Source organism: Alkalihalobacterium chitinilyticum (assembly GCF_029028005.1).
Lineage (GTDB): Bacteria > Bacillota > Bacilli > Bacillales > Bacillaceae_F > Alkalihalobacterium > Alkalihalobacterium chitinilyticum.
Genome location: NZ_JAOTPO010000004.1, coordinates 115,344 through 173,014, shown reverse-complemented (window position 1 = coordinate 173,014; position 57,671 = coordinate 115,344). Strand labels below are relative to the sequence as shown.

General features: G+C 37.7%; 52 protein-coding genes (2 of these 52 cut by a window edge). 36 read left to right on the top strand and 16 right to left on the bottom strand.

The window, feature by feature from the left end:
- Window positions 1-339, top strand: partial view of a hypothetical protein gene (locus tag N7Z68_RS08095; RefSeq protein WP_275117963.1) — the 3' portion only. The gene continues 216 nt to the left of window position 1, outside the view; only the last 339 of its 555 coding nucleotides appear in the window; its start codon lies off the left edge, out of view; it ends in the stop codon at window positions 337-339.
- Between the two features lie 608 nt (window positions 340-947).
- Here the strand turns inward: N7Z68_RS08095 and gltC (N7Z68_RS08090) are convergent.
- The gene (gltC, locus tag N7Z68_RS08090; RefSeq protein WP_275117962.1) at window positions 948-1,850 is read right to left on the bottom strand and encodes a glutamate biosynthesis transcriptional regulator GltC; all 903 of its coding nucleotides are present in this window, start codon (window positions 1,848-1,850) and stop codon (window positions 948-950) included.
- A gap of 135 nt (window positions 1,851-1,985) precedes the next feature.
- Between gltC (N7Z68_RS08090) and gltB the strand changes: the two genes are divergently transcribed.
- Complete coding sequence (gltB, locus tag N7Z68_RS08085) at window positions 1,986-6,548, top strand: glutamate synthase large subunit (protein WP_275117961.1); 4,563 nt, start codon at window positions 1,986-1,988, stop codon at window positions 6,546-6,548.
- Between the two features lie 15 nt (window positions 6,549-6,563).
- Window positions 6,564-8,042, top strand: coding sequence for a glutamate synthase small subunit (gene gltD, locus N7Z68_RS08080; RefSeq protein WP_275117960.1), 1,479 nt, complete (start codon window positions 6,564-6,566; stop codon window positions 8,040-8,042).
- A gap of 62 nt (window positions 8,043-8,104) precedes the next feature.
- Here gltD and N7Z68_RS08075 read toward each other — a convergent pair whose 3' ends face one another.
- Both N7Z68_RS08075 and N7Z68_RS08070 read right to left on the bottom strand, forming a co-directional pair.
- Complete coding sequence (locus N7Z68_RS08075) at window positions 8,105-9,313, bottom strand: two-component system sensor histidine kinase NtrB (RefSeq protein WP_275117959.1); 1,209 nt, start codon at window positions 9,311-9,313, stop codon at window positions 8,105-8,107.
- 288 nt (window positions 9,314-9,601) lie between these two features.
- The gene (locus N7Z68_RS08070; protein ID WP_275117958.1) at window positions 9,602-9,754 is read right to left on the bottom strand and encodes a YjcZ family sporulation protein; all 153 of its coding nucleotides are present in this window, start codon (window positions 9,752-9,754) and stop codon (window positions 9,602-9,604) included.
- A 275-nt stretch (window positions 9,755-10,029) separates the two neighbouring features.
- Between N7Z68_RS08070 and N7Z68_RS08065 the strand changes: the two genes are divergently transcribed.
- Window positions 10,030-10,248, top strand: coding sequence for a hypothetical protein (locus N7Z68_RS08065; RefSeq protein WP_275117957.1), 219 nt, complete (start codon window positions 10,030-10,032; stop codon window positions 10,246-10,248).
- Window positions 10,249-10,342: 94 nt separating this feature from the next.
- Here the strand turns inward: N7Z68_RS08065 and gdhA are convergent, their stop codons facing one another.
- Complete coding sequence (gdhA, locus tag N7Z68_RS08060; protein WP_275117956.1) at window positions 10,343-11,725, bottom strand: NADP-specific glutamate dehydrogenase; 1,383 nt, start codon at window positions 11,723-11,725, stop codon at window positions 10,343-10,345.
- Window positions 11,726-11,914: 189 nt separating this feature from the next.
- Here gdhA and gltC (N7Z68_RS08055) point away from each other — a divergent pair, with 189 nt between their 5' ends.
- From gltC (N7Z68_RS08055) to N7Z68_RS08025, 7 genes are all read left to right on the top strand, one after another.
- Window positions 11,915-12,820, top strand: a complete 906-nt coding sequence (gene gltC / locus N7Z68_RS08055; protein WP_275117955.1) for a glutamate biosynthesis transcriptional regulator GltC — start codon at window positions 11,915-11,917, stop codon at window positions 12,818-12,820.
- 84 nt (window positions 12,821-12,904) lie between these two features.
- Entirely contained in the window at window positions 12,905-13,393 is a 489-nt protein-coding gene (locus tag N7Z68_RS08050) for a PaaI family thioesterase (protein ID WP_275118076.1), read from the top strand.
- Between the two features lie 117 nt (window positions 13,394-13,510).
- Window positions 13,511-13,666 (top strand): YycC family protein, encoded by a 156-nt coding sequence (locus N7Z68_RS08045; protein ID WP_275117954.1) that lies wholly within the window; start codon window positions 13,511-13,513, stop codon window positions 13,664-13,666.
- 193 nt (window positions 13,667-13,859) lie between these two features.
- Window positions 13,860-14,774: an SDR family oxidoreductase gene (locus N7Z68_RS08040; RefSeq protein WP_275117953.1), complete on the top strand. Its 915-nt coding sequence runs from the start codon at window positions 13,860-13,862 to the stop codon at window positions 14,772-14,774.
- A 481-nt stretch (window positions 14,775-15,255) separates the two neighbouring features.
- On the top strand, window positions 15,256-15,708 hold the full coding sequence (locus N7Z68_RS08035) for a BsuPI-related putative proteinase inhibitor (protein ID WP_275117952.1): 453 nt from the start codon (window positions 15,256-15,258) through the stop codon (window positions 15,706-15,708).
- Between the two features lie 371 nt (window positions 15,709-16,079).
- Window positions 16,080-16,421, top strand: a complete 342-nt coding sequence (locus N7Z68_RS08030) for a VOC family protein (protein ID WP_275117951.1) — start codon at window positions 16,080-16,082, stop codon at window positions 16,419-16,421.
- 192 nt (window positions 16,422-16,613) lie between these two features.
- Complete coding sequence (locus N7Z68_RS08025) at window positions 16,614-17,159, top strand: YkzI domain-containing protein (protein ID WP_275117950.1); 546 nt, start codon at window positions 16,614-16,616, stop codon at window positions 17,157-17,159.
- A gap of 76 nt (window positions 17,160-17,235) precedes the next feature.
- On the opposite strand, the gene N7Z68_RS08020 is transcribed toward N7Z68_RS08025, so the two are convergent.
- The 3 genes from N7Z68_RS08020 to N7Z68_RS08010 form a co-directional block, all read right to left on the bottom strand.
- On the bottom strand, window positions 17,236-17,634 hold the full coding sequence (locus N7Z68_RS08020) for a hypothetical protein (protein ID WP_275117949.1): 399 nt from the start codon (window positions 17,632-17,634) through the stop codon (window positions 17,236-17,238).
- 504 nt (window positions 17,635-18,138) lie between these two features.
- Entirely contained in the window at window positions 18,139-18,318 is a 180-nt protein-coding gene (locus N7Z68_RS08015) for an H-type small acid-soluble spore protein (protein WP_275117948.1), read from the bottom strand.
- Between the two features lie 118 nt (window positions 18,319-18,436).
- Complete coding sequence (locus tag N7Z68_RS08010) at window positions 18,437-20,875, bottom strand: SpoIID/LytB domain-containing protein (RefSeq protein WP_275117947.1); 2,439 nt, start codon at window positions 20,873-20,875, stop codon at window positions 18,437-18,439.
- A 276-nt stretch (window positions 20,876-21,151) separates the two neighbouring features.
- Between N7Z68_RS08010 and N7Z68_RS08005 the strand changes: the two genes are divergently transcribed.
- From N7Z68_RS08005 to N7Z68_RS07975, 7 genes are all read left to right on the top strand, one after another.
- Window positions 21,152-22,249, top strand: a complete 1,098-nt coding sequence (locus N7Z68_RS08005; RefSeq protein ID WP_275117946.1) for a CapA family protein — start codon at window positions 21,152-21,154, stop codon at window positions 22,247-22,249.
- Between the two features lie 9 nt (window positions 22,250-22,258).
- The gene (locus tag N7Z68_RS08000; protein WP_275117945.1) at window positions 22,259-23,125 is read left to right on the top strand and encodes a nitroreductase family protein; all 867 of its coding nucleotides are present in this window, start codon (window positions 22,259-22,261) and stop codon (window positions 23,123-23,125) included.
- Between the two features lie 2 nt (window positions 23,126-23,127).
- Window positions 23,128-24,120, top strand: a complete 993-nt coding sequence (locus N7Z68_RS07995; RefSeq protein WP_275118075.1) for an LLM class flavin-dependent oxidoreductase — start codon at window positions 23,128-23,130, stop codon at window positions 24,118-24,120.
- A gap of 433 nt (window positions 24,121-24,553) precedes the next feature.
- Complete coding sequence (locus N7Z68_RS07990; protein WP_275117944.1) at window positions 24,554-27,469, top strand: bifunctional diguanylate cyclase/phosphodiesterase; 2,916 nt, start codon at window positions 24,554-24,556, stop codon at window positions 27,467-27,469.
- A 266-nt stretch (window positions 27,470-27,735) separates the two neighbouring features.
- The gene (locus N7Z68_RS07985; protein ID WP_275117943.1) at window positions 27,736-28,230 is read left to right on the top strand and encodes a fasciclin domain-containing protein; all 495 of its coding nucleotides are present in this window, start codon (window positions 27,736-27,738) and stop codon (window positions 28,228-28,230) included.
- Window positions 28,231-28,777: 547 nt separating this feature from the next.
- Entirely contained in the window at window positions 28,778-29,332 is a 555-nt protein-coding gene (locus N7Z68_RS07980) for an RNA polymerase sigma factor (RefSeq protein ID WP_275117942.1), read from the top strand.
- Entirely contained in the window at window positions 29,329-30,750 is a 1,422-nt protein-coding gene (locus tag N7Z68_RS07975; RefSeq protein WP_275117941.1) for a hypothetical protein, read from the top strand. Before N7Z68_RS07980 ends, N7Z68_RS07975 begins: the two co-directional genes overlap by 4 nt.
- A gap of 121 nt (window positions 30,751-30,871) precedes the next feature.
- On the opposite strand, the gene N7Z68_RS07970 is transcribed toward N7Z68_RS07975, so the two are convergent.
- Entirely contained in the window at window positions 30,872-31,327 is a 456-nt protein-coding gene (locus N7Z68_RS07970; protein WP_275117940.1) for a hypothetical protein, read from the bottom strand.
- 305 nt (window positions 31,328-31,632) lie between these two features.
- On the opposite strand from N7Z68_RS07970, the gene N7Z68_RS07965 reads away from it, so the two are divergent.
- The 5 genes from N7Z68_RS07965 to N7Z68_RS07945 all read left to right on the top strand — a co-directional run bounded on the left by N7Z68_RS07965 (window position 31,633) and on the right by N7Z68_RS07945 (window position 35,963).
- On the top strand, window positions 31,633-32,931 hold the full coding sequence (locus tag N7Z68_RS07965) for a voltage-gated chloride channel family protein (protein ID WP_275117939.1): 1,299 nt from the start codon (window positions 31,633-31,635) through the stop codon (window positions 32,929-32,931).
- 297 nt (window positions 32,932-33,228) lie between these two features.
- Entirely contained in the window at window positions 33,229-33,849 is a 621-nt protein-coding gene (locus N7Z68_RS07960; protein WP_275117938.1) for an NUDIX hydrolase, read from the top strand.
- Window positions 33,850-33,936: 87 nt separating this feature from the next.
- On the top strand, window positions 33,937-34,224 hold the full coding sequence (locus N7Z68_RS07955) for a TIGR04104 family putative zinc finger protein (protein ID WP_275117937.1): 288 nt from the start codon (window positions 33,937-33,939) through the stop codon (window positions 34,222-34,224).
- A gap of 86 nt (window positions 34,225-34,310) precedes the next feature.
- A complete protein-coding gene (locus N7Z68_RS07950) occupies window positions 34,311-34,907 on the top strand; it encodes an MSMEG_1061 family FMN-dependent PPOX-type flavoprotein (RefSeq protein ID WP_275117936.1) in 597 nt (198 codons plus the stop codon).
- An 84-nt stretch (window positions 34,908-34,991) separates the two neighbouring features.
- Window positions 34,992-35,963, top strand: coding sequence for a bile acid:sodium symporter family protein (locus N7Z68_RS07945; RefSeq protein WP_275117935.1), 972 nt, complete (start codon window positions 34,992-34,994; stop codon window positions 35,961-35,963).
- A gap of 180 nt (window positions 35,964-36,143) precedes the next feature.
- Here the strand turns inward: N7Z68_RS07945 and N7Z68_RS07940 are convergent, their stop codons facing one another.
- Window positions 36,144-36,803: a YpjP family protein gene (locus N7Z68_RS07940; RefSeq protein ID WP_275117934.1), complete on the bottom strand. Its 660-nt coding sequence runs from the start codon at window positions 36,801-36,803 to the stop codon at window positions 36,144-36,146.
- Window positions 36,804-37,233: 430 nt separating this feature from the next.
- Entirely contained in the window at window positions 37,234-38,256 is a 1,023-nt protein-coding gene (locus tag N7Z68_RS07935) for a hypothetical protein (protein WP_275117933.1), read from the bottom strand.
- Window positions 38,257-38,707: 451 nt separating this feature from the next.
- Between N7Z68_RS07935 and N7Z68_RS07930 the strand changes: the two genes are divergently transcribed.
- From N7Z68_RS07930 to N7Z68_RS07910, 5 genes are all read left to right on the top strand, one after another.
- Complete coding sequence (locus N7Z68_RS07930; protein ID WP_275117932.1) at window positions 38,708-39,562, top strand: hypothetical protein; 855 nt, start codon at window positions 38,708-38,710, stop codon at window positions 39,560-39,562.
- A 38-nt stretch (window positions 39,563-39,600) separates the two neighbouring features.
- A complete protein-coding gene (locus N7Z68_RS07925; RefSeq protein WP_275117931.1) occupies window positions 39,601-39,993 on the top strand; it encodes a YhfM domain-containing protein in 393 nt (130 codons plus the stop codon).
- A 73-nt stretch (window positions 39,994-40,066) separates the two neighbouring features.
- On the top strand, window positions 40,067-40,489 hold the full coding sequence (fosM, locus tag N7Z68_RS07920; RefSeq protein ID WP_275117930.1) for a FosM family fosfomycin resistance protein: 423 nt from the start codon (window positions 40,067-40,069) through the stop codon (window positions 40,487-40,489).
- Window positions 40,490-40,609: 120 nt separating this feature from the next.
- Window positions 40,610-40,798: a DUF4083 family protein gene (locus N7Z68_RS07915; RefSeq protein ID WP_275117929.1), complete on the top strand. Its 189-nt coding sequence runs from the start codon at window positions 40,610-40,612 to the stop codon at window positions 40,796-40,798.
- Between the two features lie 405 nt (window positions 40,799-41,203).
- Window positions 41,204-42,790, top strand: a complete 1,587-nt coding sequence (locus N7Z68_RS07910; protein ID WP_275117928.1) for a M3 family metallopeptidase — start codon at window positions 41,204-41,206, stop codon at window positions 42,788-42,790.
- A gap of 206 nt (window positions 42,791-42,996) precedes the next feature.
- On the opposite strand, the gene N7Z68_RS07905 is transcribed toward N7Z68_RS07910, so the two are convergent.
- Window positions 42,997-43,350: a DnaJ family domain-containing protein gene (locus N7Z68_RS07905; RefSeq protein WP_275117927.1), complete on the bottom strand. Its 354-nt coding sequence runs from the start codon at window positions 43,348-43,350 to the stop codon at window positions 42,997-42,999.
- 255 nt (window positions 43,351-43,605) lie between these two features.
- Here N7Z68_RS07905 and N7Z68_RS07900 point away from each other — a divergent pair, with 255 nt between their 5' ends.
- The 4 genes from N7Z68_RS07900 to N7Z68_RS07885 all read left to right on the top strand — a co-directional run bounded on the left by N7Z68_RS07900 (window position 43,606) and on the right by N7Z68_RS07885 (window position 48,244).
- Complete coding sequence (locus N7Z68_RS07900; protein WP_275117926.1) at window positions 43,606-44,904, top strand: phosphotransferase; 1,299 nt, start codon at window positions 43,606-43,608, stop codon at window positions 44,902-44,904.
- Window positions 44,905-45,251: 347 nt separating this feature from the next.
- Window positions 45,252-45,758: an RNA polymerase sigma factor gene (locus N7Z68_RS07895; RefSeq protein ID WP_275117925.1), complete on the top strand. Its 507-nt coding sequence runs from the start codon at window positions 45,252-45,254 to the stop codon at window positions 45,756-45,758.
- A gap of 2 nt (window positions 45,759-45,760) precedes the next feature.
- On the top strand, window positions 45,761-47,365 hold the full coding sequence (locus N7Z68_RS07890) for a DUF4179 domain-containing protein (RefSeq protein ID WP_275117924.1): 1,605 nt from the start codon (window positions 45,761-45,763) through the stop codon (window positions 47,363-47,365).
- Window positions 47,366-47,404: 39 nt separating this feature from the next.
- Window positions 47,405-48,244 (top strand): alpha/beta fold hydrolase, encoded by an 840-nt coding sequence (locus tag N7Z68_RS07885; protein ID WP_275117923.1) that lies wholly within the window; start codon window positions 47,405-47,407, stop codon window positions 48,242-48,244.
- 109 nt (window positions 48,245-48,353) lie between these two features.
- Here N7Z68_RS07885 and N7Z68_RS24345 read toward each other — a convergent pair whose 3' ends face one another.
- On the bottom strand, window positions 48,354-48,605 hold the full coding sequence (locus N7Z68_RS24345) for a YjcZ family sporulation protein (protein WP_373323122.1): 252 nt from the start codon (window positions 48,603-48,605) through the stop codon (window positions 48,354-48,356).
- 123 nt (window positions 48,606-48,728) lie between these two features.
- Window positions 48,729-49,577, bottom strand: a complete 849-nt coding sequence (locus N7Z68_RS07875) for a protein-glutamine gamma-glutamyltransferase (protein ID WP_275117922.1) — start codon at window positions 49,575-49,577, stop codon at window positions 48,729-48,731.
- A 401-nt stretch (window positions 49,578-49,978) separates the two neighbouring features.
- On the opposite strand from N7Z68_RS07875, the gene N7Z68_RS07870 reads away from it, so the two are divergent.
- The 4 genes from N7Z68_RS07870 (at window position 49,979) to N7Z68_RS07855 (ending at window position 54,549) form a co-directional block, all read left to right on the top strand.
- A complete protein-coding gene (locus tag N7Z68_RS07870) occupies window positions 49,979-50,389 on the top strand; it encodes a hypothetical protein (RefSeq protein WP_275117921.1) in 411 nt (136 codons plus the stop codon).
- 39 nt (window positions 50,390-50,428) lie between these two features.
- On the top strand, window positions 50,429-52,021 hold the full coding sequence (locus N7Z68_RS07865) for a serine hydrolase domain-containing protein (RefSeq protein ID WP_275117920.1): 1,593 nt from the start codon (window positions 50,429-50,431) through the stop codon (window positions 52,019-52,021).
- Between the two features lie 643 nt (window positions 52,022-52,664).
- Window positions 52,665-54,011 (top strand): sensor domain-containing diguanylate cyclase, encoded by a 1,347-nt coding sequence (locus N7Z68_RS07860; RefSeq protein WP_275117919.1) that lies wholly within the window; start codon window positions 52,665-52,667, stop codon window positions 54,009-54,011.
- Between the two features lie 22 nt (window positions 54,012-54,033).
- Window positions 54,034-54,549, top strand: a complete 516-nt coding sequence (locus tag N7Z68_RS07855) for a hypothetical protein (protein WP_275117918.1) — start codon at window positions 54,034-54,036, stop codon at window positions 54,547-54,549.
- 234 nt (window positions 54,550-54,783) lie between these two features.
- Here the strand turns inward: N7Z68_RS07855 and N7Z68_RS07850 are convergent, their stop codons facing one another.
- The 3 genes from N7Z68_RS07850 to N7Z68_RS07840 form a co-directional block, all read right to left on the bottom strand.
- A complete protein-coding gene (locus N7Z68_RS07850) occupies window positions 54,784-55,932 on the bottom strand; it encodes a hypothetical protein (protein ID WP_275117917.1) in 1,149 nt (382 codons plus the stop codon).
- 78 nt (window positions 55,933-56,010) lie between these two features.
- Window positions 56,011-57,486, bottom strand: coding sequence for a HAMP domain-containing sensor histidine kinase (locus N7Z68_RS07845; protein ID WP_275117916.1), 1,476 nt, complete (start codon window positions 57,484-57,486; stop codon window positions 56,011-56,013).
- Window positions 57,486-57,671, bottom strand: the end of a protein-coding gene (locus N7Z68_RS07840) for a response regulator transcription factor (protein ID WP_275117915.1). 510 nt of this gene lie beyond the right edge of the window; only the last 186 of its 696 coding nucleotides appear in the window; its start codon lies beyond the right edge, outside the window — the gene reads right to left on this strand; the stop codon is at window positions 57,486-57,488. The genes N7Z68_RS07845 and N7Z68_RS07840 overlap by 1 nt, the downstream gene beginning before the upstream one ends.

The window sequence follows — 57,671 nt, the reverse complement described above, 5'->3', positions numbered from 1 at the left end:
AAAATCAAAACCGACCTAAAGCAACAGTTTGATGTAAAATATGGAAAAAACATTATTTTAGTAAACAATGAATATAACAAAGAAGAGTTATACATTAATGGATCCCTCATGGATCAAAATGAAAGGAACCGCTGGTATCACTGGTTGTGGTCGTTCTACCAGTTGAATGGAACTATTGATGATTACGGCACAACGAAAAAAGTTAAGGTGAAAATTGGCGGTTGGAAAAATCTTAACTGCCGTATCTATGTAGATGAAGAACTTATTTTGAAAGAAAAGATAAAGTACAAGATACTACTCGGTAAAGTAGAACGAGTGGATAATGACGCGAATAAATAGAAGAAAAGCTATCTCAATAGAGTCAGGTGCTCTCCATACTAATTGGAGGCTGCCTGGCTCTTCTTGTTTTTACGAGAAAGTCGTTTTTTAATAGTAGGCGCCTAACCTCTTTGTTCACAGACTGCACTTGCTTCCGTGCGATACGTCAAACATTAGTTGTGCAGAGAGAAAGGTCTTCAGGACGTATCTATGAAAGAATTTGTGGACTCCACAGGCCCTTATTTCTTTAAAAAGTCGCTAATTTGAATTCATAGGGACTTCAGAAGCCCTTATTTACTATATTTTATGATGTTATTGCTTAATATTAAGGAGATAAGAGCCTCTCAGTGCCCCAAACGCTTAAAAGAGGCCAATTCTGCTAAAATAGCGTCCTCTCAGTGCCGTAAAAGTAAAACATAGCACCTGAACGATCATAGCGTGTAAAAGTGTTGTCGATTGGTGAATACCGAAAAATCACTTTTAAGCAGGCACCTTGCGCTTTTCTGTGTCTAGCTCCAGGTGCCATCGGCTCGAGGTCGCTTCGGTCCGTCAAACGTGTCTAAAGAGCAAGACACGTATTGCTGGCCCTCCAGCGCTTGTCGCCGATAAGCAGGCACCTTCCGCTTTTCTTATTGAAATTTGTCTAAGCGGGAAAAGAACTGCTTTACAAACTCATAAAATACTTTTTCGGTAGGTGCCAGCTCACGATTTTTAGGGGTAATGATACCGACCGTTCGCTTAACTTCGGGTGAAGCAATCGATATTTTCGTCGTTAATCTGGATTCGCGATCATAAAAGGTTCCATCAGGTAAAAGACTAACACCGATCCCCGCAGAGACGAGCCCCTTGATCGCATCCATGTCCTCTCCTTCAGCTGTAATATTCGGTTTAAACCCGGCTTTCTTACACGCTTCAACCGCAATGTCATGTAATACATACCCTTTAGGAAATAAGACGAAGTCATCTGTTCGCAAATCACTGAGAGAAGCACTTTTCTTATCTGATAATGGATGATTGGTTGGAACTAATAACGAGATTCCTTCTGAAAATAATATATCAGTATAAAGGTCAGGATCATTACTTGGGACGGGGCCAAGAAACGCTAAATCAATGTCGCCGCTTTTTACAGATTCAAGTAATAAGGCATACGAACCTTGCCTTAAATGATACGAGACATTCGGATGGTTCGCTTTAAACGCCGAGATCACAGTAGGCAGTAAGTGGTTAGCTAAGCTCGTTGGATAACCAATTTTAATCGTTCCTTTTTCGGGATCTAGATATTCGTCTACTTTTTCTTTCGCATAATCAATCGCTTTGATCGCTTTTTTTGTATGAACTAAAAACGTCTTCCCAATCGGTGTTAACTTAATGTTTCGTCCGGTTCGTTCAAATAATGTGATGCCTAATTCGGCTTCGAGTTTTGAGATTTGTAGACTTATAGCTGACTGTGCAACATGAAGATGTTCTGCTGCTTCGGTGAAGTGTTCTCGTTCTGCCACTTCGATAAAATAACGCAATTGTCGTAACTCCATCGATAACTGTCACTCCTATCTATATTGATTCGAGATGGTTTCTATCTAAATCATATATTGTTTATATCGATTTGAAAACCTAAAATAATACTATACAAAAATTCAAACGTGAAATAAACAAAAGGGGGAGAATATATGACATACAATTATCTGCCAAAAGCGCAAGGTCTATATCGACCGGAGTTTGAACACGACGCGTGCGGAATTGGTTTATACGCTCATATAAAAGGATTTGCAACACATGATATTGTAAAAAAAGGTCTAGGTATGCTTTGTCAATTAGACCATCGCGGCGGGCAAGGGAGTGACCCGCTTACTGGTGACGGGGCTGGTTTAATGGTGCAAATTCCAGATCAATATTTTCGAAAAGTTTGCCCTGAGATGAAGTTGCCGGAAAAAGGTCGTTACGGGGTCGGTATGATTTTTTTCTCAAACAACGATGTTGAACGGAACGAAATCGAAGCACGTATCAACGAAATTATTAAAGAAGAAGGACAGACGTTATTAGGTTGGAGAACGGTTCCTGTCGATCCAACACAGCTTGGAGAAGGCGGGAAAGCAACTTGTCCGATGATCCGTCAAGTGTTTGTTGGTGCCAATGATAACGTTAAAGAAGATATTGAATTTGAACGTAAACTATACATTATTCGTAAACAGGCAGAACGTTTTGCTAAAGAACAAGATACACGATTTTACTTTGCCAGCCTTTCAAGTCAAACGATCGTATACAAAGGCTTGTTAACTCCTGAACAAGTAGATGCTTTCTATTTGGATTTACAAGATGAGGAGTTTACGTCGGCATTTGCTTTAGTGCATTCCCGCTTTAGTACAAACACGTTCCCGAGCTGGGAGAGAGCGCATCCGAACAGATACCTTATTCATAATGGAGAGATTAATACGCTACAAGGTAATGTAAATTGGATGAAAGCTCGTGAACAGCAATTTATTTCTGAAGCATTCGGTGCAGATTTACCGAAAGTCTTACCGATCTTAGATACAGATGGAAGTGACTCTTCTATTCTTGATAATGCATTAGAGTTTTTCGTACTAGCTGGACGCAAGCCGGCACATGCTGCGATGATGTTAATTCCAGAGCCGTGGTCAGAAAACCCGCATATGTCAAAAGAAAAACGTGCTTTTTATGAGTATCATAGCTGTCTAATGGAACCGTGGGATGGACCGACAGCCATTTCATTTACAAATGGTAAGCAAATCGGAGCGATTTTAGATCGAAATGGTCTGCGCCCGGCACGTTATTATGTAACAAAAGATGACTACATTATTTTTTCGTCAGAAGTTGGTGTCATTGATGTCGAGCCTGAAAACGTCGTTTATAAAGATCGTTTAAGCCCAGGAAAAATGCTTCTCATTGATCTAGAAGAAGGCCGCATCATTTCAGATGAAGAAATAAAGTCGGAAATGGCAAGTGCTGAACCTTATCAGCAATGGTTAGAAGAGCAGCTTGTTACGTTAGATGAGAAAGTAGAAGAAACTAAGCAGCCTGTTTCTGACTTGGTCGTACGTCAAAAAGCCTTCGGTTATACGTATGAGGATGTTCAAAAATATTTAATTGCAATTATTAACGAAGGAAAAGATCCCATTGGTTCGATGGGGAATGATAGTCCATTAGCGGTCTTATCAGATCATCCGCAGTCCTTGTTCAATTATTTTAAACAAACGTTTGCACAGGTAACGAACCCACCAATAGATTCGATTCGTGAGCAACTAGTCACAGCGACGGTATCCTATTTAGGCGCAGAAGGTAATATCCTTCATCCAAATCAAGAAAATTGCTACCGTATTCAACTGGATACGCCGGTTTTAACTAACGGTGAGATCGAGCAATTAAAAGCGAATAAAAATCGGAAGTTCCAAAGTGTAACGATTGATACTCTTTTCAAAACCGATCTAGAAAGTGCCTTAGAGCAAATGTTTGCTGAAGCTGAACAAGCGATCCAAGATGGAGTAAGTCTATTAATATTATCAGATCGAAACATGAACGAAGAAGAAGCAGCAATCCCTGCATTACTTGCTGGAAGTGCACTTCATCATTATCTTGTTCGTCAAGGGTTACGCACGAAAGTAAGTTTAATCGCAGAAACAGGTGAAGCGAGAGAGGTTCATCACTTTGCGGCATTAATCGGTTACGGTGTGGATGCAATCAATCCTTACTTAACATTTGAAACTTACAAACAAGTCGTCGCGGATGGTAGCTTAGCAGTTAGCTATGACGAAGCGGTTAGTAAATATGTAAAAGGTGTAACAGAAGGCGTCGTTAAAGTGATGTCAAAAATGGGAATTTCGACGGTACAAAGTTACCGCGGTGCCCAAATTTTTGAAGCTGTTGGTATTGGTGCGCAAGTAGTCGATCGTTATTTTACAGGTACTGCATCTCAAATTGGCGGAGTCGATTTAGACACGATTGCAAAAGAAGCTGTCGTTTGTCATGAGAAGGCATACAAAGAGGTGAGTAATTCTTCATTAGAGTCAGGCAGTGATTTCCAGTGGAGAAAAGACGGAGAATTCCATGCGTTTAATCCGCATACAATCCATACTCTTCAGTGGGCATGTCGTAAGGGGGATTATAGCCTCTATAAAAAGTATTCGAAGATGGCAAATGGAGAAAAAATCGGCTTCCTGCGCAACTTGTTTGCTTTTAACCCAAGTCGTCAGTCGTTGCCGATTGAAGAAGTGGAATCCGTTGACTCGATTGTGCGCCGTTTTAAAACAGGCGCGATGTCTTTTGGTTCATTAAGTAAAGAAGCCCATGAGACGTTAGCGATTGCGATGAACCGACTCGGTGGAAAAAGTAATAGCGGTGAAGGCGGAGAAGATCCAAGCCGTTACTCCACGGATGAAAAAGGTGACAACCGCCGCAGTGCGATTAAACAAATTGCATCGGGTCGTTTCGGTGTAAAAAGTCATTATTTAGTGAATGCCGATGAATTGCAAATTAAAATGGCCCAAGGAGCAAAGCCAGGTGAAGGCGGTCAGCTTCCAGGAAATAAAGTGTACCCTTGGGTAGCTGAAGTTCGAGGTTCCACACCAGGTGTTGGCTTAATTTCACCACCGCCTCATCATGACATTTATTCGATTGAAGATTTAGCACAGTTAATTCATGATCTGAAAAATGCAAACCGTGATGCAAGAATTAGTGTCAAGCTTGTATCAAAAGCGGGTGTTGGTACGATTGCAGCAGGTGTTGCAAAAGGGGCAGCAGACGTTATCGTGATTAGTGGATATGACGGTGGTACTGGAGCTTCGCCAAAAACAAGTATTAAGCATACCGGGTTACCGTGGGAGCTTGGACTTGCAGAAGCTCATCAAACGTTAATGTTGAACGGCTTGCGTGACCGTGTGGTGCTTGAAACGGACGGGAAGCTGATGACAGGGAAAGATGTTGTGATGGCAGCGATCCTCGGTGCTGAGGAATTTGCTTTTGCAACGGCACCACTTGTTGTTTTAGGGTGCATTATGATGCGTGCTTGTCATTTAGATACGTGTCCAGTTGGTGTCGCAACACAAAATCCAGAGCTTCGAGACAAATTCACTGGTGACCCTGACCATATCGTGAACTATATGCGTTTTGTTGCTGAAGAAGTTCGTGAACTAATGGCTGAGCTTGGGTTTAGAACCATGGATGAAATGGTCGGGCGTACAGATGTGCTAGAAGTAAGCGAGCGAGCTAAATCGCATTGGAAAGCAAAACACCTTGATTTATCAACGCTTTTATATCAACCAGAAGGTACGCGTATTCGTCAAACATCACAAAACCATAAAATTGACGAGTCGTTAGACATTCAAGAAATTTTACCTGCTGTGCAGTCAGCCATAGAAAATAACAAGCCAGTAGATGTTTCATTCCCAATTACGAATGTACAACGTGTTGTCGGTACGATTGTCGGAAGTGAAATTTCAAAACGTTACGGTGAAGAAGGTCTTGCCGAAGATACGATTACACTTCGCTTTACAGGTTCAGCGGGTCAAAGCTTTGGTGCGTTCGTTCCACGCGGGATGACACTTCAGTTAACAGGGGATGTAAATGACTATATCGGCAAAGGTTTATCCGGTGGGAAGATCATCGTAAAGGCACCAGCGGAGTCCACGTTCAATGCTTCAGAAAATGTCATAGCAGGTAATGTTGCTTTTATTGGAGCAACGAGTGGAGAAGCTTATATCAACGGTAAAGCTGGAGAGCGGTTTGCGGTTCGTAACAGTGGTGCCCATGTCGTTGTCGAAGGAATCGGTGACCATGGCTGTGAATACATGACCGGTGGACGTATCGTCGTTTTAGGTGAAGTCGGTAAAAACTTCGCTGCTGGGATGTCTGGTGGAATTGCTTATGTATTACCGGAAAATGCGGCCGAGTTCAAATCACTTTGCAACGATGAAATGATTGAGTTCGAAACATTAGTTATAGATGAAGATGTAAATGAAGTTCGTGAAATGATTTCTAAACACCTAGGGTATACCGGAAGTCAGAGAGCAAATGAAATCCTTAACAATTGGGATCAATATGTAAAACAGTTTGTAAAAGTGATTCCAAAAGACTATAAGCGCATGATGGAAAGTATCCGCGAGCAGAAACAAGCTGGACTAACAGATGACCAAGCGGTAATGACAGCTTTCCAAGCCAATGCGGCACAAGAGAAAAAAGCAAAAACACCTGCTAAAAAACTAGAAGTTGTAGGTCAATAGAAAGGAGAGGGAGACATGGGAAAAGCAACAGGATTTATGGAGTATTCGCGCCAGAAGCCAAATGAAAAGAATCCGCTTGCACGAGTAAGTGATTGGAAAGAGTATTCCTCGATTTTTTCGGATGAATTATTAAGCCAGCAAGGAGCCCGCTGTATGGATTGCGGCACTCCTTTCTGCCACATGGGAACGGAATTACAAGGAGTTACGACAGGTTGTCCGATTCATAACTTAATTCCTGAATGGAATGATTTAGTGTATCGCGGCAGATGGAAAGAAGCATTAGACCGCCTAATGATGACAAACAACTTTCCGGAATTTACAGGAAGAGTTTGTCCGGCTCCTTGCGAGGGGTCCTGTACGGTTGCGATTTCAGATCCGGCTGTTTCTATAAAAAATATAGAGCGTACGATCATCGATAAAGGGTTTGAAAACGGATGGATTAACCCGCGGATACCAGAAAAGCGTACGGGGAAAAAAGTGGCGATCGTCGGATCAGGTCCAGCTGGGTTAGCAAGTGCTGACATGCTTAATCAAAAAGGTCATTCGGTAATGGTTTATGAACGTGCCGATCGTCCAGGTGGATTGCTGATGTACGGTATCCCCAATATGAAGCTTGAAAAAGAAGTCGTTGAGCGCCGTATTCAATTACTCAAACAAGAAGGCATTGAATTTGTGACAAATACAGAAGTAGGAAAAGACATTACAGCAGAAGAACTTCGTGCTCAATATGATGCTGTCATCCTTTGTACCGGTGCACAAAAGCAACGTGATCTTGTGATTGAAGGTCGTGAAGCAAACGGCATTCACTTTGCGATGGACTATTTAACAGACACAACAAAGAGCTTGCTCGATTCAAACTTCACGGATGGAAAGTTCATTGATACTAAAGATCAAGATGTCATCGTCATCGGTGGCGGGGATACAGGAGCAGACTGTGTCGCTACAGCTCTTCGTCAAAATTGTCGCAGTGTCGTTCAATTCGGTAAGCACCCGAGATTACCAGAACAGCGCAGCTCGGATAACATGTGGCCAGCTTATCCAAACGTGTTCACTTTAGAGTATGCGTATGAGGAAGCGACAGCAAAATTCGGGAACGATCCACGTCAGTACTCCATTCAAACGAAGAAAATCGTTGCGGATGCGGATGGAAATGTAAAAGAATTGCACACGATCCAAATGGAAAAATTAAAGGATGATAACGGAAATTTTTACTTCGAAGAAATTCCGGGTAGTGAAAAAGTATGGCCGGCTCAACATGTTTTTATTGCGATCGGATTTGAAGGTACAGAACAACCGTTACTTGCACAATTCGGTGTCGAAACGAAGAATAATAAAATTGATGCAGCATATGGTGACTACAAAACGAATGTCGATGGTGTGTTCGCAGCTGGGGACGCAAGAAGAGGCCAAAGCCTGATCGTTTGGGCGATTAATGAAGGGCGAGAAGTCGCGACAGCTGTTGATGAGTACTTATTTACAGCCGTGGCGAAATAAAAAAATCATAGTAAAACCCTAGGAAATTTGATTGTTTTCCTAGGGTTTTAATTGCTAACGAGCTAGCAGTGAAGGTCGGTTGAAGTATTTAAAAATGTAACCGTAACGGTTGTCCCAGTAGCCCCTGTATCTAACGTAATCGTCGCCTGGTTTCTCTCGGCAATACTATAACACTTTGATAAGCCTAGACCGATGTGATGATCTTTGGTAGTGAAAAAAGGAGTAGCAATTTTATCTAAAATGGATGGATGTATCCCTGGACCTTCATCCTTAATCAATAATAAAATCTCATTTTCATTAGAAAGAGTCTTAATGGTTAAAACTTGATCATCCTCCATAGCCTCTAGTCCATTTCTTATTAAGTTCATGATGAGTTGTGTGATTTCATTTTCATCTACACAAATATCAGGGATTGAGTCTTCATTAATGAAAATGAAACGGCTAGTGTTAATTTCAAGATCGGTTTGTATTTTCAATATACTTTCTCTTACAATTTTATTAAGGTTATTAGGGCGGAGCTCGACTTTTTTATTGTGAGAAAGCATAACAAATTCGGAAATAATTGCATTGGCTTGTTCAACATCTAATAGCACAGTTGAAATCATTTGTTTTTTTTCTTGGTCTGATAAATCAGTAGTACTTAAAAATTGTAGAAACATATTAACAGTTGTCATCCGATTTCGAATTTCATGTGCAAAACCGACAGCCATTTCACCAACTAAATGCAATTGATCCATCTTTCTTTTTTCTTTGTGGAGCCGCTCATTTTCAAGCATTTCTTGTTTCAATTTCTCATTTTTTTCTTTAAGTTCTCTTGTTTTCTCTTCTACGAGATCAGATAAGTACCTTTTATGGATATTTAATTCTATTTCAAGTTGTTTTACCTCGGTAATATCCGAGATGGTAAGTACAGCACCATCAATGCGTCCACCAGCTGTAAAAAGGGGAATAGCTGAATTTAAAATCGTTGCTTTTCTTCCATCAAATGTTTGAATATCAATTACTTCACCAAATGATGTTTCTCCTTTTTCGATTGCCCGGATGACCGCCCAATCTCCTTTTGATATCCTTTGATCTGTACCTTTATAATATCCTTCGTACTCTCCATACACCGTGTGTTTATCCCATTTTGCGGGATCGACACCCCAAATATCATAAACTTTTGAATTGATATGTAAAAATTCCCCTTTTGCATCAACGATCAGTACACCAAATGGTAGTGCATTTAAAATTCTCTGTATGTCAGAGTTAGCCAATCCTTTTTTAAGCATTTTTTAAAGCTCCTATGAAATATTTGACTCTTTTTTATCAAACAATTTCAGTAATGTAATGTTATCAATATTCATAACTACAAGTCGTGTAGCAATGATTTGATATATGTGTTCAAGTGTTCAATAGAATAGATATGAGCCATTAAATAATAATTAAATTATACTATGTAGTACGTGAATAATCACCATCCACCACAAAACACAATGTGGAAATAGATACCTTAGATTACCAAATAAAGAGCGTCATTCATTGACGCTCTTTAAAAGGATGGAACCTTTTTCATCAAATTAATACTTCTTGTGCGTAAACGCAGTTCCTACAATGATGAGTAGGATAAATAATACAACGATTAACGCGAAACCTGTTCCTGGCGCGTGATGAGCAACACCAGCTACAGGAGCATAACCGTAGTGACAGCCGTAACCTCCGTAGTAACTCATAATTTCACCACCTTCCTTAAGCGGATAGTACATACTATGTAAAAAGCTCAATACGTGAATAGGCCGGAATGGAAGAAAAGTGAAATAGGTTCATATAAAAATATTGAGAAGATGTAATCTAGGCTTCAAAATTTTAAAAAGGTTTAATAACTTTGAACCGAACTCTGAAATTTCTTTGAAGTATGTTCATTAATAGGGGAGGTATGTTAAGATAAAAAAAGTGAATTTTATCATCCTATGATCTAAAAACGATATGGATAGAAAGCGGGATTATTATGAATGAAGGTAGATTTTTACGAGTTATTAACATTGTTCCTATCGTAATGACCTGGCTCATGTTTATTGGAATTTTAATTTTTATTATTTTAAATGCTGGGGATTTACAAGAGTTAAATATGTTGACGATTTGGGTAATCGGTCTTATCGGAGTGTTCATCGTTGCTTTATTCGGTACGTATAAAATATGGCAGTGGATCCGAGAAGGGAAGTTGTAGGGGATTACAACATAAGAAGAAGAGACAAAAATGATAAAAAGCTGATGAGAGTTGAGATCTCATCAGCTTTTTGATTTAGTATTATTTTACTCGATTAAATAATCCCTTGAACGATCATTGCATCTGCTACTTTTACAAATCCAGCAATGTTGGCACCGACAACAAGGTTACCAGGAGCATCATATTCTTCAGCAGCCTTTACACTCTCACGATAAATGTTTTTCATGATTTCATGAAGTTTTGCATCCACTTCTTCAAATGTCCAAGAAAGTCTCATGCTGTTTTGAGCCATTTCTAGTGCAGAAACAGATACTCCGCCAGCATTAGCGGCTTTGGCTGGTCCAAATAATACATCTTGATCTAAGAAGACTTCAATTGCTTCTAGAGTTGATGGCATGTTAGCACCTTCACCAACAGCTTTTACACCGTTAGAAACTAAAAGTTTTGCTGATTGTTCATCAATTTCATTTTGTGTTGCACAAGGAAGTGCGATATCACAAGGGATGGACCAGATATCTGTACAGCCTTCAAAATAAAGGGCTTCCGGATGTTCTTTTACATATTCACTAATACGCTTGTTCTCAATTTCTTTAAGACGTTTTACGGTATCTAGGTTAATTCCGTTTTTATCATAGATGTAACCGCCAGAGTCACTACATGCAACTACTTTTGCACCTAATTGCATTGCTTTTTCCATTGCATAAATGGAAACATTTCCTGATCCAGAAACAGTTACTACACTATCTTTAAAACGTAAACCTTTATCTTTTAACATTTCTTCAACAAAGTAAACCGTTCCGTATCCAGTTGCTTCTTTACGCGCTAAACTTCCGCCGTAGCCGATACCTTTTCCAGTTAGTACGCCTGCTTCGTAACCGCCGCGCATCTTTTTATATTGTCCAAACATATAACCGATTTCTCTAGCACCAACACCGATATCTCCAGCTGGAACATCAATATCTGGGCCAATATAGCGGCTAAGCTCTGACATGAAGCTTTGCGTAAAGCGCATGATCTCAGCGTCAGACTTACCTTTCGGGTCGAAGTCAGATCCACCTTTACCACCGCCGATTGGTTGGCCTGTTAAAGAGTTTTTGAAAATTTGCTCGAAACCTAAGAATTTAATGATACTAGCATTAACCGATGGGTGAAAACGTAACCCGCCTTTATATGGACCGATGGCACTGTTGAATTGAACACGGAAACCACGGTTGACTTGAACATTCCCTTGATCGTCTACCCACGGTACTCTAAACGAAATCAGTCTTTCAGGTTCAACGATTCGCTCAAGAATCGCTTGTTTAATGTATTGTGGATTTTTAGCTAGCACAGGAATTAAAGAGTCAAAGACTTCTTTAACTGCTTGTAAAAATTCCTCTTCATTGGGATTGCGTTTTTTTACTGCTTCGTATACTGCATCTACATACTCTTGAACTTCTTTTGTATACGATTGCTTCATTTTCTCCATTGTTTTCATATTCCCCTACCCCCAAAAATGTAAATATGTATATCTAAAGATTATAAAAATTATTTATATTACCAATTTTTTTGTTTGTTAGCTTTTTTACTGTAATTTATTTTATAATTAAAATAATCATCTAAACAATATCAAAAATCGATAAAGTTCATGCTTTTTTGAGATGAATAGAAAAGTGAGGTCCTTTCAGTGGAAATTAGACAGATTAAATATTTTATGGAAGTGGCTAAACGAGAACATGTAACAGAAGCAGCGGATGCCTTGCATGTTGCACAGTCGGCTGTGAGTCGGCAAATTTTTAATTTGGAAAACGAGTTAGGTGTAGACTTGTTTATTCGAGAAGGGCGCAGTGTAAAGTTAACACCGATTGGAAAAATGTTCCTAGAGCGAATGAAGCACGCAATGAATGTCATTGATGATGCAACACGAGAAGTGGCCGAATATTTAGACCCGGAAAAAGGAACGATACGTGTAGCTTTTCCCATTAGTTTAGCAGCGTATACGTTACCGACTGCGATCTTTGCTTTTCGAAAACATTACCCTGAGGCGAAATTCCAACTGAAACAGGCCCTTTATCGCGATTTAATTGACGGGGTCGTAAAAGGCGAATTTAACATGGCGTTGATTGGTCCGGTACCCATGCAGGAAAAGAAAGTAAAGAGCAAAATATTATTCACGGAAAATGTTGTAGCTCTTTTGCCGATCCATCATCCGCTGTCGGATCGCTCTTCAATTAAATTACTCGACTTAAAGGATGATCCTTTTGTCTTGCTGCCTGAAGGGTTTGTATTTCGAAATATTGTCGTCAACGCTTGTACGGAGCGCGGTTTTCATCCTCATGTTGCCTTTGAAGGAGACGATATCGATGCATTGAAAGGACTGGTGTCAGCTGGACTTGGCGTCACTCTTATGCCAGAAGTGACCCTAGTAGACAGCCTGCCGCGTTCAACTGTAAAAATACCGTTAATCGAACCGAGTGTCACACGAACGGTAGGTGTGATCACGCCTACCGAACGAGTGTTGCTTCCAACAGAGCAATTATTTTATGAGTTTTTACAAGACTTCTTTGCGAGATTAAACGAGTTTAGAGAATAATAATTTTGTTTAGCTTAAAAACAGGAAAATCCTGTTTTATCGTGAAATACTTTCATTACCGATTATTTTAGAAGAAAATAGGTGATGATGTTGCTGGAAGAAATCATGGATGACTTACAAGATTTGTCCTCTAGTGAATTAGAAGAAGTTCACCGAGTTATTAAAAGTTACAAAGGCTCGTTGATGAAAACGGAAGAAGGTTGGAACCTTCATTATTATGGGAGATTCATAGGTATTGATCAAGACGAAAATGGTAGAGAGTTTATGCGGTTAGGGGCTTTTAACGAAAATACGTACGGTGTAACACAAGGAGGAGCTCTATATACATTCGCAGATGTTTCGATCGGTAAAGCCATTTTGACTAATTATTTAAAAGATGGAGAAAAAGTATTTACCCTTGAAATGAAAATGAATTTTATCAAAGGTGGAACTGGTGAAAAGTTGTACGCAAAAACTAACTTTTTGCATAAGGGGAGTACAACGATCGTCGCCCAATGTAATATTGAGGATGAAAATGAAATTCTTATCGCTCATGCCCTAGCTACCTTTTATATCGTGAAGCCTAAAAAGTAAAGTATTATGAGATCGGAAATTTAATGCTCCAGTTTCAAATTTTGGTTGAGAAAGTATAGGTGATATACTAGTACCATATTTTTATTTTTAAAATGAAGTTTTTTTGGAGGGTTATAAATGAGACCATTACAAATCTCAGCAGAAACAGCACAAAAGTTAGCGAAAACATTAAATGTGCCGTTAGAACAAATTATGCATATGCCGCAACATATCCTCGTTGCCAAACTGGCTGAAGCGGAAGCTGCTGAAAAAAAGAAAGAAACAAAAGAATAATTTTCGAAAACCTGAGCTGAATTGACATGGAGGCTTAGGTTTTTTTATTTATATGCATCCAATACAGTCCTCAAACGAAAATGTCCTTATATTATAGACCATACACAGGACAAACCTTTATTGAATAAAGTATAGAATTCTAGGTTAATACTTATTTTCTTCCATATTATATGATGATCTGAGGGGGGATAAGATGCAAGAAAAATATCCTAAGTATCCATATTTTGGTGTCAAAGAAACGTGTGAGGAACAGCTCATTTCATTCCCGCCACAAGAACAAGACATTCATCCTGGTATTGAAGGGCCAATGGAACCGAAACCGATAATAGAAAATCCATATTATAAAGGAAGTAAAAAATTAAAGGATAAAGTCGCTATTATTACAGGAGGAGATAGTGGCATTGGTGCAGCGGTGGCGATTGCCTTTGCCAAAGAAGGGGCAAATGTGGTTATTCCTTACTTTAAAAAATATGAGACAGAAGACGCCTTTCGCACGAAAAAACGGGTAGAGGAATTGGGACAACACTGTCTTCTTTATATTGCCGATTTAAAAGAGCCAACTCATTGTGAATATATTGTCAATGAAACTGTCAAACAGTTTGGAACGATTGATATACTAGTGAATAATCATGCGGTTCAATATGTGCAAGAGAGTTTACTAGATATTTCAATTGAACAGTGGGAGGAAACGTTTAAAACAAATATCCACTCGTTTTTTTATATGACGAAGTTTGCCCTTCCTTATTTAAAAGAAGGAGACAGCATCATTAATACGACATCAGTTGTTCCGTATGAGGGACACGAAACGTTGATTGACTATACTTCTTCCAAAGGGGCAGTAGTAGCCTTTACAAGATCACTATCTCAAAATCTAGCCGAACAAAAAATTCGTGTGAACGCAGTGGCTCCAGGTCCGATTTGGACACCGCTCATTCCATCTTCTTTCTCGGCAGAAGAAGTCAAGACGTTTGGAACCGATGTCCCGTTAAAACGACCAGGGCAGCCGTTTGAATTAGCACCATCCTATGTATACTTAGCTTCAGATGACTCAAAGTATGTAACTGGCCAAGTGCTGCACGTAAATGGTGGAACGATGGTGAGTTCATGAGGTTTGATCAGTTCTTTATTGATCCAACATTCACGAACAGTATGATGAGAGAATGCCGCTGGTCTTGACATGAGGGGGAGGCCTGAAAAAGCGGGTGCCGCGGGGGAGTGCGTGTCGACTTTTGGCTGAATAGGTCGAGAAATCGATAAACGAGGTGAAGTTGAAAATAAAACGATAAAAGTTAAAAATAAAACGATAGAAGTTGAAAATAATTCATACAAAGTTAAAAATAAAATCGCAAAAGTTGAAAAAAAACTGCAGTTTCATTTAGATAGAACCTATATATATTAGGGGAAATGACCTTTTTTCATACTCTTAAATAGAAATGGCTCATTTCTCCCACTTTTCTGATAAGTTGAGTCTATTGAATAATGGAATATTCTCCTATTCTTTTAAAAAAGTGGACAAGCTTAAAAATTTCATGAAACTTTTTTTCTTTTAAAACGTCAAATAAGATAGATACAAACAAGGGGGAAGTTTGATGAGAAAGTTAGTTGCAGGTTTACTAGTAATGGGAATGATGCTAACGGGTTGTGGATTAGGCAGTGAAAAAGTGAATCAGGATGCAAGTCATGGGGGAAGTGAAGTAATCGAAGGTGGGATGGCTACACGTCTTGTTGAAGAAAGTCCTTTGATTTTTAACTATGAAGTGATGAACCAATCAGATATAGCAGTTACGATGGAGTTCTCAAGTTCACAACGAATCGATTATACGGTTACGACGGAAGCAGGCGAAGAATTGTTTTTATTTTCTAGTGTCTCGATGTTTCTTCAGGCTCTAGGAGAAGAAGAACTAACAGAAGGCGAAAAGCTAGAATACATGATCGATTTAAATGAGTTAGAGCTAGATCCTGGAAAGTACTTTCTTTCCGTATGGATGACACCAATGGACGGCGAATCTTACAAGGTTATGAAAGAGTTTAAGATTGATTAAGTTAAAAAGAACACTTAATAGAGTTAAGTGAATGAAGTGGAGGTGCATATCAAAATGATGATAGGTACCTCCACTAAGTTTTTAAATACGAAAACCCCAAACAATGAAAAGGTAGGAATGAAATGAAAAAAGGTGAGGAAGTTTCGATTGGAGCAGTATCAAGAACCTAATGAATAGCAGGGGATACTATACAGCGCCCTTTTACTAAAAAGCTAGTAAAAATCCATTGGTTCGTGCACCATTAGAGGAAAAACCTAGGAGAAGATCGAAACTAATAGCATAGCTTTGTGCATGTTAGAGGAAATATCTAGGGAAAACCGTTACCAATAGTAAGCAAGGTGCATCCTAGAAAAAATAAAGGAGGAATAAAAGTGAAACTAATATTTTTGTATCACCCCGTTAAAGATCTCAATGAATCTCTTACATTTTATCAAGATACACTAGGCTTTGAAGAGGCGTGGCGAGAAGGGGAGCATACTGTTGCATTAAGCTTGCCTGGTTCAGATGTGAAACTATTGATTGAAGATGATGAACAGGATTTATCAGCTGGCGGCGTTTTCTTAGTTGATAGTGTAGATACATTTTTTAAAGAAAATAAAGATAAACTCAAATTTGTTAAAGAGCCAATCGATATACCACCAGGACGGTATGCAATCTACCAAGATAACTCAGGTAATTATATAAGAATTATTGATTTTACGAATGAGACCTAAAAGGTATGTGGTCCCGGTTACATCGTTTTTGGACAGTGATGTAAGGTAGCAAAATTTAGTATATGGACAAGTCCAAACTCATAAATTATTATAATATTAGGAAAATTAAATTCAACTTAGTATTTCCTTGTCATTTGTCAGTATGGATATCGAAAAGAAGGATAACGACATAAAAGACATAGAGGTGATCTTATGAGTTTTGTTGGACGTTTTACAAATATTCAAGTGGATATGAATAAAAATTTAGTACAATCCTTTTTAGAAAAAATAGAGCAAGCCTATCCATATGAGTGGGTAAGAAACGAGGGATATCAAACGCTGATTATTCATGGAGACAAACATTATCAGCTTCCATTTAAAGAAGAAAAAGATGCATTACGCTTAACGATTGAAGAACTTGTAACGAGTGAAAGAACCTTCTCCATTGCGTTTAATGAATTATTGTTTGAAGCACGAAAAAAGATGATGGGCATTGAGAATGTATACGATCGAAAAAAGAGAAGAATAGAAAAAAGAAAACAAGACATTGAAATGATCCAAAATCGTAGAAAAGAAGAAAGTCAAAAGAAATTAACACCACCTATGCCAAACGAAACGAAAGAGAAAATCATTAAGTTAGAGATCAATTATTTGTTAATGGAATTACATGAAGCGATGAGTGCTCAAGATAAGGAAAAGGAGCTCTTTTGTAAAAATAAATTACAGGAACTGGTTGAACAGTCGAAGAGAATTTCTTAAGTCAATGCTTCATGAATACGGAATTTCATAGTTAAATAAGAATGCAGCAGTGCGAAAGAGCCTGCTGCATTTTTCATTAAAACCCGTCAGTTGTTGGTGTAACCGGTATGTTTAAGTTTCGCTCAATCGTCCGCACCCTTTGGTTTAAACGATTTAAACGATCCGTGTGTAGTTCATCATTACGATTTAAGCGGGTAATTTCTCCATTAATTCGGCGAATTTCTTCATTGAGACGGTTAATTTCATTGTTAATGCGGCCAATCTCTTGATTTTGTCGCGTTAATTCGGCTGCTTGTTCTTGGTTTTGTCTCGTCAGTTGATTGACTTGTTGTTGGAGGTCCGGTTGTTGTCTCGTCATCGTTGGTTGTTCTGTTTGTTCTCCATGTGCTTGTGATGCAGATTGGTTTTGATAGTACGGACCATAGTAGTTAGTCGGTTGTTGAACATTTGCCGGATAATAAGGGTAATAATTCATGAAGGCAGCAACTCCTCTAAGTTTTGTTATGGAAAGAATACATAATAGCCTATGTTACGTTTGTGGGAGTGGCAGGGCGATAACCTAGAGGACAATCATAAAAGTGGAAATATTGCACTAAGCGGACATAATGAGCAATGAACATTATAGTGCCTCATGCTAATGGTGAAATACATCGAATATACTGACGGCTGAATGGGTAAGGAATATTGTTAGAAAATGAGTTGAAACGATTATTTAGGTGAGGTATATTCCAATAAGTGGTAGAGAATGAGAGTAAACGGTTGTTTTGAAAGCTATATATTTTAATAAATGGTAAAAGTCTAATCCAAACCGCTGTTCAGGTGTAATTTATTCCTTTTAATGTATATGAAATCGAATTTAAGTGTTCTTTTGTTTTATATAATTGCATATAATGGTTAACCCCTTGAAAATTTTTATAAATGAACAACAAAACAGAAACCGCTTGAAAAGTCGCGTACTCTTCAAGCGGTTTTTTACCATTTACTGTTCTGATAAATTTCGAACAGAAACGCTCATTTTTTGATTCGGGTCATCCATTGGGTGGATGGTTGCCATCTCATTATTCTGATCGACATGTTCAATGTAAACTTGTTGACCATTGTAAGTGACCGTTTTCATGTTTTGTGAAGAAGAAATTTCTTGTGCACGTTGTGCGTCCATTTGGGGCACCTCCTGTTGGGTTTCTTAATACAGTACTTACTATTTGTAGAAAGTAATGGACCTATACTTAAAATGTAGTAAAAATTCCCAACAGAAACGTAAATAAATGAAACATAGTCTACCTGTTGATCCAAACTACTTTATTTCTTGTATCCCAATGTGATCTCGTCGAAAGAGTTTCATTTAATGTTCGAATCGATACATAGACTCTAGAGTGCATTACTTCAGGATGGTTTGTAAGTCGAATGTTCCTTGTATTGACCCTTGCTTGCTTACTGTTCACTTTCATGTTGAGTGTTGTTTTTGTATCTCTAACGGTAATATTGTTCGTCGATTTGTTCCAACTGTAAGACATTTTTAAATTCTCTACTGTACCTTTAAGCGGAATGTACATCGTTTTATTACGGACAACTGGATTTCCTTGAACATTCGCAACTTTACCATTAATAACCACGGCTGTTTGACCGTTAGCTGCTAACGTTTGCTTAAGTGTGAGCAAATTGACATGAATAAATCCACGAGTTTTACCTGTTTGGATTTGATAGAAGTCACCTGTACGTCCAAGGATATTAACGTTTTGACCTAAGCGTGAAGTTCCGACAATAGCAGAACTTGTTGTTGCGCTTCTACGGATATTCGCAGCGTTGACATTGACTCTCGCGGTTACTTGTGTTCCTACGCGAGCCACTTGCACAGACTGAGGCGTTGGAGCTGGTGCCGGTTGTTGCATAGTCGGTTCACTCGCTACAGGTTGTGTCGCGGGCTGCTGAGTTGCCGGTTGACCAGCAACAGGTTGCACTGCAGGCTGCTGATTCGTCGGTTGACTAGTTACCGGTTGAGAAACTGCCTTTTGAACCGATTGCTGTACTTGTGCAGAAACGGATTGGCTTTGTGTTCCTTTTGCTTCAATAGTAAATGAATACGTCCCATTTGGATGAGATCCAACAGTCCAAAATTGAGCAAGGTCTCCAGCTTTTCGATTCACATCTCGGATCAACGTAGCGATGACCAGATGATTCGCGTCTCTAACGGTGATCGTAACTAAAGCATCTTGATTCAATGTATAGCGTATTACGACTTGATCGTGTCTAGCATCGTATTCTGCTCGAGCATGACTAATTTCAATCGGCTTTACTTCTGGCGTTACTTGAGAATCTGGAGCCGGGGCTGGTACGCTAGGGCTGACGGGCTGACTCACCGGTTGGTTTACCGGTGGACTCGGATTTACAGCTTCAATAGGCGGTGCATATTGAATAAATGGAGTTAGTGTAGTACCAGGGTAATAGAATTGTAGAATATCATTTACTCTAAATCCACGGTCTGCCATTCCTTTTGCACCCCATTGGCTCATACCAACAGCATGGCCGAAACCTCGTCCATTTACGACGATAGACGTATCGTTTTCAACAACAGAGTCTACTAGGTAACTGCGAACTAAATTAATCCCAATCATGGCTCTCATACGTTGTGCCGTCGTGTTTTTAAACTCAACGGTATGCAATCTAATGGTTCCGTCTGTATTTCGAACAAAATCATTGGTAGCTAATGAGCGGACTAAGAAGTTTACCGTAATGTCTCCTTGACGTACACGGCCACCTGTTGTCTTTTGATCCGAAAATTTAAACGTAGGAATCGATACAATTTTTATTTCCGTATTTGGATAACCATTTTGATATAGCCAGGTTTTAATGTTATTCGGTATCGTTGTATCTCGTTCTCTCACCGTTGACCACCATAATTGCGGATTTCTTAAATCGCGATTGGTAAGGTCCATTTGATTTTTATTAATGGTAAAATTCCACGGTGCAATCGAGTCATAAGGATCTGCTTTTATAGGAAGATAGGGTAAGTTCGTTCCGCCCCAAACATTCCCGTTTGATTCAGTCATCCCGCCATTACTAGATGAATAAACAGCAGAAATGAGTCGGCCGTTATGGGTTAGTGTTTGTCCACTCGTTTCATTTACAGCTCTAGTGCTATTAGAGTGCCAAGCGTAACCTGCATATACTTGATAATTAATCGTATCATCGATTAATTTAGAACCTTGGGACATAACGTAAGTTCTAGCTGCAATAGCTTGAGCCTTTAAGGCCTCGACATTCCAGGAAGCTGGCATCTCAGAAGGAACCACACCTTTTAAATAGTCTTCAACGGGCAGAGTGTTAATTGGACGAATGAAAGCTCCTTCTACAACAAAGCGTACTGTTCCAAGGTAGGGACGGTTATTAATTCTAACTAGATGTTGTTCATTATTTTGAACAGGTGTGAAAGTGAGTTCAGTAAGACTGTGCATACGGTGAGTGCCATCAAACATAGAAATTCTTCCGTTTTCTAGACGTAATTGATAGGTTTTTCCACTTTCAACCGTTCCCTCATTATTTAATCGGTAGTTTCCTGAAAATTGTATGGAAAGGTTATTCACATTACCTAAATAGTTCACCAGCTTAACGGTAACAGTTGGCTGCTGAATGGCTTGTCCAGAAGCGTGTATAGAATGAGTTGGTAAAGACATTAGTACGAGTAAAACTACGATAAAAGAAGCAAACAGTCTTTTCATGGATGTCCCCCTAAATGTAATCTAGCAAAATATAAGCTAATCATATTCCGTTTCTAGGATAATAGATAGAGGGGGAATTCATAAAAAATTATAAAAAGGTATAAACGACTACATACAAAGAACTATAAATCTCTTGATCCTGTTCAATTAGCAGGAAAGATCAATACAATTTTTTAATAAAACCTATTAAAAAACAATATTTTTACATTTCTAGAATGAACGTGTGATGATATGATGAAAGTAATAGATAAATATGAGGGTAAAGAGGGGAAAAGCGTGAAAAAGCTAATTGGTCTTATGATAGTTTTAGTTTTGGTAGGATGTAGTGCAACAACGGTGGAAAAAAACTCAAAAGATTTAACGTCAAAATCAGAAGAGTTGGGCATAGAAAGGCCGCTAAATGAAGAAGCTGTACCTGCATTTTTACAAAAAGAATTAGAGCCTATTGAGATTATCTTCGTCGGTGATGTGATGATGGAATGGTCGTTAAAAAATACGATCAATACCAAAGGCGTCGATTATCCATTTCAAAACGTCAAAGAGGACATCCAAAAAGCGGATTACGCCGTCGCTAATCTAGAGACAGCGATCACGACTAGTAACAACTCGTTTGGAAAACAATATAACTTTAAAGCGAATCCTATAAAGCTTGAAGGGTTAGTAAACGCTGGATTCGACTTAGTTTCTTTAGCCAACAACCATACGATGGATTATCGAGAAGAAGGTTTACTAGATACGATAAAATACTTAAGGGAATATGGTATTGATTTCGTTGGTGCTGGTAAAAATAGCGAGGAAGCTTATGCGTCACATACAGTCGTTCTAAATGATCAAAAAGTAACGTTCTTGGCGTTTTCAAGAGTATTACCTGATGTTTCTTGGTACGCTACAGATACAAAACCTGGTATTGCCAGCGGGTATCAGGAAGAAAGAGTCATAGATATTATAGAAAAAGAAAAAGTAGATACGGATTATGTTTTAGTGTATATGCATTGGGGAATTGAACGTGCCAATCGACCGGAAAATTATCAACGAGACTATGCAAGGAAAATGATTGATGCTGGTGCTGATGCGGTGATTGGTGCGCATCCTCACGTACTTCAAGGGTTTGAATTTTATGACGGGAAGCCGATCGCCTATTCTCTAGGGAATTTCCTGTTTCCTGACTACATTACTGGCCCGACTGCAGAAACAGGATTGTTAAGTATTATCATTGAGGAAGAACAAGTGAAAATGAAGTTTAATCCTTTCTATATTGATAACGACGTGATTGTGGATAAAGGAGAAGATTATCGAAATCGAATCTATCAATATTTAGAAGGCATTTCATATGATGTTTTTATTGAAGATGGTGAAATTAAACCGAAAAACTAGGAGGTTGTTATGGGTTTCCAACAATCAGTTATTATTGAAACGATGAAGAAACGTCAGTCCGTTCGAACGTATGACACACGGAACATATCAGAAACTCACCTTCAAAAAATTGAAAAATACATGACCGATGAAAAGCCATTCATCGGTCCTTTTGGATTACAAGGAAATATACAGTTGGTTCATGTTACGAATAATGTGACAGACAAAGGAATTAAGCTTGGAACCTATGGATTTATTAAAAATCCGAGAGCTTATATAGTCGGGGTGTCTGAAAATAATAAATACGCACTCGTTGACTTTGGGTATACTTTTCATCGCCTCGTCTTATTTTTGACGGATTTAGAACTAGGCACTTGCTGGATGGGGGGAACGTTTAACCGAAATTCATTTGAAAAAGAAATTTCAATAAGTGACGGTCATTTCATTCCATGTGTCACGCCGATAGGATACCGGAAAGAGAAACAGCGAATGTTTGATAAAGCACTGCGCTATGTGGTAAAAGCAGATAATAAAAAAGTGTGGGAAAAGCTTTTCTATGATGCATCATTTGAGGAACCTTTAACGAAAGAACACGCAGGGGATCTTGAAACACCGATTGAAATGGTACGGATCGGCCCCTCTGCATCTAATAAACAACCGTGGCGTCTAGTGTTAACGGAAGATCGCAACACGTGTCATTTTTACATTGAACATACACCAAATTATAGCAGTAAATTAGGTTACGATATGCAGCTCTTAGATATGGGAATTGCGATGTGTCAATTTGAACTAGCGTGTACGGAATTAGATATAGATGGTGAATGGCAAGTAGAAGAGCCGGCAATACAGATCCCGAATGAAAATATTGAATATATTGTGAGTTGGAGAAGAAAGTGAAGATGAACTTAAGTATATTAGACCAAGCACCGATTTCTTCTGGTTTAACAGCAAGTGAAGCATTACAAGCATCGATAAAATTAGCACAAGCTGGAGAGGGTTTTGGTTACAAAAGATATTGGATTGCCGAGCACCATGATTTTTCAGGACTTTCTTGTTCAGCACCTGAAGTCATGTTAGCTGCTATTGGTGCGAACACATCCAATATTCGAATGGGTGCCGGCGCGATTTTACTCCCGCACTATAAGCCTTATAAAGTAGCAGAAGTTTTTAATATGCTCGCAACACTGTATCCGGGACGAATTGATTTAGGGATCGGCCGGGCACCGGGTGGTTCAGCTGAAGTCACGATGGCACTATCCAATAATTTTCTGCAACAAGTGTACAAATTACCTGAGTCTGTACAAGAATTGTTTGAGTTTTTATATCGTGATTTTCCTGACGACCATATGTATGCAAACATTTCAGCAGCACCTCTTCCAAATACACCCCCGCAACCATGGATATTAGGGACTAGTGGAAAAAGTGCGAAGCTGGCAGCGGAACAAGGAGCAGCCTATGCATTTGGTCATTTCATGAGCGATAAAGAGGGCCCTGAAATTGTGAAGTCGTATGTTGACCATTTTGAGCCAAGACGAACCTTAAAGAAGCCCAAAACGATAATAGCGGTATCTGTCGTATGTGCTGCAACAACTGCGAAAGCAGAAGAACTAGCAACAAGTTCATTACTCTGGAAAATCCAGCTTGGTAAAGGTGAAGGCACACTAGGTGTACCTTCAATCGAGGAAGCCAGGAACTACATCTATACAAACGAGGAAATGACGGCGATCGAAAAAATGAAACAAAAAATGATCATCGGAAATCCTCAATATGTCAAAGAGCAGTTACTAGAATTACAATCGATCTACTGTGCAGATGAAATCATGATGGTCACGATTACACATTCTTATGAGGACCGAATTCGTTCTTACGAATTAATTGCAAATGAGTGGTAGTGATGGAGAACAATCATTCTAGGTGTCGTTGAGAGTGACGATTAATATGGGTAGAATATGTTTGGGCAATATGTAATGAATATTAGAAGTATTAAAGGACGAATTGAAGTTTGTTCGTCGTTTTCTTATTGAGAGTAATTCCAATTGGAAATTTTTCTGTAGATTTATAAAATATTCAATCTATTAAAATCATAAACAATATGGTAATATAAGAAAAGATTAATAGGACAAAAGACACCTCAGTAGAGCACCAAATAGGAATGTCCAATAATGAGCGACAATGAACATACTGACGCTAGAGGTGAACCATGTTTTGGTTTGCTTTTTTTGTGGTTACGATACTAAAAACTATTAATGAACCTTATTATAAAATTAGGATTAATTTCCTAGTTAATGTACAGGTTTTACATAAATAGGGGGTGGATTTAAGTGCTTGCTTTTAAGTAAGTACTTAATAAAGATGATTTGGAAATTGGTACCAAGATGGATTGTGAATATGATGGGACGTGTTTCGTTTTCAAAAAAGTTTCTTTTGTTTTTTATTGCTTTTTCCGTCCCAATGATCGTTATTATATATGTATTATCAACGGATATTAACAAGAAAATAACTCAGAACGAAATAGAGCAACAGGCATTAATTTCATTGCAACATTTTGCGGAACTTTTACGCCATAACCAAACACATCGAGGGTTAAAACAGTCCTATTTGAGAGGTTATGAAGAATTTAGTGATCCTGTAAATGAACAAAAGCAGTTAGTTGAAGCAAAAATAATGGATATTGATCGACAAATTGAAAAGGATTGGAAGAGATTTATAAACATAAGTAAGTGGAACTTGATAAAAAAGCAATGGGAAGATGTAAAAAACGAAACGAATGTTCTAAAAAGTTTTGACGGTCACACTGAAATGAATTCAAATCTTTTAAAGATCATTGCAACGATCGTAAATGAGGCGCATATTTATTTAAATCCAGATCCTCAATTGAATCGTTTAAGTATAACAATTAATGAAGATTTACTATTAAGCACTGAACAGATTGGTCAATTACGTGCTTTTTCTACACAGCTAACGTTACAATCAGCACCGTTAACCGAAACGCAACACCATCAGTTGCTAGAGATGTTCGGAAGTGTGCAATTACTTCTCGATAATTTGGAAATGAAGGCGTATTATCTTCAAGATAAAAACGGAGAACATCTATTATTAAAACAGCAACAGCAATTTAGCGAACAAACAATAATGTTTATTGAACTTCTTAAAAGTAATGAATTTCGGCCTAAGGATCCTGAGATCGTTTTTGAACAAGCAACGGGAGTTATAAATAGTGGTTTTCAATTATATGAGAAAGGTAATTTTATATTAATTGAACATTTACAAGAAGCCAACAAAGCCTATAAGAAAGGCCAGTTCTTACTAGTACTACTATTTCTTTTCTCCATTTTCTTAATCTACCTTTTATTCGGTGGAGCATTTATATCTGTAGTTCAAACCTTGCAGACTCTACAAAATGGAACTGCGCGCTGGATCAAAGGGGAGTTAGGGACCAGAATTCGAGTAAATACTAATGACGAATTAAAGTCAATCGGTGATTCTTTTAATCAACTGGCTAGCAGTTTTGAAGAAAACCTTAAAGAGAATATTCGTATTCAAGAAGATTTACAACATTCACTTAAGAAAAATAATCAGTTGGCAACAGCTATCAATAATTTGGAAATCGGTGTCATTATTACCGATCCTCAACAGCCGAATAACCCTATTACCTTTGTAAATGCTGGCTTTGAAAAGTTAACAGGGTACAAAGCAGAAGAAGTGATTGGTCGTAAATCAAGCCCGTTGCAAGGTGAGAAAACGTCTCTTGAAGCTAAACGACGAATTAGAGAAGGTATAGAAAAGGAAGAAGCTTTTTCCCTAGAGATTTTAAATTATCGGAAAGACGGGGAGACGTTTTGGAATTACTTAAGTATTACACCTGTCTACGAAAATGGAAAATTAGTCAATTTCCTAGGTTTACAAACCGATATTACGAAACAAAAAAAGGCAGCTGAAGAAATTTATTCACTTGCATTTTATGATCAACTTACAAACTTGCCTAACGATAACAAATTAGAGTCCAGTGTTACCAGTGATATTCAATTGAATATGAAACAAGCAACCATTCTTCGGTTAGATGTGGTTCGGTTTAAGAATATAAACCATGCAAGAGGTTTTAGTTTAGGGAACTTAACTTTAACTGAAATTGCTAGGCGCCTGAAACATTCGATAAAGGATCAAGGAATGGTCTCTAGACAATACGGTGATAAGTATACGGTTTATTTACCAAACATTGCTGACCCAACGGAAATTAATAAAAAAATAGAAGAAATTCACCAACAATTTCTTCAGCCATTTGAGGTTAATGGATATACCTTTTACCTGGAAGTTTCGGTCGGTGTGAGTCGATTCCCAATGGATGGCAACGACTTTATAACGTTAATGCAACATGCAGAAGCAGCGATGTTTCAAGCGAAAGAACATGATGATAGGCAGTATGTGTATTATCAAGAAGACATGCATAAAGGCTTTGAAGAAGAATACGTATTGGAAAATTATTTAAGAGTTGCAATCGAAAACGAGGAACTATTCCTTACGTATCAACCGAAACAAGATTTAAAAACAGGAAAAATTAATGGCATGGAAGCTCTTATTCGATGGAGCCACCCTAAGCTAGGAATGATTTCACCATTTAAGTTTATTCCGTTAGCAGAAAAAACAGGTTTAATCTACCAAATTGGCGAGTGGGTTCTTTTAGAGGCTTGTAAACATAACAAAAGGTTGCAAATGCAAGGTTTTGATCCGCTCATTATTTCGGTTAATATATCAGCGAAGCAGTTTAATAACAAAGAATATTTACTTTCAACGATTGACCGGATTCTTGAGGAAACACAATTAGACCCTCAATATCTAGAAATAGAGTTAACAGAAAGTGTATTCCAAAACCCAACGGTAGTTAAACCAATCTTAGAAGAAATAAAACAACGTGACATCCGTGTCTCGATTGATGATTTTGGAACGGGTTATTCTTCCTTGAGTTATTTAAAGCTATTTCCAATTGACGTGTTAAAAATTGATCGTGCGTTTATTAAAGACCTCTTAGAAAATGAGGATGATCAAAAATTAACCCAATCCATGATTGATATTGGTCACGGTTTAAACCTTAAGGTTATTGCTGAAGGGGTAGAGACTGCGGAGCATATTGACGTATTAAAAACAATGAATTGTGATGAAGTCCAAGGGTACCATTTAGCGAAACCGTTAACTGCTGATGAGTTTGTTGATTTTTTAAATAACAATAAAAGTCGGAGAGTTTGATGAGAAGCTAGAGGTAGCAATTGAAAAGCATGAAAAGGGGTGCGAACGAATGTCGTTTCGGGCCTCTTTTTTTGTTTTTAGCATTTATGATCAGCCATTTTGAAAAATTCTCTATTTTTAATATACATTAGGATAAAAAAACCAAACAAACGAATACTACCATAGAGCATACATACGGGGGTGTGGCGACTAGAAAAGTGCAATGAATGTGTTGTTTTATTTAGTGATGTAGGTAAAAAATAGGAAAAAAAGTGGAGGTTGGAAGAATGAATAAGAAAAAGTTTGCGATAGTTGCGTTAGTGTTCATGATGATCATGTCTTTCTCAGCAGGAGTATTAGCTGCAGAAAACCCTGGAGCTAAAAAGGATATTGTGGATACAGCAGTACAAGCAGGTGACTTCAATACGTTGGCTGCTGCTTTAGAGAAAGCAGGTCTAGTCGAGACGTTAAAAGGTAAAGGGCCGTTCACTGTATTCGCCCCAACAGATGCGGCATTTGAAAAACTATTAAAAGAATTAGGCGTAACGGCAGAAGATTTATTAGCTCGAAAAGACCTTGCTGAAATCCTGTTATATCATGTAGTACCAGGTAAAGTGATGTCTGGTGATCTGAAAGACGGCATGAAGGTTAAAACGTTAGCGGAAAAAGAAGTAACGATTACACTTGACCCGACTCGAGTGAATAAAGCAAACGTCGTTAAACCAGACATTGAAGCTTCGAACGGTGTGATCCATGTAATCGATGCGGTGCTATTACCATAAGGGATAGAAAAGACTATCTATATTTAAAAACTTAAAAAATATTAGAAAGTAAGACTGAATTCCTTGTACCTGTTGAATTCAGTCTTTTTATTTGGTTGTATAGAGCACGGTAGAAAATCGAGAGTAAAGTGGAAGATAGGTTAGCGGATTCTCCTAGATTTTACCTCAAGCGCACACTAAAGCGGTGGATAGGTTAGCGGATTCTCCTAGATTTTACCTCAAGCGCACACTAAAGTGGTGGATAGGTTAGCGGATTCTCCTAGATTTTACCTCAAGCGCACACTAAAGTGGTGGATAGGTTAGCGGATTCTCCTAGATTTTACCTCAAGTGCACACTAAAGTGGAGGATTGGTTAGCGGATTCTCCTAGATTTTACCTCAAGCGCACATCAAAGTGGTAGATTGCTTAACAGATTCACCTAATAACCCACTATTATCTTTCATCACTATTCAAAATAGATAAGGTTTTTATAAAATAATGGAATTTAAGCATCCTTTCTTTAAACTACTCGTCTATAATTACGAAAGGTGAATAGGGGGATGAAGAAATGAACGATCACGAACTCATACGTGAGATTCTTGCAGGTGATCAACTAGCTATTCAGGAACTGCACGACCGATATGTCGATCGTATTTTCCAGTACATTTACATACAGACGAATAGCTATCACGATACAGAGGAGCTGTTGCAGGATGTTTTCTTTAAGACTGCGAGGCAACTCGAACGATTTGAAGGAAAATCCTCATTTAAAACGTGGATTTTCAAAATTGCTCGAAATGTCGTGATTGATTATTACCGTAAGAAAAATAAAGAACGTCAGTCCGTTGCTATGGATCATGACAAGATGGAAGATTTCGGGGGAAAGAGTGAATCTGCAGAAGATATCTATCTGCGGAATGTACATATGAATGAAGTTCTTGAAACCATTGATCAGTTGCCGAGCCATTATCAAACGGTTCTGCACTTAAGATTTATTGAAGACTTTTCTATAAAAGAAACCGCAGAAATTATGGGCAAATCTACTCTTGCTGTTAAGTCGTTGCAGCACCGCGCTAGGAAGGCCCTTTTTGAACAAATTAATTTGGGGGTGAGCAGCAGATGAATGAGCGAAAACAGAGGGACGAAGAGCTTTCGTACATTATGAAACATAAGGAGAGGATGAAAGCACCTAAAGCTGCACGTGAAAAAAGCCTTCATGCCTTTCAAGCCGGCCTACATGAAACCAGTGACTTACAAAAAACGGTTCAAAAGCGACAAAAGCTTCACCAACTCGTCATTGGAAGTACTGCTACTGTTGCTGCCGCCGGGATTGCTGGACTACTAATATTCAATACTACATTTCTACAAGATGAGAAACCGCTAGATGAAAGGGATATAATCATTGGAGGTGGTGAAAGTAGAGAAATCCAGCCTGAAGAACATCTTGAAGTACAGAATCCGGCCATTGAAAGTGATTTTTCAGTAGAAACGGTTTTAGATCGACCGCCTTTTGATCACGATGATTTAAACAGGTTGGGAGATTACCGAATTTTCAATAACTCTTTTAATGTTAAACTTCCAAGAAACTGGACAGTAACTGAAGATAAAGGTGAAGATGTTCATTCGGTGGTTATGACTGGGCTGGACTCGGAAAGCATGAAGCTTTTGCTTTTTAATGAGACAGTGAGTAAAGATCAATTCAATGATGAGATTCAAAAAGTAACTTCTCAGTTTGAACATATGGATCAAATCACACTTGCTCCAGAAGTATTAATTGAGGAATTGAGGTTTAATAATCGGGTTAGTTTTCCTCACAAACAGGTGTTTCCTTTTGAGATAGAAAATGCCCGGATATCTGTGTATATCGATGAGGAAGCTGGACGTTTTATTGAGCTTTATGCTTCCCAATTATTTGGGTATCCGTTTATTTATACTGCAGAATTCCCGTTAGATAATTGGGACAGCTCGAATTTATCTTGGATCTTTTTAACGAATTTAACGGTAGATACGCCATTTACGATTCCAGGTACAGTCGGGGCGCCCCATCCTGAATATGGACGTTCATTGGAAAAAAGTGTCGTGCTGATGGTTGGTGCTATGGGTTATGAGCAAGTGGATATGAAACTGTTTGAAGTTGAGGAACTTAAAATAACAGGCTATCTTCCTCGTAGTACCGATGTAGAAAAGATTGAACATCAACACTTTACGGAATGGCGGTTTACCGAGCCTGGTGTTTCGAACAATAGTTTTTATTCGTTTGGTAAATTGAAAGAAAGCTTCAAGATTGACCAGGGAAAAGAAATAATGTTTGATGCGTTTAATATTGATCTTGCTTATCAAGAAGATTTAGGTGGCAGTGCGTCTGGACACTACGCTTATGTAAGTCACATGGATGAAGAATTTATGGATGGCCATTTTCAACTGTTTGAACAATCAGGTCAATGGTATTACAAACATAAGCATGCAGACCGAGAAGATTATAATGGTGGAGTCTATTATCAGAGGTTAGAATACTTTATCAACTCACTGGAATGGAATTAAGGTAAGTGTTTTAGTAGGCTAGGTAGTTAATTTAAAATTGGTTTATTAGACAAGCGCTCAGATTAGATCTGAGCGCTTTTGCATGTTTTTATTATCAATCTGAATATCACCAATTCCTAACCTAGGAATACTCGTCAAATGGGTAGCTATCGAATTTTTCATAAGGATAATAACTAGAAGTTGCCGTAAAAGGATAGGCTGGTACTTCTCTGCGTGCTTTTTCGAGTTTTTCTCTAAAGTCATCCAGTTGGTGGTGTAATAGGTTAAGCTTTTGTTTTTTCTGTATCCACTTTTTTCTATAGTGTCGAGTAGTGAAGTGAAGGATGATTAATGGTGTTCCAAAGAAAAGGAATAGCTGAACCCCTTCTTTTGGTGCAATCCAAATAAAAAATAAAAAGATAAAGGCCATCATCAACCAAAGCACCATAAAGCAACACATCAGCAACGGACTTTCTAAGTAACGTTGAATTCTTTGTTTTTCATTAAACTCGTGTCGTGATTGGTTAATCATGGCATAATACTTACTTTTGATTTCTTGGTTTGACATTTCGCGGATGTCTTTTAAAGAAAACCACATGGCTATCTTCCCTCCTAACCTATCAATAATGCTATAAAAGCAAACTTATTTAAGGTGGAATTCTTATTTAAGAATAATGTATGGGAAGCGGAAGATAAAGACCTTCTTTGCTATATGTAAATAATGGAACCCCTAAGGTTTAAATGTGTTCAATGTAACTTGAAAAAACGATTGTAAATAAAATACATGATTGGTGTTGATTAGTAAAGAATATACAGTGGGAATCGTGTGTCCTTTACGTGCTTGCGTATTTAGAAAACCACACTGAATGGTAATGCACATCTTTTGAAAAGAGGCAGATGACATTGAATGCTAAATATAAGTATAAAACATTGTTCGTGACCCTTTTTAAATGGATCTTTTTGGGTGGGGTTATTGGTGTTGTTATTGGATCGACAACTGCTTTACTTTTAACAACAAATGAATTCCTAGGAAATACACGTAAGGATAATGCTTGGCTCATTTATTTTTTACCGATAGGGGGCTTAGTCATTGGCTATATGTATATGCAGTTTGGGAAGGAATCTGGAAATGATGCTGCGAAAGGAAATAATCTTGTCATTGAAGGAGTACACGGTATAGCTAGAGTTTTACGGCGAATGGGACCGATCGTTTATTTAGGGACGTTTATTACGGTTATTTTTGGCGGGTCAACTGGAAGAGAAGGTGCAGCGATCCAAATGGGCGGAAGTGTGGCAGAAGCCGTAAATCAATTTTTAAAAGTGAATGTACTTGATACGAAAATCATTCTTATGAGTGGCATTAGTGCGGGATTTGGAGCAGCCTTTGGAACCCCGATTACGGGTGCTGTATTCGGGATGGAAATGGTCGCTTTAGGGAAGCTGAAGTACGAAGCCTTTGTCCCTTGTCTGACGGCTAGTTTTGTCGGTCACTATATGACGGAATATGCTTGGGATGTCAAACATGAAACATTTGTGGTTCAAACTATTCCTGAATTATCAGTGATTACGTTTGGAAAGGTCATTTTTCTTGCGATTCTTTTTAGCCTCTTGAGTGTGTTATATTGCCAATTGCGTCATGGACTTCAACGGATATCTGAGAACTATTTTAATAAAAATCATATGAAACGAGCGTTTGTTGGTGGAATTATTATTGTTGTTTTAACTTTGATCCTAGGAACACAAGAATACAATGGGCGTAGCTTAGATATGTTGGAACAGTCCTTTACAGAAGAAGTCCCGCCGTATGCATTTATTGCAAAGCTGGTGTTTACCGCCGTTACAATGGGTATGGGCTTTGTTGGAGGAGAAGCAATTCCGCTGTTTTTTATGGGGGCAACGTTAGGCAATGCCTTATATCAATTCATGGATTTACCGTTGTCTTTCTTGGCCGCATTAGGAATGATCGCAACGTTTTGTGCGGGAGCGAATGTGCCGATTGCTGCCTTTCTTCTCAGTCTTGAGATGTTTGGGGATAAAGGTATCGAGTACTTTTTTGTGGCCTGCCTCACCAGTTATATTGTCTCAGGACATCACGGGCTATGGCCGTCTCAATCGATCCATGAACCGAAAAGCCGATTGTTTACCATTCCTGATGGAGAAACGATTGAGAGTGTAGAGAAAAGGGGGAAGGGTTCAACTTAGACTAAACCATTACATAATAAAAAAACGGTTGTCATCCAAGTTAATGAAACCTGTTTTATTTGAAAAATCGGTCGTCCATAAAGCTTATGACGTCCGTTTTTTTTATTATATCTAATCTAGAGATTAATTCCTCGTTATTCAACGAAAAGATAGGACTCTTATAGAAAACCAAACAGAAAATGATAAAGAAATCTCTGTGATAGTTAGGAAAGCCGTCTCAATCAATGGAAGCTGTGATAAAATGGGATTATCAAATTTTACCAGATGGATATAAAAAAGAGCATTATGGAGGAAACCATGGAAAGTGAACAACTAAAGATTTTTAATGAAAATCGAGAGGTAATTGGTGAAGCCAGCCGGGAAGAGGTGCATAAAAAAGGCTACTGGCATGAAGTATTTCACTGTTGGCTTGTCAGCCAAGAGGAAGCTGGAACATATGTTTATTTGCAACTTCGTAGTAAGGATAAAAAGGACTACCCGAACCTTTTAGATATTACAGCCGCAGGGCATTTGTTAGCGAATGAAACGGTTGTTGATGGAGTGAGAGAGGTTAAAGAAGAACTAGGCATTGATGTAACGATAGACGATTTAATTTCCTTAGGTGTTATTGATTATTGTGTAACGAAAGATCATTTCATTGATAAGGAATTAGCAAATGTGTTTCTACATAGTAGTAACAAGAGCTTTGATCAATTTACGCTCCAAGCGGAAGAAGTTGCCGGGATGTTTAAAGCGGATTTTAGCGATTTTTGTAATCTGTGGCATGGTGAGGTGGAAACCCTAATGGTAAGCGGTTTTGAAGTTGATGATGATGGAAGTGAGATCGTAGTCAAACGACAAGTAGGAAAAGATCATTTCGTTCCTCATCCAGAGTCGTTTTATCAAACAGTAATTCATAGAATAAAAGAAAAGATATAAGTGGTTACTTCTTCATTTAATCAAATAGTAGTTTTCTAGTAACAGAAGCTAGATTAATAAGCTTAGGCAATGAGAGGGGGGCTGTAAATGCCAAAGTGTAAAAATTGTTACACTCGATTGAAGTGGAGTCAAATCTTAAAGGCGAATATGTCTTATAGTATGACAACGTGTGAGCACTGTGGGGCTAATCATCAAATCACATGGTTCTCAAGGTTTTTAGTCACTCTTTTGACAACTTTTCCACTTATTATTTTTATATTTACTTTAACCCCTTTTACGAATGTATTTCTAACATTGATTTCAGGTTTAGCCATTGCTTGTGTAGGTTTCTTGCTGACACCTTTTGTTGTGGATTATGAGGAGAAGCATAAGTAGTATCTAGTTGTACTCCTAATAGATTTGATAAATAGTTTTATAGGTTTTTTGCTATTAAAATAAACAGGGAAAGAGGGAAGGCTGTAATGCAGAAAATCAATTTTGCAAAAAATGCGGTTACTTCAGAAGCAGAATTAAGAGATATCGTAGGGTCTCCTAATCAGTACGTTAAGAACAAGGTAGTCTCGGTTATTGATGAACAATGTAAAACGTTTATTAAAATGTCCTCTCTCCTATTTTTGGCGACTTCTAATGCTGATGGTAAGTGTGACGTATCTCCAAGGGGCGACCGGACCGAAGCAGTTCACGTTTTAAATGAGAGTCAACTCCTTATTCCTGACCGCCCCGGGAATAAGAGAGTCGACTCGATCCAAAATATCCTCTCAAACCCTCATGTTGGGCTGATTTTTGTCATTCCCGGAATGAATGAGTTGTTACGAATTAATGGTCGAGCAACGATTGTTAGAGATTCTGAGATTTTGAGTACATGGAACGTTGAAGAAAAGCCTCCATTGTTAGGCATCGGGGTGGATGTAGAAGAATGCTTCATTCACTGTACTAAAGCTTTTCACAGGTCTGGAGTATGGGATTATAATTCATGGCCAAACGTAGAGCCTATCCCAAAAATGATGGATATTTACAAAGAGCACCTGAAAATCAATGGGCTGGAGCTAAGCAAGTAGGAAAATAAAGGAGTTCGGTAGCGGGTACCTTTATCCTATTACAGTGATAAAGGTACCTGCTACCGCAAATGTGGCAAAAGGCAGGTGTATAGAATCAAACATATCCATTCGTTTATATCAGGCAATTTGCCCTTATTAATTATTTTTGTTGCATTTTTTACATATTTTTTCCCGTTTCATTTACAAGTACCGAGTTGGGTGCCGAGTGTGTTACTTGGTTTGGTCATTTTCTTTACCGGCCTGTCGATGAATGTGGAAGCGATTAAGAAGATGCGGTCGAAGTACGGTGTGTTAGGATTAGCTACCTGTATAAAATGGACAATTACCGTGCTGATCTCTATTGCTTTAGCCCATTTGTTTTTTGCGACACGTCCGGAAATAGCTGCCGGTGTTATTTTGTCAGGTACGGTTCCGAACGCGACAGCGGCAACGCTTTACACATTTATTGCCGGTGGGAATACTTCCTTAGTCATTGCGGCGTCTTTTTTAGATATCATCATAAGTCCGATTGTAACTCCTTTGGCATTACTTGGTATTGACGGGGAAAATGTCACTATCTCCTTTTTTAATTTACTGCAATCTTTTGTACTTATCGTCATTATACCGATCACAGCTGGGCTCTTCTTTCAACGAAAGCTTCCTCATATAGTCGCTAAGTCGGTGAGTTATACAAAACTGGGTTCATCGATTACACTGTTGCTCATCATTCATACGATTATTGGAAGTGCAAAAGGGGCGATCTCTTCAGAACTGATAATTATTCCAATCATTACACTTGTTGCCTTTTTACAAGTGACTTTGCCAATGCTGATCGCTTATTTACTCTTGCAATTAAAATGGCTAAAAGTAGAAAATGAAGATGTAACGGCGATTGTTTTTCATGTTGGATTATGTAATACCGCTTTAGCTGCAATACTAGCGATTGAATTTATTAGTGACATTGCCGCCATCCCAGCCATTATAAATATGGTTATTAATCTGTCATTTGGATCTTTTCTTGCTAATTACTTGTCCAAGAGAACACCTGAACCAGAGTTGATTAAACAGGCAAACTAAAATGTGTCTGTTTGTTTAGAGATACTATATTATTATTATGTAAACTAATGAGCTCGTATTTATACAGATTCAATGTCAGCAATACGATTTTCCATAATAGTAAAAAGCCAGACACTTCCAAGATTTTTGAAAGTAGCTGGCTTTTCTTAAGCTTAGGTGCTTACGCATCTTAAACTGCCATTAAGACATCCAATTTGGCGGGGTGTTTTTATCCCAATAGATGGTACCAATTTCATGATGGGTTTCAAAGTTATCACTGGCGGTGTGGTAGTGAAAGTTAAACCAATAACCTTGTTGCGGCGGGTGATCTCGACGGACATGGAAACGATATAAATCTTCTCCATTCCTCATATCATAGACATGAAAGATCTTCTCACCTAGACCATCCGAAGGGTCATTCGTAATATATAAATTTCGAAGCAGTTCCTCATCAGCTTGTTTGCTAATATCGGCAAGCGTTTCTTCTAGCTTAGGGAGAATAAGATCGCGGTATTCATCTTCTATTTTTGATTTAATTCTGTTTCCAAACTTATTCATCGTTTGTGAATCTGCATGGTAAACCGTGTAGTCTATCCATCTTTCAACGATTTCCTCACTGTCTGTTCCTGCAGCAACTTCATGCCATGGGAGCATCATTATGTCCGTGTCAGAGGTTGTATCATCTTCGAGAGTAGTTAGAATATGTACTTCGTCTGAAGGTTTTTCCTTTTGACTAACCTCTGCATCTGATGGTGACTTTGCTTCAGATTCATTCGAATACAAATAGGGAGGTGGAGTAATTGTTCCTAATGTTAAAACCGTAATAGCAACAAATAATGACTTCCGTAACCAGTGTGGCATCTCATTTCCTCCAGTTAATAACTTTTCTAGTTTATCTATTTTCTAAGTCATGTAATTCTATTTTAAGTAATTTTATTTTCTCACGATTTTAGCTAGATTACTAGGATTACATAGGATTTTTAATCAAATTGTAATGAATGTTAGAGAATTGATTCTTGTCACCTTAGAAGAAATGAGTATTGCGGAAATTGAAGCAAAAATTAGGATTAACACGTTTAGATTTGTTGTAATGTAAACCCAAAAGGTGATAAAGCAGTGAACTATAAGGAAGATAAGACAAAAAGGTGAACTAGAATAAGGAATTAGGTACCTCATCGCACACTTTGTCTGCGAATCACCCAGACATTGATGTAACAAAAAGGAGCTATACCTTAACCTCGTCACCTTATAAAGGGAGAACAGAGTATACGTTATCATAAAGAACAGCCTACTAAGTCGAAGGAGTAACACCTTTACTATTTGGAGTAGAAGTAACGGATTTTTGCGGATCGCCTTTACTTTTATTAAATAGTTCTTTAAACTTCGATGAAACTTTTAATAGATTTTGCTGTAAATCCATGCTCGGTTCAATGTCTTTAATATTTAGTTGGAAGGTCCGAACCATCGCAATCATCGCAATAGGGTCAACAATCGCGCGTTTAATCATCGATGTAATAATAAAAGCACCAATGATGGCAAAATAACCTAGAACAGCTGCACCTTCAGCACTACTCGTCATAGCGGACGCGATAGCCATCAATGGAAAGACACTAATAAAAAAGACACTGAGATTTAGTATAAAGACAAAAGCTACGATTCCAGCTGCTGTAAGTACAATGTTTTTCCAACTTTGTGCATATAATACAACACCATCACATGCAGATTTCCAAACGCTTTCTGTTTCTTCTTCACCGTTTTCGGTCATCTCACTTTTTCTAAGCATGATATAACTCAAGATGGCTTCGTCAATATAACGTAGACTTACTTCCATTACTTTACTTAAGATCCCTATGACCTTCTTAGCGCCAGGTATGAAATTAAAAAAATTACCTATTCTCATCAACCATCTTTGAATTTGGCGAACAGCTGCATATACAATCTTATCTAAGACAAAAGCAACATTAGCAGAGCCAAAGTTAGTAATGACTTGATCTTTGCCATAGGTAATTTGATTTTTTCCTTCAGGCACTTCACCTTTTCTTAGCAATTCGGTTACAACCGAAATATGACCAACTTTAACCATATACAAGAAATATCTCTCAACAAACCGCAATACCCCAAAAACGGTAAAAAACGTAACAATCATCATGATAATGAAAAATCCTGCAGCGAAATCAAACCAATTAAAAAGTAAGATTCCTAACCCAATCATAAGTCCTAAGAAAATCAAAGAAATTAGCCCAAACAATGCATAAACGACAAGCCTAGAAATAAAGAAAGGCATCGTACGCACGATGAGTTGTGTAATTGACATATTTCCTTAACACCTCTTTTCAAGTATTTACTCAAATAATGGACCTAACACCGACAGGGATTCTTCACCTCTCTTTCGTATGGAATAGAAATGGAAACGTGTAATATGAGTACTTTGAGGTAAACATCTAAATGGAATTTATGAGGAAGAAAAATAAAAAAATGTGGGAAATTTTATAAAAAATTACACAATTATAATGGTAGTGTTCTCCTAATATTATGTAAAGCGACTTTCTACCCTAATTGGTAAAAAAATACATATCTTGTCCAGAGGATTGGAAGGACTAAAGTAATGCCTTAAATTGGGGCACAAGCCATATCAAGACTCCTTGAACAAGTTAAGTTTTGTTATTAAAAGTAGTAATATTTATTTTCCATTTGTTCCCTTTCTCATGTTACTATTAAAGTCAAATGGACATTTAAAGCTAGCAATATAACGGAGGAGCGGCTTAATGAAAAAACCATTAAAGGTAATTCTAGCAGTGGTTATCGCAAGTCTATTATTCAATTTATATAGTATTGTTAAAATGAACCAAATCGGGAAAGAGTTAGAGTATCTGAGAGAAAGTTATTCGAGAACCGAGTGGCAAATGATGAGCGAAGTCTCTAGCATTCAACAGCAATTATATGAGTGGAGAGAAAGTGAAAAGTGGGTGTCTGATATTCATTTTCTACCAGATGTTGAAGCATCTACCCTAGGCAATATTCACCTCGATGTACAATGGACCTTTAAAGAATTAGAAAGTGATGCTGATGTGGTTTTTTCCTATAAAAAAGACGAAGAGGCTGAGTGGCGTGAAGTCGTGGCAAGTCTGATGTCAGGTACAACCTATGAGGCGGCTATTCAAATTGATCCTGAATTCGGTTATTTATATAAGATAGATTCCGTTGGTTCTTTAAACAGAGGAACCGGCACCGAATATCTCCCAGTGGATCTTTTTCAGTCCCGGGGATTAACGATCAGTTATTCCACTTTAACGAGTGGGAAGACTACTCATTTTGAAGCGATTATTGAACAGCGGGATGTATGGTTTGATTTTTATAAAGTCGAAAAAGCAAAAGCTTACGTACACCTAAATGATGGGTCGCAAAAAGTAGTTGATTTTACTTATGGAATTTATGATGACGGAATTTATGATGATGAAATGCAGCATGAACTTGACGGTGAAGAAGTTTGGGCAGTTCAGGTTGAGATGGAGAATATGGTTTTTATTGAAGTAGAAGTCACTTATGGTGACGGTAGTACAGAAAAAGATACATTCCATTTACATGAAGAAGTTGTTGAAGAAATACGGGAACTCATGTAGTTACGATAATAGTAAAATCGATTTGGGAGAGTGTAAGAGTGGTTAGGTTATCATTTATAAGTTTATTTTTATTTTTAATAGGAATAGTAGTCGTTGGTTGTTCGAATGAAAAAGTTGAAAAGGTAGAAAAGATAACGATTTATAAAATGGAGAGTTTTTCAGTGATCGTAGAGGATTCAGTAGTGGACATAGTTGAGCCAGACGAAATTGAGATCATTCAAAAAGCATTTAACCAGGCAAACAAGGAACCTGGTATTGTCGATATAACTGATCCACAATACAGAGTAGAATGGGGCGAAAATTCATATTTCCTTTGGATAAGTGAGAATTCAGGTACGATCATGAATACGACTAATACACATACGATTTATTCACTTACAAAGGCAGGAGCGCAAGAAGTGTTTCAGTTGATCGATCGAACGGTTCAGTGAGGGTTTTATGGGAGATTATCTAGTCTCAGTAAGAGCACAAACATGTGAAGCATAAAAGAGTTGAGGTGAGAGTGTGTCCATTAAGGGACTGAATCATTTTTTATTTTCGGTGTCTGATTTAGAGCATTCCATTCATTTTTTTCGAGAGGTTTTTGATGCCAGATTGCTAGTAAAAGGGAGAACGACAGCTTATTTTGACCTAAATGGGATGTGGCTAGCCTTGAATGAAGAAAAGGATATTCCGCGTCAGGAAATCAAGCAATCTTACACGCATATCGCATTTTCAATAGAAGAAGCCGATTACGATCTAATGTACGAGAAGCTAGAAAAGCTAGGTGTGAACATCCTTTCGGGACGCCCTAGAGATGAAAGAGATCGGAAATCAATCTATTTTACAGATCCTGATGGTCACAAATTCGAATTGCATACGGGTACGCTGCAAGACCGAATCAATTACTATAAACAAGATAAAGAGCATATGGAGTTTTATGATTAGCACGGTTCTCAGTAATTGTAAGTGAGGAACTAGAAGAATACAGGAGTCAAAGTAGAGGCTGTTAGAAAAAACGGATCTCCAACATTATGCAAATAAAAAAAAGACACGAGGTGATACGAGATGTTTGGTGAAATTCAATTTAATGTATTTGATGCCATTTTCCAATTACTTAGTTTAGCAGTATTAATAGGTATTATTATGCTGATTGTGTTTTTCATAAGGACTACCATCGAGAACAAAAAGCGCGTGAAACGTATGGAGGAAAAAATGGAAGATATTTTACAAAAGCTAGAGAAGAAGCAAAGCTAACTATTTAGTATTTATTATATAATCCCAAAAAATTTTGTAATAGGATATAGCAATTTTTCGTATAAAAGAGAATACGATAGAAGGGAGGCATGCGCATGGTGTTTACAGCTAAAACATCAAAGCTGCCAATACTTATACTTGTAATGATAAGTATCTTTAATGTGAGTAGATTTAGTTCTAGTTATTCTCAATGGCAACTAGTATTGTTGATCCTATTTTCAGTGCTTCTCTTCCTAACTTTATTCTTAAACTATACATTGATAATTCATCCAAAACAAAAGATTATCAAATTTTAGAAAAATAAAGAGAAAATGATTAGCGTCCAAGTGGTTTTTTAGTATAGTATTATATTAAAAGCAATTTTTAAACTACTCATCATATCATTTTTAAATTGGAGGAAGACGAATGACCGTACAACAATTTTTAAAAGATCAAAATTTGATGGTTGAAAAGCTATATCGTAATATTACAAATACTAGTTGGATGGCACAAACAACGGGGGAAAAAGAGTGGGCGGATAAAGTAGGTGAAGCGCAAACTGAGTTTCGTACTTATTTTTCCAACAGTGAACTGTTTAACGCGGTTCAAAACTATTTAAGAGAATCGGAATTAACGGCGATCGAAACACGTCAACTAGAAGCTTTGCAAAGTCAGTTTAAAGAAAATCAACTTCCTAAAGAAAGCTTACAAGAGCTGTCGCAACTTTCAGCTGAGCTGAACCACATGTTTAATACATACGAACCAGAAGTGAATGGGAAGAAGTTATCGGCCAATGACGTTCGTAATATTTTGTTAAACAGTGAGGACTTGCAAGAACGTGAAGACGCATGGAAAGCATCTAAAGAAGTCGGTCAAGTCGTCGAGGAAAAACTATTAACATTAGTCATGAAACGAAATGAAGCCGCCAAAGCGGTAGGATATAATAACTACCATGAAATGTCATTTGAAAATCAGGAATTGGATCGAGAAGAGATTTTTGCTATCTTCCAAAAGTTAGTTGACTTATCAAATGACACGTACCGTCAATTAAAGAGTGAGTTGGATGAGCAATTAGCTGCTAAGTTTGGAATGGATGTTTCTGACCTTCGTCCGTGGCATTATGTTGATCCATTTTTCCAAGAAGCGCCGGCTACAGAAGAAACGAATTTAGATCCGTATTTTAAAAATGAAGATCTTGAGAAATTAACGGCTGATACATTTGCAGCCATGAATATTCCTATTGAAGACTTATATGCGAAAAGTGATCTAAACCCTCGTCCAGGTAAAAATCCAACAGCTTTCTGTATGGATTTGGACAGAGAAGGTGACACACGCGTCCTATGTAACAATCAACCGAACTCTTACTGGATGGGTACGATGTTACACGAGTTTGGACATGCGGCATACTTCAAATATTTAGATACAAAATTACCGTACGTTTTAAGAGCACCGGCTCATACGTTAACAACAGAGGCGATTGCGATGTTATTTGGAAAAATGACTGAAAATCGCGAGTGGTTATCTACTTTCTTGAAGCTAGACGATAAGCAACTTGACACACTGGCACCGGCTCTTGAAAAATACGAGCAACTAAAAATGTTAATTTCTGCCCGTTGGATTATCACGTTTGTCTTCTTTGAAAAAGAGTTATATGAAAATCCAGATCAAGACTTAAATGCCCTTTGGTGGAAGTTAGTAAGTGACATTCAGTTAGTAAATGCACCAGAAGATCGAAACCTACCAGACTGGGCAGCAAAAATTCACTTTACGTTAGCACCCGTTTACTATCAAAATTACTTATTAGGAGAACTGACTTCTGCTCAGCTTCATCAATATATTAAGACAGATTTGTCAGATCAATTTTTTACACCAACTGTTGGGAATTTCCTAAGAGAAGAGTTTTTCAAACCAGGATCAAAATATCATTGGAATGAAAAAATAGAAAAAGTAACAGGTCAACCGCTTAACCCGCAATTTTTTGTGGATGCGTATTGCAAACTAAACGAAAATTAATATGAAACAAAAAAATCCAGGGGCGAAGGCGCACCCTGGATTTTTTTGTTTGGTATAAAAGTGATGAAGCAGTGTATTTCGTGCTTCTGGTGTTTTGGGTTTGGCATTTTCACATTTTGGACAATAAAATTAGAATTCGGACAATAAATCAATGAAATCGGACAATAACACTATGTAACACCTATTTTATCTAATAGATGGTGCTGCTACTCCCAACGTTTCAGTTGAGTTTCAGCTAATTCCCGTGTGATTAGCATTTTTTGCATGGGTGCAGGGCATATTTTATTGTATTTTTTCACTAGAATGTTGATGGCGTCAATTTCTTGATCGATCTCATCTTTTCTGTCGACGTTTTGCAAGTTAGGAATGAGCGTAATTAAGCGAGAACGAACTTCCTGTTGTAACGATACCCATTCTGGTAAATATCCTGCGTTTTTCACGGTACGATCAAGTACATTTCCTTCGAGTGTTTCTCTTGAAAGCGGTTTTCCCATTCCTTTTAATCGCTCACCGCTCTTCTCATTTTCTTTCAAAATATCTCCAAACCAATCTCTATTCATTTTAACGGCTCCTATCTTTTAGAAAAGTAAAAAATTTCTCATATATTTATGGTATTATATAGAAACTGGTAAATCTAGTTCGTTTTAAAATACAATAAAAATTAAAGTAGATAGAAGAAGTTTAAATAAAACAATGATTGAAGAAGGTGAAGGACGCTACTATTGGTCTAGCATCGAATTCTTCTAAATAATGGGTCTGTGACTCTTCAGTGAGAATAGTATAAGTAAGATATTTTAGACAGGGAGTATAATAGTATGGGTAATGGATTATTGTATAAGTTTATAATTTATAGTAAAGAAGATCATGCAATATTAGTAATTGCCGATAAAAATGGTATTTCACTCCCATCTTACAAGCCTATAATTTCACATGTTGCAGTAACGAATCATATTAATCGGTATCTTGAGAAAGAATATAATATCAAGACAAATGTATTAAAATGTTTCTCCCAAAAGGGTGAGCAACGCGTTTATATAATCGAACTATTAAGAAGAGATACATTAGTGTCTTCGAAGACCAGGTGGTTACAAATTACTGATATTAATCAATTCGATGGTTTTAGTCGTTGGGAGAATGAAATATTACAAGAATGGTTATCACCTTCAAATGAAACTCTCTTTCCATGGTTTATGATCGGTTGGAGAAATAAAATGGAAATGTGGCTTGAAAATATAATTCCAGATGAGTCAATCAGCATTGAGCAAGTAAGGAATTGGGAAAGATCCGCACTATTTAAAGTTGATACTGCGAGAAAAAGTTATTATTTTAAAGCTGTACCAAATATATTTTCCCACGAACCTTCTATAAGTCTTTTTTTATTTCAAAATCACCCATCCGATGTACCAGAAATAATTAATATAGAGGTCGAGAAAAAGTGGTATGTTATGAAAGCGATACGAGGGCCATTACTTGGAAGAACAAAAAAAATGGAGTATTGGAAACAATCCATTTTAAGGTTGGCAGATATTCAAAAACATTCAGCTTTACATCGAAATGAACTAGAAAAATTAAAATGTCCTATTAGACCTATCCCTAATATTCTTCAAGATTATCTAGATGGTTCACTGCAACAATTAGCTAATAAAAATGAGATTAGTAGTGAAACATACAACAAGTTAATTACTAGTGCTCCTATCATATTAGAAAAGTCAAGGTCATTAATATCGACGAAAGTACCCCTTTCTTTAGATCATGGTGATTTCTTTGGAGGTAATATTATTGTTCAAAACGGAAAACCAATAATATATGATTGGTCAGATTGTTCACTTTCACATCCATTTTTAAGTATTGTTGTATTCTTGGAAGAAGTTGAACATCTATTTTCACAGAAAATTTCTTTAACCTTGTTAGATGAATACTTAAATAAGTGGACAGTGTTTAATTCAAAGGAAAAGTTGGTTCAAGAATTTGAGCTAGTAAAACTAATTGCACCCGCTTATTATCTAACTGTGTATCAAACATTTATTTTCCCATCTTTTCATGACAATTGGGATAAGCAGCAAATTATTGATGGCTACGTAAACGAGTGGATAAAAGCTCTCGATAGTATGTGATGATTTTACTTGAATTTTGTTAGGAAAACATCATCTTCAACAAACGTGAAGCGTGTGATTATAATATATGATAATTATTGGGACGAAGAACAGACTTCGCCCCTTTTTAATGCGTTTATACTGTAATTAGTTTTGCAAGTTGTTAAATTCGAATGCGTGAATTTTTTGTAGGTTTCCCCGGATGCACATTACAATAAATACCCTTCGATGATCGTTCATTTTTTTCGGCAGCAGGTAAATGTGTTTTATATCGTTTAATAAACAATTTGAAAAAGATGAATTATTTGGGAACTTTTTAGGAGGCATAAAACTCTAATTGGTGATAGTGAAAGGAGAGGGAGGAACTTGTGGTAAATAAAGATATCATCAAGCGCATTAAAAAGCAGGATATGGAGGCGCTTATTAACTGGTTTTCCGAACGTGAACAAAAATTTTATAAAGTAGGCTGGGCCTTTTTGCACAGCCATCATGATGTTGAAGATGTGTTTCATAATACGATTATTAAAGTTTATGAAAATATCAATCAATTAAAAAAAGAACAGTATTTCGAAACGTGGGTTACATCGATTTTTATGAATGAATGTAAGGCGGTTTATCGGAAAATGCAGCGAAATCAACAAGAGATGCCTCAAGTAGCAGCAACCTTACCCCATGAGCCAGAACTGAAAATGGACATTATGAATGGAGTTATGCTGTTGGAAGAACCGTATAAAGAAGTTATTATCCTAAAGTTTTTAAGTGACTTCTCACAAGAAGAGATTGCAGCGCTTCTACAAGTTCCAACGGGTACTGTAAAATCAAGAATTTATCGAGGTCTCAGGCTACTAAGAAAAGAATTACAGAAAGGGGAATAGCCATGAGTTGCAAAAGGTGTGAAGAACATGTCCTTAACTATATCGAAGGTCGTTTAGGTGAAGAAGAAACGAGAAGTTTCGAACATCACTTAAATGAGTGTGAAGACTGTAGAGAAGAATATATGGATCTCCAACAAATGATGTCTATTTTCAATGACGAAAAGAACCATGTAAAACCACCCGATAATTTTATGAGATCCATAAAAGAAAAAATTCAAACCTCTAAACCAACCCCAAAACCAAAATCAAAAAGGAAGATCCTTGAGATCTTTCGACCAGTTGCATGGGTTACAGCCATTCTATTTAGTTTTTTATTTATCGGTACTGCATTTGCAACGAATGGCTTTAGCGGTTTGTTTGACTGGTGGAAGCAACATTCAGTGAACCATCAACAACAAGTGGATGAAAGTATTGCACAAGGTGTAGGTGAACGGCTTAACATAGAGAAAGTGAGCGGTGATGTAAAAGTAACGATAACAAACGTTGTTGCAGACGATCTTCAAACCCATATTTATTATGAGATTGAAGATTTGTCAGATCAAGGTTATTATATGATGGATTTTGTTGATGGTATTGAAATCCTAAACACGGATGAATACTGGGCAGATCCGTATACATCTACCCCACTTCGAAGCCATGTCCGATTACATTCAGATGAGGACTTTATTGTAAAAGGAAGATTAGGGGTGTCTCCAATGGGTGTGGAAGAGGGAGTGATTTCTCTACAGTTAACTCAACTTGCAGAGGTTTTATCCGATTGGAAAGAAAGTAATAAAATGAATATTGCTCCAAGTGAAGACAATGAGAGGTTTTCTGGGAACTGGACCTTTGATATTCCCATTCAGAAGCATCCTATGGTTGTTAAAGAGATGAATGTTGATGTAGAACTGGATGGACACAAGGTTAAGTTTGATAAAATAACGATTGCCCCGACGATGACGATCTTATCCTATCAACCACGCAGTAGTGGTCTTGTTGAAAAATTAATTCACATTCAATTTCAAGGGATTGAAGCTGGCGGAAGGATGTATGAACGATCACCTATATTATTTGGAAATAATTCATCGACCGTAGGGGGGACAATTGTCTTTTCTGAAGTAGCTTTTGATTCAATGTATCTCTTGCAACCTGAAGAAATATTTATTCATATTGATGGTTACGTCGTTCAAGTACAGGATGATAAGGAGATCCTTTTTGACTTTGAAGAGGACTATTCGTTTGAGTACTTAGGAACTAAGACTTCGATAGAGGACATCCATTTAGGCAACCCGACAACATTTAAAATGATTGAAGAGGTAAACAGTGACAGACAATATGGTTCGTACTGGTTTGAATTAATATATGATGATGACCCTTATAAATTTTATAGTTCAACGATTGGTACTAATGGAGTAATAGTAGATGCATATGGTCAAACGTACGAAGCCCTAGATTACCTTTATCGTATGAATGAGTTAGAGGAGCCACAGTACTTTACAACTGAAAGTGATGTAACAGTTTGGAGTGAGGATGAAACGATGGAAGTAATCCAACCAATTGGAATTCAAATCATAGAATATCAAAAAAATAAATGGAACAATAAAAAAATTGAAGTTGATTTACGGTAGGTTGTTTCTGAAAAGGCCTTACTGGAAGGGGGAAGCTTTATGTGGCATAAAGAGATGATTGAGACAGAAAGAGGGAGTTTCGAAGTTTTTACAGCAGGAGAAGGGGACCCCATTTGCATTACACATTTATATAGTGAGTTTGATGAGAGAGGAAATTATTTTGCTGATCACTTTATCCGGCTATTTCGCGTTTATCTCGTAAACTTAAAGAATGCTGGTAATTCAAGTCGCACGGTTAATGAGGAAGAATTAAGTTTGGTAGAAACAAGTAAGGACTTAGAAGCTGTACGAAAAGCATTAAAGCTACGAAAATGGGCATTTGCCGGGCACTCTGCTGGAGGAATGCTAGGGTTATCCTATGCAAGTTTTTTTTCAACATCAATTACAAAGATGCTTATCGGTGGAACCGCAGCGAGCAAGGAATATATAGAGCATAAGGATAGTATTTATTGTTCTGAACATCCTATAAACCCAAGACTGAAAGAATTATTGGCAATCATGAAGTCCAATACATCTACAAGGGAACAACGAGTGATAGCGGGAAGAGAGTGGACAGAAATGTCTTTATTTGACCCTAGTAAATTTAATGATTATTTTTCAACCCCAAGTAGTGGTCGAGTCGTTCAATCAAGATTAGATTATTTTTCTTTTAAAGAGCTACCGAGCTACGATTTAAGAGAGAAGATAAAGTTAATTAACATACCAACTCAAATCTATTGTGGTCGATTTGACTCGCAATGTCCGTTAATTTTTTCATTAGAAATCCAAAACCTTATATCAACTTCTAATTTAGTCATATTTGAAAAAAGTAACCATAACCCCTTCTTAGAAGAAAAGGAATATTTTGCACAAATGGTCGATCAATTTTACAGGACATGAGGAAAATAATAGAAACCGTGACATTATTAAGTGAAAACAAGGACATATTCTATTAGAATATGTCCTTGTTTAGTAAGCAGTAGTATTTTACTGTAGTATAGTTTATCGATTAGTATGCTGTGAAGCTCGCGCCTACAATGATTAACAAGATAAACAACACAACAATTAATACAAAGTTATCGACTCCGCGTGATGGAGTAGGGCACCCATAACCATAAGAAGGCGCCATATAAGGGTGGTGAGCCATAGGAGCAGTCATAGTAGGAGGTACATTATCCATCATCATAGGTGATACATTATCCATCATCATCGGTGATACGTTTGCGCCCATAAAAGGTGCTGCATTTACGTTTGCGTACATGTTTATACATCCTTTCGTGTTGTGTATTTACACTACAGTATACTCACCTAATTGAAAGTGGAGCCCGTCTCCTTTAAAAATGGGTTAGTGTCTTGGGTGCCTTCTAAACTTAAATAGAGTATTTTAACTTTGAATCTCTATATTACAATAGTGTAAATGCTGTACTGACGAGATACGATTTTTGTTATGGTGAACTACGCTAGGTGTCGTTTTAGGAACGGTACGCTCTCTTTGTAGAGTTATAGAGAGGTTAGACAATCTGTTAAAGGAAGGTCTTGTAACTATACTTGCTAAATAAGCGGGTTGAACACTTCCTGGATTACGCTGGGTATTTAGAAAATCTATTATTTCTTGGCCACTCATAATTCCAAAACCATGCCCAAAGTAATTACCATCTTCTAATACAACCGCATTTAATCCTCTAAACCATGGTGTTTGGATATGGAAGTCTGGATTATTAAAATAAATCACATCACCGGGTAAAAAATGACTTCCTTGAAAGGTAGTTAGTCCAAGGTCCGGATCGGTATGCCAACTATATAGATAGAGATTTCGAAAAAAGGTATTAAAAGCAGTTCTCCCAATACTTCTTAAAATGGCATGATAATAAATAATTACGCAAGCTGTTGCACATTCGAAGGCATACAGTGAACTATTTCGATAAATGTCTAGAATGGCATCTGCTGGAAATACGTCAGGTCTAAGTAAAAAACCGCCAGCCCCCGTTAAATTCCAGTATGTAGGGTTACAGCGCGCATACCTGAAAGTGGTAAACTCCATTTGGCTTTCGTTCATAGCCTTTGAACTTTCTATAATGTGTTTTCGAGCACTAAGTTCAAACTGTAGTTCACGAACGGAAGGAAATGAATAGACAACTGGAGCGTTCATCATTTGCTGAATAATCACTCTTTCTATCGTTCCAAGGTGCAACAAGCCACTCGGTTGAAAAGGCATCCCTGCTACTTGTAACATTTACGTCGCCTCCTAAGTTTTTTTCATTGTTACTATCGTATTCGTGTGTGGGTTTAAAGATGTTTTAATTGGAAAAAGAGTGAAGGAACTAGAAGAAAATCAACCGAAGTAGTGGTGCAGGGTACAAGGAGTAATGAATGATCTGATCACAAGGAAAAATACAGACTGGCTTTACTATTAAAATATAGAACACCCCACTTTGATCAACTAAAAACAAAGTGGGTATTTTTTGGGAACTTTTTTGTCAGTTAAACGTAATACATACTAAGAAAAAATTATTAGGAAGAGATGGATGACCATACAATGACAAATACATATATATTGCATCACCGATGAAATTAAAGACAGGTTCTTTTGGAGTTAACCTACTTTTAAATGGTGACTAGCAGGAGGGGATAACAATGACAGATCTTATAACTGGCCGTGAAGACCTTGTTTTACTGATATATTGTTTTATTTTACTTTGGGTGAATGTTAGTTACTTGAGGGAACATAAAAAGATTAAAGAAAGTTTAGCAGAAATATCATCTGAGGAAGAGTTGGATATTAACCCACATAGTTTTTCCTTATTGTTGTTTATGATGGCGTTTTCTTTTTTGCGCAGCTGGTTGTTTTATATTTTAGCGATTTTGATTACAGGCAATCTTTTTGTCATCATCCTATCTGCCGTTCTCTTCATTGCTAATGTTTATCAAATTTTATTCGAAACGAGCTTGGCAAAAGTCAAAAAGTCCAAAGTGCGTTTCTACCATGTGATCGGTGATACGGTTTTTATCGCTGGTTTTGTCATCTATTATTTTGCAATAATTTAATCTCTTATTATCAATTTTGGAAAGGAGATAATTTATAAGATGAAACAACTCTTATTGTCTCTATTAATTATCATTTGTTTGGCAGGTTGTACGATGTTAGATAATGAAGGAACTAAAGATATCGAGGCTAATGCTGAAGTCCATTTTACGCAAGAGCCATATTTTCCTACGGATCAATGGCTGATCTCGACACCAGAAGCACAGGGGATGGATTCAAGTCAATTGTTTACGATTTTCGAGGAATTAGATGAGAGACACCCAGGTATACATAGTGCACTCATTGTGAGGAACCATTATATTGTCGCCGAAGCCTATTACGACGATTATAACCCCGAGATCAAACAGTGGATTTATTCTGCCACAAAAAGCTTCACCTCTGCACTAGTTGGAATTGCTATCGATCAAGGATATCTTCGTTTAGATGAGAAGGTGGTCGATATTTTTGCAGATAGAGAGATACAAAACGTAGATGAAAATAAGCAAAATTTAACTGTGGAAGATTTAGTAACGATGCGTTCAGGTTATGATGTGGACTATCGAATGGTTTATAGTCAAATGTTACAAGCTGAAGATCCGGTTCAATTTATGTTAGATTTGCCAATGAAAGAAGCACCGAATAGTTCATATTTGTATAATAGCGGTAATTCACATCTATTATCAGCTATCATTCAAGAAAAAACGGGAATGAGTACGGTTGAGTTTGCAGAGACATATCTCTTTCAACCGCTTTCTATTACAAATACACAGTTCTCAGAGCTTCATGGTGTTGCGATGGGCGGCAATGGCTTAGCATTGACCCCGCGCGATATGGCTAAAATGGGTCTCTTGTACTTAAATGAGGGTACATGGGACAGTGAACCAATCATCTCAAAGGAATGGATTGAGAGATCTACGACAACAGATATCGAAGAACCGTTTATAGGAGGCAGCCAGTACGGCTACAGTTGGTATATAGATGAAGTCGAAGAGCGTAAAGTCTTTTATGCACAAGGAGCCTACGGTCAAGCCATTTATGTTATACCGGAAGAAGAGCTTGTCGTCGTTTTCACGTCTGGACATGACGCTCCTGAAATCAATCGGAGATTAACGCCATTAATAGGTCCGATCATTCAAGCGGTTGTGTCAGAAGACGCTATTGAAGAAAATGAGGAGCCGTTTAATGCCTTATCTGAATTGATTAATCGCAAAAATGAGGCAAGTGAAAATATGGAGCAGTCTCTCCCGGACACTGCAGCTAAAATCGATCAACAAAAGTATACATTTGAGAAAAATCCATTTCATTGGAAGGAAATGTTTCTTACATTTGATGAGGACGGCGCTGCTCAAATGATGCTGAGTTATGAGGATGGGATTACGGATACATTTCATATTGGTTTGAACGGTATCCCTCTCGTAAGTGATACAACATTGGGGGTTCATTCCGTCACAGGAGTTTGGGAAGATGAAGAGACCTTTGTATTAAACATAAAGCAATTAGAATATTTATATGAATCTACTTTGGTAATTCATTACACTGGTGAAAAATTTGAAACCATTCAAGTTAGACAAGTAAACAATATGCCTGTCCCTAGTACGGATGAAGATACAGGGGCGGCTTCTGAAGTAAGTTTTATTGGCAAGAAACAAAACTAACTTTTACATTATGCATGCAATGATAGCGTATAGAAAGAGTTTTTATTTAAGATAGATGTCTTTCATTTGTTGCGGTGAACTTGTCTTTATATAGGTAGCTATTAGGCAAACAATACGTCAGGTTCACCAGGACTGATATTAAAGATGCTGGCTCAGATAGGCACATTTTGTGTTTGATTGAGCCAGTATTTTTTGTCTATTGGTGTGCGGTAGAGGGAGAAATTAGGAGAAAGGGTGAACGAAACGGTGTGATTCGTGAGCGGTAGAGGGAAAAATTAGGAGAGAGCGCGAACGAAAAGTGCCGGATTGTGAGCGGTAGAGGAAGAAATTAGGAGAAAGGGTGAACGAAAAGAGCGTAAACGTGAGCGGTAGAGGGAAAAATTAGGAGAATAGTATAACCATTACGAAAACCTACAAGAAAGTGACAAAAATTATAGAAACATGTTACTAAATTAAGAAAATTCCACTGTAGAAATTTCCAATGATAGCCTAATATAGTATAATAAAACTAGATAAAAAGTCATACTTTAATTCAGGTAGTGCAGTTCAAATCACTCGAAATTAGTATAGAGAGATGATAAACAACCAACTTGCTTTGTTGGTCTTTTTTATATAGAGAAGAATCGGATAGGGGAGACTTAGGATGGGAAATCAAATTATAGCTAATCTAAGTAAGGGGGAAGACCTTTTTCAGCTTATTGCTGAGTATTCAAGTGATATGATCACTGTACATGACTCAGCTGGACGATACCTTTATGTATCTCCCGCTGGAGAAAAAATCCTCCAGTATAGTAGTGAAGAATTAGTAGGGGAAGACAGCTATCAGCTTATACATCCAGACGACCATGAACAGTCAAGAAAAAATCATGAAACCCTCCTCAATACCGGATATGTCGTGTCTACTTATCGAATAAGAAGAAAAGACGGAGAATATATTTGGTTTGAATCGTCCATCCAGAGTTTGTACGGGAGAGCATTTGGAGAAAAGGATAATTCAGAAGCAGCGGATGAACCTAAACTTATAGTAATCTCTCGCAACATCACCGAGAGAAAATTAGTAGAAAAAAAGCTTCAAGAGATTGAGGAACTGTTCCAAATTATTACGGAATACTCAAGAGATATGATTACGATACATAATGCAGCGGGTGAATATCTATTTGTGTCCGCTGCAGTTAAAGAAATTTTACAATATGAAGATCAAGAGTTAATTGGCAAATGCGGGTATGCCCTAATCCACCAAGAAGATCATAAAATTGTGAGACAAAATCACGAGCTGATGCTGATGAATGGTGCGGGTGTTTCTACATATCGCATTCAACGGAAGGACGGGAAATATGTTTGGTTCGAGTCTACCGTTCGATTTCTACCGGGACGAGACCCGGCGGATCCGCAACTGATTGTCATGTCCCGTGACATAACCCAAAGAAAAATTGAAGAACAGAAACTACAAGCAGTAAATGAAAAGCTGCAACATTTGTCTACTAAAGACGGATTGACAGGAATAGGTAATAGGCGTTATTTTGATGAAAGATTAATTAAAGAGTGGAAGCGAGCGATAAGATATTCTAGCGATATTTCGTTACTGATGATTGATATTGATTACTTTAAGCCATATAACGACACATATGGTCATCAAATGGGGGATGAAAGTTTAAAGCAAGTAGCTTCAGCAGTACAAAAAACGTTAAAGCGTCCCATTGATGTCGTCTGTCGTTATGGTGGCGAAGAGTTTAGCGTCATCTTACCGGATACAGATGAAACAGGTGCCAAACATGTAGCTGAAACGATTAGGCAGACCATTGAAAAGTTGAAAATTCCTCATGCGGGTTCATTAATTAATAGTTTTCTGACGATCAGTATTGGCACAGCCAGTGTCATCCCAACAAAGGCTAGTGACCCTGCGACGATCATCAAGGCAGCTGATGAAGCATTGTATCAAGCCAAACAAGGTGGAAGAAATCAAGTTAGATCTTTTAAGAGAAAAAAATAGAGCATTCGTATGGAGGTAAGGTATGTCAAAAATCTCTCTAGCAGAAGCGGTAAAGCTAAAAAGTATTTTGTCAAAGCGAATTCATGAATTGGAAGAGGAAATGTACCGAGTCGCCTTTGTGCAAATCGATAACGGTAGTAAAATCCCGCCACAAGTTCGTACCCTAGCAGATGTCGAGAATGAACTAGACGAGATCCGAAAAGACTTTCGTCTGTTGGATAAACTCATGTATCAAGCGAACTATGAAAATGAGGTGCAATTCAATCAGGAAAATTTAACGATTGTTGAAGCGATTGAGTTAGCGACTCAATTAAGAGCTAAAGCAAGAAAATGTAAAGAATTGGGCGCTTCTCCAAAAGAAGAGCCCTTATATCCTTTTGGTGACAATGTTTTAGTCGTAAAAGTGGCGATGTTTGAACCAGAAGATTATCGTCAGAAAGGATTAGAGCTTGAGCGTCAGGCCAACAAACTTTCAAACCTCATTAATGCAAAAAACTATGCAATTGAATTAGATTTTGATAGTGAAAAGTACTTTTAAACCTTGAGATGGTGAGACTCCATTTCAAGGCATAGGAGAAGAACTTCTTTCTTTCAATGGGATCTTGTAACGGCTAATGGTCCAACCAATTACCCATCACCGATTACACTTTTACCTGTGACCAATCACTATCCATTGTCATCGATGGTCGACGACCGATATTTGTATATTCTGCTTCTCCTATGAGTCCCCTAATTCCTTAGGGGACTTTTAAATTTTACGTAGGTCTGACATTTATTCCGTTTCAATTTTGTCCAGTTCATAGAAGGAAATATAATCAATTTTAAGGTCACCATACCCGATTTCACTATTGTCGGAACGTGGAATGTAAAAGGCTGAAGAATCTTCGTTCCAATGAGCTAATAATTTTATAACCGCTGGCAGTTCTGCGTTTTGAATGATTTGAATGCTTTTTGATAGTTGATTGTTCTCAATTGACGCAATAAAGACATTATCTAAAAACTGGTCGCCTTTATGCAGGATCGTATTAAATAGCAGTTTTGTTCCGTCAGGGGAGATACTGTAGGATGGAATCCATGTTCCTTCCGAACTTGTACCGCCTGAGACAACTTTCGTTACCGCCTTTTTATTCAGGTCATAAAAGAAAATTCCTGGTTCCTCATCGTAGACACCATTAAATACAAGTAAATCATCATGGATGAATTCAAAATCAAAAATATTATCGTTGATGTTTTTCAAGGTAATCACTTTTTCAACTTGGTTGTCCGCAGAAAGCTTATATAAGGCAGTGCCTTTATCTTGGATATGTGTGGCTAAGTACACATCTTGATTGTGGATGGTCCCGCTATGAAATGAAAAGTTCCTAGGACTATCGAACAATTGATTAAAGTCATACAATGTTTTTTCAGTCGTGTCGGTGTTTATTAAGACTAAGTTGGAATCCGTAAATTCATAATAAGACAGATAATCTCCTTCTGGATCAGCAAAGCTGACATCGCCATGGTTTTCATCTAATTCTGCGATTTTTTTCTTTTTACCCGTTTCAAGCGTTACTACGTAGGCGCTGTTATTTTCTACACTTATTGCTTTTTTCCCATTCCTAGACAGCTGTTTGGCAGCGATGTGTTCAATTAATGTAGGATTGGCACCATTGATGCTTGTAGAGAAAAGTGCATTTTCTCTTGTGTAGTAAAGCTTTTCATTATCAATTTTAAGTAGTTCACCGTATGTGATCCTCTCTTTTAGTGTGATTTGTTCGGGTTGAGATACAGCAACCTTTGCATCAGAAATGATACTTTCGAGGACAACATCTTCGCTGACGATGACGGTTTTCCCGTCTCCTTGCACATTTCCTTGCGTGTTACACCCTGCTAAAACGGATACAGCGAGTGTTACTCCTAAAATTCCTTTAACGACTTTCATTTGAAAAACCTCCTCTTGTTTTTTACAACTTGATTGTACGAAAGAGTTATTGCTAAAAAGAGTGAAAATGTTGCCAAGTTATTGCCAAAGTGGGAGGGAGATCGTTAAAGTAATAACACTGTGTTTTTCTTCAATTGAGATGGTACCCCCATGTTCATGAACGATTTGTTTACAAATATAAAGCCCGAGTCCTGTACTGCCTCTTTCCGCTTTTGATAACTGACTGCCGCGGTAAAATGGTTCAAAGGCATTGACTAAAATGGCTGGATTAACGTTATTACTGACGTTCGATACATTGATAATGACATGATCCGCTTGGCGATAAGAAGCGATTTGAATGGTTGAATGATTTTCTCCATATTTAATGGCGTTATCTAGTACGTTCATAATGACTTCAAGTAGCCGGTTTTCAATTCCTTTGATAAAAAGGGAAGGTTCTGTATCATATACGATGGTCATGCCGTATTTTGTTGCGTTCAGTTGCATGTCTTCGCATAACTGTTTGATCAGATGGGAAACATCGACTTTCTCCACTACGTAGTTCGTTTGCTTAGACAGTTCGATTACATCAACGACCATTTGATGAAGCCGGTCACTTTCTTTTCTAATACGTTCGGCTGCCTTTTTCAAGAAGATTGGATCGTTAAAATCTTCTTCAGATATAATTTGCGAATACCCCGATATCGTTGTTAAAGGTGTTTTTAATTCATGGGTTACATTATTAAAAAACTCACGCCTCGTTTTTTCAAGCTTCTCGACTTTTTCTTTTTCCTCAGTAATGACCGCAATTTGTTCTTTAATTTGTTCTTTCATCTCATGAAAGCGATCATTTAGTTCTTCAATTTCATCACCCGTAGTAATTTTCAGCTTCGTATCGTATTGGCCTCGAGCCACATCGGAGAATGCTTCAGTTACTTTGGAAAGTGGTTTCGTGATTTTACGCGATAATATATAAGAAAACAGAAAAATCACAGTAAAGAGCACTAACGTAAAATAGGTGAGACTGGTCAAAACTTTTTGGTTGGAAGCAAATAAAGCAGTGTAATCTTTCGTTAAACGAATAATGCCGTAATGCTCGCCGTTAATATAAAGAGGGTAGGAGAAGTTAACAACCCATTCATTGTCGATTTGATTGATCGTGTAGGCCGATTTATTGTTCAGGGCCAACTGCAGGTCATGGTCACTGCTTTCTTCTAACCGTTTACTCGGTTTCGTATTGACAATCACATATTCTTGTTCGTCAATTGCTTCGTAAAGAAAATTTCCCTCTATATCATACAAGGTGACATTACTGCGTAGATTTTCACTTAACTCCTGGACTAACGAATTTCCAGAATGGGCAAACACATCACCCGTTAAGTTTTTTAATAGAAGAAGCTGCTTAATATATTCTCTCGAGTATTGTTGTGTATTTTCCATCTCGGCTTTAATAATGTTTTCGCTGTTTTTGTTCAACATATTGCTAATATAGGCATTGAGCAACAGCAGTGAAATAGAAAAAATAAGTAAAAAGCCGAGCAGAAACTTTCTTTGGATCGTCCATTTCCTAGCCATCATTGCAATCCTTTCATCTTATAGCCAATTCCAAACACTGTTTCAATAATGGACGGGAGAGACTCGCAATCTAGTTTTTTTCGTAGTCTTTGTACATGGACATCGACCGTTCTTAAATCGCCCTCATAGTTCATATCCCAAACATAATCAAGGATCTCTTCCCGTGAAAACACTCGATTTTTATG

Coding starts and splice junctions, on each gene's coding strand:
- gltC (WP_275117962.1), bottom strand. CDS start 1,850: ATGGAGTTACGACAATTGCGTTATTTTATCGAAGTGGCAGAACGAGAA.
- gltB (WP_275117961.1), top strand. CDS start 1,986: ATGACATACAATTATCTGCCAAAAGCGCAAGGTCTATATCGACCGGAG.
- gltD (WP_275117960.1), top strand. CDS start 6,564: ATGGGAAAAGCAACAGGATTTATGGAGTATTCGCGCCAGAAGCCAAAT.
- N7Z68_RS08075 (WP_275117959.1), bottom strand. CDS start 9,313: ATGCTTAAAAAAGGATTGGCTAACTCTGACATACAGAGAATTTTAAAT.
- N7Z68_RS08070 (WP_275117958.1), bottom strand. CDS start 9,754: ATGAGTTACTACGGAGGTTACGGCTGTCACTACGGTTATGCTCCTGTA.
- N7Z68_RS08065 (WP_275117957.1), top strand. CDS start 10,030: ATGAATGAAGGTAGATTTTTACGAGTTATTAACATTGTTCCTATCGTA.
- gdhA (WP_275117956.1), bottom strand. CDS start 11,725: ATGAAAACAATGGAGAAAATGAAGCAATCGTATACAAAAGAAGTTCAA.
- N7Z68_RS08050 (WP_275118076.1), top strand. CDS start 12,905: ATGATGTTGCTGGAAGAAATCATGGATGACTTACAAGATTTGTCCTCT.
- N7Z68_RS08045 (WP_275117954.1), top strand. CDS start 13,511: ATGAGACCATTACAAATCTCAGCAGAAACAGCACAAAAGTTAGCGAAA.
- N7Z68_RS08040 (WP_275117953.1), top strand. CDS start 13,860: ATGCAAGAAAAATATCCTAAGTATCCATATTTTGGTGTCAAAGAAACG.
- N7Z68_RS08035 (WP_275117952.1), top strand. CDS start 15,256: ATGAGAAAGTTAGTTGCAGGTTTACTAGTAATGGGAATGATGCTAACG.
- N7Z68_RS08025 (WP_275117950.1), top strand. CDS start 16,614: ATGAGTTTTGTTGGACGTTTTACAAATATTCAAGTGGATATGAATAAA.
- N7Z68_RS08020 (WP_275117949.1), bottom strand. CDS start 17,634: ATGAATTATTACCCTTATTATCCGGCAAATGTTCAACAACCGACTAAC.
- N7Z68_RS08015 (WP_275117948.1), bottom strand. CDS start 18,318: ATGGACGCACAACGTGCACAAGAAATTTCTTCTTCACAAAACATGAAA.
- N7Z68_RS08010 (WP_275117947.1), bottom strand. CDS start 20,875: ATGAAAAGACTGTTTGCTTCTTTTATCGTAGTTTTACTCGTACTAATG.
- N7Z68_RS08000 (WP_275117945.1), top strand. CDS start 22,259: ATGGGTTTCCAACAATCAGTTATTATTGAAACGATGAAGAAACGTCAG.
- N7Z68_RS07995 (WP_275118075.1), top strand. CDS start 23,128: ATGAACTTAAGTATATTAGACCAAGCACCGATTTCTTCTGGTTTAACA.
- N7Z68_RS07985 (WP_275117943.1), top strand. CDS start 27,736: ATGAATAAGAAAAAGTTTGCGATAGTTGCGTTAGTGTTCATGATGATC.
- N7Z68_RS07980 (WP_275117942.1), top strand. CDS start 28,778: ATGAACGATCACGAACTCATACGTGAGATTCTTGCAGGTGATCAACTA.
- N7Z68_RS07975 (WP_275117941.1), top strand. CDS start 29,329: ATGAATGAGCGAAAACAGAGGGACGAAGAGCTTTCGTACATTATGAAA.
- N7Z68_RS07970 (WP_275117940.1), bottom strand. CDS start 31,327: ATGTGGTTTTCTTTAAAAGACATCCGCGAAATGTCAAACCAAGAAATC.
- N7Z68_RS07960 (WP_275117938.1), top strand. CDS start 33,229: ATGGAAAGTGAACAACTAAAGATTTTTAATGAAAATCGAGAGGTAATT.
- N7Z68_RS07955 (WP_275117937.1), top strand. CDS start 33,937: ATGCCAAAGTGTAAAAATTGTTACACTCGATTGAAGTGGAGTCAAATC.
- N7Z68_RS07950 (WP_275117936.1), top strand. CDS start 34,311: ATGCAGAAAATCAATTTTGCAAAAAATGCGGTTACTTCAGAAGCAGAA.
- N7Z68_RS07940 (WP_275117934.1), bottom strand. CDS start 36,803: ATGCCACACTGGTTACGGAAGTCATTATTTGTTGCTATTACGGTTTTA.
- N7Z68_RS07935 (WP_275117933.1), bottom strand. CDS start 38,256: ATGTCAATTACACAACTCATCGTGCGTACGATGCCTTTCTTTATTTCT.
- N7Z68_RS07930 (WP_275117932.1), top strand. CDS start 38,708: ATGAAAAAACCATTAAAGGTAATTCTAGCAGTGGTTATCGCAAGTCTA.
- N7Z68_RS07915 (WP_275117929.1), top strand. CDS start 40,610: ATGTTTGGTGAAATTCAATTTAATGTATTTGATGCCATTTTCCAATTA.
- N7Z68_RS07910 (WP_275117928.1), top strand. CDS start 41,204: ATGACCGTACAACAATTTTTAAAAGATCAAAATTTGATGGTTGAAAAG.
- N7Z68_RS07905 (WP_275117927.1), bottom strand. CDS start 43,350: ATGAATAGAGATTGGTTTGGAGATATTTTGAAAGAAAATGAGAAGAGC.
- N7Z68_RS07900 (WP_275117926.1), top strand. CDS start 43,606: ATGGGTAATGGATTATTGTATAAGTTTATAATTTATAGTAAAGAAGAT.
- N7Z68_RS07890 (WP_275117924.1), top strand. CDS start 45,761: ATGAGTTGCAAAAGGTGTGAAGAACATGTCCTTAACTATATCGAAGGT.
- N7Z68_RS07885 (WP_275117923.1), top strand. CDS start 47,405: ATGTGGCATAAAGAGATGATTGAGACAGAAAGAGGGAGTTTCGAAGTT.
- N7Z68_RS24345 (WP_373323122.1), bottom strand. CDS start 48,605: ATGTACGCAAACGTAAATGCAGCACCTTTTATGGGCGCAAACGTATCA.
- N7Z68_RS07875 (WP_275117922.1), bottom strand. CDS start 49,577: ATGTTACAAGTAGCAGGGATGCCTTTTCAACCGAGTGGCTTGTTGCAC.
- N7Z68_RS07870 (WP_275117921.1), top strand. CDS start 49,979: ATGACAGATCTTATAACTGGCCGTGAAGACCTTGTTTTACTGATATAT.
- N7Z68_RS07865 (WP_275117920.1), top strand. CDS start 50,429: ATGAAACAACTCTTATTGTCTCTATTAATTATCATTTGTTTGGCAGGT.
- N7Z68_RS07860 (WP_275117919.1), top strand. CDS start 52,665: ATGGGAAATCAAATTATAGCTAATCTAAGTAAGGGGGAAGACCTTTTT.
- N7Z68_RS07855 (WP_275117918.1), top strand. CDS start 54,034: ATGTCAAAAATCTCTCTAGCAGAAGCGGTAAAGCTAAAAAGTATTTTG.
- N7Z68_RS07850 (WP_275117917.1), bottom strand. CDS start 55,932: ATGAAAGTCGTTAAAGGAATTTTAGGAGTAACACTCGCTGTATCCGTT.
- N7Z68_RS07845 (WP_275117916.1), bottom strand. CDS start 57,486: ATGGCTAGGAAATGGACGATCCAAAGAAAGTTTCTGCTCGGCTTTTTA.